29 protein-coding genes and 5 pseudogenes (2 of these 34 only partly in view) are annotated in these 57671 nt (G+C 69.3%); 11 read left to right on the top strand and 23 right to left on the bottom strand.

All coding sequences use genetic code 11. The features are described 5' to 3' along the window. From AB0C66_RS15010 to AB0C66_RS15020, 3 genes are all read right to left on the bottom strand, one after another. Positions 1–94, bottom strand: partial view of an AAA family ATPase gene (locus AB0C66_RS15010; protein WP_362437319.1) — the beginning only. It extends 1067 nt beyond the left edge of the window; 94 of the gene's 1161 nt are visible here — the first part of the coding sequence; its start codon is at positions 92–94; the stop codon falls past the left edge of the window. A gap of 126 nt (positions 95–220) precedes the next feature. Further along, positions 221–5149: a DNA-binding protein gene (locus AB0C66_RS15015; RefSeq protein WP_362437321.1), complete on the bottom strand. Its 4929-nt coding sequence runs from the start codon at positions 5147–5149 to the stop codon at positions 221–223. After that, positions 5146–6009: a DUF4132 domain-containing protein gene (locus tag AB0C66_RS15020; protein WP_362437323.1), complete on the bottom strand. Its 864-nt coding sequence runs from the start codon at positions 6007–6009 to the stop codon at positions 5146–5148. The genes AB0C66_RS15015 and AB0C66_RS15020 overlap by 4 nt, the downstream gene beginning before the upstream one ends. 527 nt (positions 6010–6536) lie before the next feature. On the opposite strand from AB0C66_RS15020, the gene AB0C66_RS15025 reads away from it, so the two are divergent. Both AB0C66_RS15025 and AB0C66_RS15030 read left to right on the top strand, forming a co-directional pair. Continuing rightward, complete coding sequence (locus tag AB0C66_RS15025) at positions 6537–7811, top strand: epoxide hydrolase family protein (RefSeq protein WP_362437325.1); 1275 nt, start codon at positions 6537–6539, stop codon at positions 7809–7811. 738 nt (positions 7812–8549) lie between these two features. Continuing rightward, the gene (locus AB0C66_RS15030; RefSeq protein ID WP_362437327.1) at positions 8550–9671 is read left to right on the top strand and encodes a hypothetical protein; all 1122 of its coding nucleotides are present in this window, start codon (positions 8550–8552) and stop codon (positions 9669–9671) included. 4 nt (positions 9672–9675) lie between these two features. Here AB0C66_RS15030 and AB0C66_RS15035 read toward each other — a convergent pair. Further along, positions 9676–10449: pseudogene (locus tag AB0C66_RS15035) on the bottom strand (transposase). A 336-nt stretch (positions 10450–10785) separates the two neighbouring features. Here AB0C66_RS15035 and AB0C66_RS15040 point away from each other — a divergent pair. The 5 genes from AB0C66_RS15040 to AB0C66_RS15060 all read left to right on the top strand — a co-directional run bounded on the left by AB0C66_RS15040 (position 10786) and on the right by AB0C66_RS15060 (position 16735). Then, a complete protein-coding gene (locus tag AB0C66_RS15040; RefSeq protein WP_362437329.1) occupies positions 10786–11820 on the top strand; it encodes a LacI family DNA-binding transcriptional regulator in 1035 nt (344 codons plus the stop codon). A 123-nt stretch (positions 11821–11943) separates the two neighbouring features. Then, on the top strand, positions 11944–13224 hold the full coding sequence (locus tag AB0C66_RS15045) for an extracellular solute-binding protein (protein WP_362437331.1): 1281 nt from the start codon (positions 11944–11946) through the stop codon (positions 13222–13224). A 187-nt stretch (positions 13225–13411) separates the two neighbouring features. Then, positions 13412–14251 carry a sugar ABC transporter permease gene (locus AB0C66_RS15050; protein ID WP_362437333.1) on the top strand — a complete coding sequence of 280 codons (840 nt, stop codon included), beginning with the start codon at positions 13412–13414 and terminating at the stop codon, positions 14249–14251. A gap of 1 nt (position 14252) precedes the next feature. After that, positions 14253–15164 (top strand): carbohydrate ABC transporter permease, encoded by a 912-nt coding sequence (locus tag AB0C66_RS15055; protein ID WP_362437335.1) that lies wholly within the window; start codon positions 14253–14255, stop codon positions 15162–15164. Positions 15165–15262: 98 nt separating this feature from the next. Next, on the top strand, positions 15263–16735 hold the full coding sequence (locus AB0C66_RS15060) for a glycoside hydrolase family 32 protein (RefSeq protein ID WP_362437337.1): 1473 nt from the start codon (positions 15263–15265) through the stop codon (positions 16733–16735). Positions 16736–17124: 389 nt separating this feature from the next. Here AB0C66_RS15060 and AB0C66_RS15065 read toward each other — a convergent pair whose 3' ends face one another. Then, on the bottom strand, positions 17125–17961 hold the full coding sequence (locus AB0C66_RS15065; protein WP_362437339.1) for an NAD(P)H-binding protein: 837 nt from the start codon (positions 17959–17961) through the stop codon (positions 17125–17127). A gap of 878 nt (positions 17962–18839) precedes the next feature. On the opposite strand from AB0C66_RS15065, the gene AB0C66_RS15070 reads away from it, so the two are divergent. Continuing rightward, positions 18840–19979, top strand: a complete 1140-nt coding sequence (locus AB0C66_RS15070) for a PQQ-binding-like beta-propeller repeat protein (RefSeq protein WP_362437341.1) — start codon at positions 18840–18842, stop codon at positions 19977–19979. 285 nt (positions 19980–20264) lie between these two features. Here AB0C66_RS15070 and AB0C66_RS15075 read toward each other — a convergent pair. Both AB0C66_RS15075 and AB0C66_RS15080 read right to left on the bottom strand, forming a co-directional pair. Next, a pseudogene (locus tag AB0C66_RS15075) lies at positions 20265–20704 on the bottom strand (HNH endonuclease family protein); the annotation flags it as partial. Positions 20705–20745: 41 nt separating this feature from the next. After that, positions 20746–21013: pseudogene (locus AB0C66_RS15080) on the bottom strand (phosphotransferase); the annotation flags it as partial. 48 nt (positions 21014–21061) lie between these two features. Between AB0C66_RS15080 and AB0C66_RS15085 the strand changes: the two are divergent. Then, entirely contained in the window at positions 21062–21466 is a 405-nt protein-coding gene (locus AB0C66_RS15085) for an integrase (RefSeq protein ID WP_362437343.1), read from the top strand. Positions 21467–21509: 43 nt separating this feature from the next. Here AB0C66_RS15085 and AB0C66_RS15090 read toward each other — a convergent pair whose 3' ends face one another. From AB0C66_RS15090 to AB0C66_RS15105, 4 genes are all read right to left on the bottom strand, one after another. Next, positions 21510–24260 (bottom strand): AAA family ATPase, encoded by a 2751-nt coding sequence (locus AB0C66_RS15090; protein ID WP_362437345.1) that lies wholly within the window; start codon positions 24258–24260, stop codon positions 21510–21512. A 1167-nt stretch (positions 24261–25427) separates the two neighbouring features. Next, positions 25428–26768, bottom strand: coding sequence for a crotonyl-CoA carboxylase/reductase (gene ccrA, locus AB0C66_RS15095; RefSeq protein WP_362437397.1), 1341 nt, complete (start codon positions 26766–26768; stop codon positions 25428–25430). A gap of 50 nt (positions 26769–26818) precedes the next feature. Then, the gene (locus tag AB0C66_RS15100) at positions 26819–27370 is read right to left on the bottom strand and encodes a hypothetical protein (protein ID WP_362437347.1); all 552 of its coding nucleotides are present in this window, start codon (positions 27368–27370) and stop codon (positions 26819–26821) included. Between the two features lie 248 nt (positions 27371–27618). Continuing rightward, positions 27619–28452, bottom strand: a complete 834-nt coding sequence (locus tag AB0C66_RS15105; RefSeq protein ID WP_362437349.1) for an SDR family NAD(P)-dependent oxidoreductase — start codon at positions 28450–28452, stop codon at positions 27619–27621. Positions 28453–28498: 46 nt separating this feature from the next. On the opposite strand from AB0C66_RS15105, the pseudogene AB0C66_RS15110 reads away from it, so the two are divergent. Next, a pseudogene (locus AB0C66_RS15110) lies at positions 28499–28657 on the top strand (IS1380 family transposase); the annotation flags it as partial. Between the two features lie 150 nt (positions 28658–28807). On the opposite strand, the gene AB0C66_RS15115 reads toward AB0C66_RS15110, so the two are convergent. Then, the gene (locus AB0C66_RS15115; RefSeq protein ID WP_362437351.1) at positions 28808–29989 is read right to left on the bottom strand and encodes an LLM class flavin-dependent oxidoreductase; all 1182 of its coding nucleotides are present in this window, start codon (positions 29987–29989) and stop codon (positions 28808–28810) included. Beyond that, complete coding sequence (locus AB0C66_RS15120; protein WP_362437353.1) at positions 29986–30285, bottom strand: hypothetical protein; 300 nt, start codon at positions 30283–30285, stop codon at positions 29986–29988. Before AB0C66_RS15120 ends, AB0C66_RS15115 begins: the two co-directional genes overlap by 4 nt. A 623-nt stretch (positions 30286–30908) precedes the next feature. On the opposite strand from AB0C66_RS15120, the pseudogene AB0C66_RS15125 reads away from it, so the two are divergent. Then, positions 30909–31793: pseudogene (locus tag AB0C66_RS15125) on the top strand (transposase); the annotation flags it as partial. 371 nt (positions 31794–32164) lie between these two features. On the opposite strand, the gene AB0C66_RS15130 reads toward AB0C66_RS15125, so the two are convergent. The 10 genes from AB0C66_RS15130 to AB0C66_RS15175 form a co-directional block, all read right to left on the bottom strand. After that, the gene (locus tag AB0C66_RS15130; protein ID WP_362437355.1) at positions 32165–33391 is read right to left on the bottom strand and encodes a cytochrome P450; all 1227 of its coding nucleotides are present in this window, start codon (positions 33389–33391) and stop codon (positions 32165–32167) included. After that, positions 33388–33579 carry a hypothetical protein gene (locus AB0C66_RS15135; protein ID WP_362437357.1) on the bottom strand — a complete coding sequence of 64 codons (192 nt, stop codon included), beginning with the start codon at positions 33577–33579 and terminating at the stop codon, positions 33388–33390. Before AB0C66_RS15135 ends, AB0C66_RS15130 begins: the two co-directional genes overlap by 4 nt. A 57-nt stretch (positions 33580–33636) precedes the next feature. Beyond that, a complete protein-coding gene (locus tag AB0C66_RS15140) occupies positions 33637–34458 on the bottom strand; it encodes an alpha/beta fold hydrolase (RefSeq protein WP_362437358.1) in 822 nt (273 codons plus the stop codon). A gap of 154 nt (positions 34459–34612) precedes the next feature. Continuing rightward, positions 34613–35089: a nuclear transport factor 2 family protein gene (locus tag AB0C66_RS15145; RefSeq protein WP_362437360.1), complete on the bottom strand. Its 477-nt coding sequence runs from the start codon at positions 35087–35089 to the stop codon at positions 34613–34615. A gap of 96 nt (positions 35090–35185) precedes the next feature. Then, a complete protein-coding gene (locus tag AB0C66_RS15150) occupies positions 35186–36028 on the bottom strand; it encodes a mycofactocin-coupled SDR family oxidoreductase (protein WP_362437362.1) in 843 nt (280 codons plus the stop codon). Between the two features lie 126 nt (positions 36029–36154). Next, a complete protein-coding gene (locus AB0C66_RS15155) occupies positions 36155–36577 on the bottom strand; it encodes a hypothetical protein (protein WP_362437364.1) in 423 nt (140 codons plus the stop codon). A 28-nt stretch (positions 36578–36605) separates the two neighbouring features. Beyond that, a complete protein-coding gene (locus tag AB0C66_RS15160; RefSeq protein WP_362437366.1) occupies positions 36606–36965 on the bottom strand; it encodes a nuclear transport factor 2 family protein in 360 nt (119 codons plus the stop codon). A 38-nt stretch (positions 36966–37003) separates the two neighbouring features. Further along, complete coding sequence (locus AB0C66_RS15165) at positions 37004–38254, bottom strand: cytochrome P450 (protein ID WP_362437368.1); 1251 nt, start codon at positions 38252–38254, stop codon at positions 37004–37006. A gap of 65 nt (positions 38255–38319) precedes the next feature. Beyond that, positions 38320–56682 (bottom strand): type I polyketide synthase, encoded by an 18363-nt coding sequence (locus tag AB0C66_RS15170; protein ID WP_362437370.1) that lies wholly within the window; start codon positions 56680–56682, stop codon positions 38320–38322. A gap of 11 nt (positions 56683–56693) precedes the next feature. Further along, positions 56694–57671, bottom strand: the 3' end of a protein-coding gene (locus tag AB0C66_RS15175) for a type I polyketide synthase (RefSeq protein WP_362437372.1). It continues 6672 nt past the right edge of the window; the window shows 978 of its 7650 coding nt (coding positions 6673–7650); the start codon falls outside the window, past its right edge — the gene reads right to left on this strand; the stop codon is at positions 56694–56696.

A 57671-nucleotide genomic window follows, 5' to 3' on the forward strand; every position in this document is an offset into this window, starting at 1 on the left:
GGGCGGCGAGGAAGGCGAGTTCGGTGGCGTGGCGCTCTTCGGCGGGCAGGGGCCGCCGGGCCGGGACGGCCGCCGCCGTGTCGGTCAGGGTCATCGATGTCCTTGCTGGGTCGGTCTGTCTGCCGGGGTGGGTCTGTCTGCCGTCATGGGGTGGGGACGGGGGTGGCGGGGCACAGGCGAGGCTCCGGTGCCCCGCCACACGCCACCCGCCACCCATCGCTCAGCGGCGGCGGCCCCGCCGCACCTTCAGTTCCTCGAACCGGGGAGCCTCGCCGTCCCGGACCCGTTGCCAGGCCCTGCGGTAGAGCTCGGCGACCGGTTCGGTCGGCACGACCACGCCGAACGGTGTGTCGACGCCGTCGCTCGCCACGTCGGCGAAGAGCGGCAGCTTCCACCGCTCCAGCGGGACCCGCGAGGCCGACGCCTCCACCCAGCCTCCCGGCAGGAACAGCGACCGCCCGGCCCTGGTCCGGGTGGCCTCGACGACGAGGTCGGTGGCGGCCAGTTCGGCGCGGGCCGCCTTGAGCCGGACCGGCTTCCACCCCGTCCACCGGGCCGTCATCCGGTCGGTCGGATCGGGCATGGCGAGCAGCATCAGGTAGAGGACGGCGGCGTCCACGCCGATCCCGTACTTCTTGGCCGCCTCGGTCACCAGCTCGGGGACCGAGCGGGCAGGGTCCTGCGGCCACCAGGTGCCGTCCTTGCCCCGTTCGCCCGCGAGGGGGTCGCCGGAGTCGGCGAGGAGTGCCGCGAAGCGGGCGTCGCGGGCCAGGCGCAGCGCCGCTTCCGCCGCGAAGGGCCGCTGGTCGTCGAGGCGCAGTGCGGGCAGGTACGGGTCCCGGCCGGCCTCGTCGAGCAGGGCGACCCGGAGACCCGGGGCGGGCTGGTCGTCGTGGGTGGCGAGGATGACGGCGCCGTACCGCTCGAAGCCGGTACCGACCTCGGTCGGGGCGCCGGCCGCCTTCCGGAACTGGTCGAGCGAGATGTACCGGTCGAGGTCGAGCACCAGCCCGGGGTGGGCCAGCCGCTCGCGTACGGCGGTGAGCGCGGGGGCCAAGGAGGCCCGGATCGGGTCGCCGACGGGCAATCGGTGGGCGAGCCAGGCGGCGAGTTCGACGGAGCCGATCAGGGTCTGCGCCGTGAACCCCACCGCGGCGTCGTCCGTGGGCTTGACCCGGTCCCCGTTGACCGCCCACTCCAGGTCCCGGCTGAGACGCGGCTCACCGGCCGGGTCCAGCAGCGCGGCCAGCGCCTCCCGAACACTCCACCGCGCGTGCGGGAGCGCGCGGAGCGCATCGCCGAGCAGTTCCTCGGGGACGGGCGTCCGCTTGCCGACCCTGGCGTTCCAGACCGCGGCGGCGGCGGTCACGTCCGGCCCGTCGGTCCACAGCCGGGCGGGGTCGGCGGGCAGCAGCGCGCCCACCACCGCGGCACGGATCCCGCTGTCGATGCCCCCCAACTCGTCCTTGGCGACGGCCGCCGGGGCGGTCTTCACACCGATGAGGTGGCGTGCCTCCGTGGTGAGGAACGTCCGTTCGCCGGCGTCCACCCGGGGCAGACCGGCCACGATCAGCCGGGCCATCGTCCCGGTGACCCCGGTGAGGAGGGCGAACTCCTCGGCGGCGTCCGGGAACCACGGAGCGGGCCCCCGCTCGGCCAGCTCCGAGAGGAACACGCCGAGCCGGCCCGCGTCACCGTCCTCGCCCACGGGTGCCGATGACACGAGTGTGTAGGGCTCCGGCGTCTCGAACCGCCCGGTGGGGTCATGGAAGAATCCGGTGAACGACCAGCCGTACCTGTTCCGGTCGTTGCGCTCCACCACGGCGACGAAGGCGCCGCCGCCCAACGGCAGCAAGCCCCGCCCCGTACCCTCGCGCCACGTGCCCGACGGGGTGCGGCGCAGCAGGTCGGCCTCCAGGCGCAGGACCACCTTGCGCCAGTGCGCGCTCTCCGCGGTCGGCTCCAGCTCCAGCGCGGCGAAGTCGGCGAGCAGCGTGCGCAGCACCTCGCGGTGCTCCTCGGAGGTGGTGGCGGCCGCCGCCCGGTATGCCAGGGCCGTGCTGCGGTCCACCAGCGTCTCCAGGCCCAGGTGACTGCTCGGCAGCACGTGCCCGTCGAGGTGGAGCCTGACGGTCCGCCCCTTCGGTGCCGTCGGGCCCGCGGCCCGGGTCAGCATCCGCAGGGCACGGAAGGTGTTGTCGGCCTCCTCTTCGGCATCCCACCCCCACAGGTAGCCTCCCCACCACGGGCCGACCCCGTTCATGGCGTCGAGGAGCGCGGTGTCCGGCGGACCGGCCGGACCTTCGTCCTCCGTCTCCAGCTCCGGGCCGCCGCCTTCGAGCGCCTGGGTGAGCCGGGTCACTGCCGCGTCGAGGACGGCCTGCTGGCGCGCGGCGTAGCGCACGGCTCCGGCGATACCCGCGACGAGCGCGGGGTCGGTGACGGGAAGGAGGGTGCGGATCGCGTCGGGCAGCGCCTGCTTGTCGTCGTGCGGGGCGGTCCTCAGCAGAGTCGCCGCGGTGTCCTCGTCGAGGTGCCGCAGCGCCTCGGAGCCCTCCGGGTCACGTGGCGTCAGGTACGCCCAGTACGGCAACGGCGGCAGGATCGGTGAGGCCGTTCCGAAACCATCGGATGTGTCGCCCCGGTCGGCCACCGTGGTGGTGACGCCGTCGGTGTCGACCAGCTCGTACCGCGATCCGTTCACGACGACGGCTCGAGGGCGGTCGTCGCCGGGGAACACCACCAGGGCGCACGGCAGGTAGGAATCGGGAGGCAGGGTGACGGTGCGTCCGGCGAGATCCTGGGCGCGCAGCGAACCGTCGGGCCGTTCCACCACGCGGAGGCCGACCAGGCCGTCCACGGGCACAACGGCCGGCCCGGCACCGGTGGACGGCGTGGGGTGCAGCCAGCCGGAGACGATGCTGCCCGCGGGGGCGTCGCGCAGCGCGTCGGTGAGGAAGGCGGGCATGCTCATGCGTCCGCACTCATTCGTGGCCGGGTCGTATGCGTACCAGCCGTGGGCCGCGCGGTCCTCGGCGTCCGCGTTCCAGACCCAGTACGAGACGCCGTCGCAGAGGAGTCGCCGTTCCTGGGGCAGGGTGGTGTCCCCGGCGTGCAGGACGGCGCCGCCGGTGGTCCGGCCGCCCCCGGGCAGGGGCAGGGTGACGGTGGGGTCGCTCGAGCCCCACCTCATCGTCGTGCCCCGGGAGTAGGCGGCGCCCCGGAGGTTCTGAAGGTGGTCGGCGCGGGTGTGCCAGTAACCGCGCAGGCCGTCGCCGTCGTCGCTTACCCAGTAGACGAGCAACTCACCGTCCACGTAGTGGAAGCCGATCTCACCCCAGGAGGAGTTCGCCGGGACCCGCAGGTCGTGGGCGAAGAGCGTGCCCTCGGCGCCGATCACCCGGGCCTGGGTACGGCCGGCCACAACGAGGTGGGGCCAAGCCTCGGATACGACCAGGTGCTGGCCACGGCCGGGGTCGAGACTGACGGCCGCGTCCTCCCATGCGGGCCAGCCGAGTTCGTCGAAGAGCCCGGCCCGCAGCGTGCGCGCCAGCAGCGGCGCGAGGTCGATGCCGACCGCCTCACGGACCTCCTTCTCCGCCAGCACCAGCGCTTCGGACGGGAGCCACTTCAGCCGGGACAGGGCACGGCGCAGTTGCGGCAGGCCGACCGCGGTGCAGCGCCGCATGACCGTGCGGACCCACTCCGCCAGCATCGGGCGCCCGCCGGGCGACGCGGAGAGCAGCCGAATGGCCCGCAGGTCCCGCTCCCCCTTGCGCAAGCCGTCCGCGCTCCGCAGGAACGGCTCGCGGAAACGGGCGTCCGCGGCCAGCGCCAGCAGGTCGCGTTGCCCCTTGCCCGTCGCCCAGTCGCTCAGTGACAAGGCATGAGGCGCTTCCAAGGCGGCCACGGGCACGTCCAGGGACAGCAGCAGGTCGATCAAGTCGATCTCGCCGCCGACCGTCACCTCGCCGCCGGATGCGAGGAGTTCCGCCCGCAGACAGTCCGCCGCCCGTTCCACGAGCCGGTGCAACTCCGGCATCCGGGGGGAGCCGCCCCACGACCGCGTCCGCTGCCACAACGCCAGGAAGCGCTCCAGCCAGCCCGCGGCGCCGTCCCGAGGACGCTCCTCCTCGGGCAGCGAGGCGTCGCACAGTCCTGCCGTGGCACCGGAGGCTTCCAGCACCTCCAGCCACAAGGCGGGCATTCCCTCGTCGTGGACGTCCGGGGTCATGTCCAGCAGGTCGCCCCGCACCCGCGGCACCCTTCCGGCCAGCGACACCAGAGCCGCACGGTGGCCCTTCCACCAGCCCACCGCGGCGCGCAAGGTGGCCGGCAGAGACAGCAGCTCGGACAGATAGTCCTGTTCGACGAGATCGGCGTCCCGGTCGGCGGCGCGGGCGAGCTTGCGCAGGTCGTTGGCCATCTGAGCGGACGGTGGCATCCCGCCCGCGGTACGGCGCAGGCACAGCCGGGTGAAGCGCCGCAGCGCCTCGTCGGCCGGGACACGCGCGGCCAGCTCCCTTCCGTACGCGGAGAGCACCTTCACCGGGAGCGCGCCGGCCAGCGCGAACTCCAGAAAGACGGTGTCCAGCCACTCCTCGTCGATCGCCAGCCCGTGCTCCGCCTCGGCCTTGCGGGCCCGGGTGAACAACTGGGCGGCGTACTTGGCGTTCTCCTCCGCCAGGAACACGCGGCCGGCCCGTTCGTAGAAGCTCGGCAGGAAGTGCGGCACGGAGGCGGCCAGCCGCTCGCCGAGTTCCAGGAACGCCTCCATCGCGGTCTTCGGGCGGGACTTCGCCTGCCGGGCGGCTCGCTCCAGGTCCGGTACGACGGCCAGGGCATGGTGCCCGTCCTGCGGGTGGTGCACCAGCACCCACTCGGGGAAGCCCAGCGACTGACGCTGCCCGAGCCCCACCACGGCCGGCTCCGCGTCCTGCTCCAGGCCGAGGAAGGCGGCGGCCGCGTCCTCCGCCGCACCGAGTTCACCGGCCACCAGCCGCACCACCACCCGGTCGTCGAGGCCGTGATGACGGTAGGTCCGCGCCGTCAGCGGCACCGCCCCCTCCGGGGCCCTCCGCGTGTCCGGCGGCAGGACCGCGCCCGCCGCGAGAAGTTCCTCGTACGACACCTGTGTTCCGCCGCTCACGCGTTGCCGCCCTTCTCGATCGCACGTCCGGCGTACAGCGCCGCGGCCATCCGCATCCCCTCCGACCAGGCCACCGGCCCCAGCGTGTGCAGGGGCAGGGCGCGGCCCTCCTGGTCATGCCAGGTGAGGCTGCCGGTCTCCGTCCCGTCGTCGTACGGCACCCCGATCCACACGGCGGCCTCGACCGTCTGCCCGCCCTCGCGCACCCGGACCGTGGCGTAGGCGCCGGACACCCGGAAGCCCAGCGAATCGGCGCGCGCGGCCAGGGCGAAGCGGGAGCGGAACGCGCCCCCGGCGAAGTCCCGGACCTCGGTGGCCTTGGCATCAAGGGTCTCGGGCCGCCGCCACATCGCCCGGTGTATCTGCTCGACGCGCTGGACGATGCCCAGCTCGGCGGCGAACTCTCGCAGGTCCTCGAGGTCCGGCAGCAGCACCGGGTGCGGCACTGTCACCGTGCGCGGGGACAGCCGTACGGTCTCCCCGTCCAGGTTCACCACCTGTAGTTCGCCGGAGTCGGTGGCATCCCGCAGGAAGCCGACCTCGTCGGGGTCGTCACCGACCACCGCCATGTCGTGCAGCGCGGACCGCCATGCCTCGTCCGGCCACACCCGGGCCAGCAGTCCGGTCGGCACGGGCAGGGAGGACACCATCCAGGAGTCGACCTGTGCGACGCAGGCAGCGGCGTGCCGGTCCAGCCACTCGGCGAGCCGTCCGAGCCGGTCCACCTCCGGGTGACCCTTGAGCGCCTTCGGCAACGACTTCAACTGCCGTCCCGCCGCGCTCCCCGAGGTGGCGCGTGCCGCCACCCGCCCTTCAACAAGGGTGACTTCATACCTGTCACCCGCCGCCAACCAGCCCACGAGTCTTCGCCTTCCACCTCAGGGAAAAATAAGAAAGCACAGCTCAGCCGGGGTATCCCGGCATCAGTGCGACGATATGCGGAACGCTAGTGGCGACTACTGACACTCGATTCCGCACAGCGCGGATGTCCTGACGCGAGCGTTCCGGCGGACAGCCGCTCGCATCAGGCGATCGCGGGCATACGGACCTTCGGCTCCGTGCCAAACCGACGGGGAAAGTGCTCACCGCTTCTGAGCGTTCACACCGCCGACGCACGAGGCGCGGTCCCTGACCGCCGTCGCGGTCGCCGTCGCCGTGCTCGGGCGGATGCGGGCCGACCCGGCCGCAGCTACCACGTCGCCTTCTACCCGCCGCCGGACCCGCTCGATTCCTTCCCGCCGCAGTGTCGTTCACGGAGGTCGTGGAACCAACCGCATGAGGCGGCACGCCTGGGCGGTTGCGCTGGGATCAGCGGGCGGACCATGGAAGATGCCCCGGTGAAGAAAGGGGGAGCGGTCGGTGCGCTCCCGGACGTAGCATCCCCCGAATGACCTCCTCCTTGAGCGATGAGACCGTCCATCCATTCCGTATCGACATACCCCAGAGCGATCTGGACGATCTTCATGAACGCCTTGACCGAACCCGGTGGCCGGACGAGCTGGCGGGGGTGGGCTGGGCATACGGCGTCCCGCGCGACTACCTCAAGGATCTCGTGCACTACTGGCGGCATGTGTACGACTGGCGGGCCGCAGAAGCCGAGTTGAACCAGTGGCCGCAGTTCACCACCACGATCGACGGCACGAACGTCCACTTCGCGCATATCCGATCGCCCGAACCGGACGCGACCCCGCTGCTCATGCCGCACGGCTGGCCCGGCTCGATTGTCGAGTTCGCCGATGTGATCGGCCCGCTCACCGACCCCCGCGCGCACGGCGCCGCCCACGCCGACGCCTTTCACCTCGTGCTCCCCAGCATCCCGGGGTTCGGTTTCTCCGGACCCACGGTGGAAACCGGCTGGGAGTTCAAGCGGGTGGCCGAGGCGTTTGCCGCGTTGATGGCGCGCCTTGGTTATAGGCGCTACGGGGTGCAGGGTGGCGACTGGGGGGCGGGCATCGTGAGGGAGCTCGGCCGCATCTCGCCCGAGCGGGTCATCGGCGTCCATCTGAATCTGCTGCCGAACTCGTACCAGACCCAAGAGCCTGACCCGGACGAGCTGTCGGCGCTGGTGCCAAGGGAGCGGGAACGCACCTTGGCCTCATGGGAACGCTTCCAGGCGTGGAGCCACGACCGTCAGGGGTACGCCGACATCCAGGCCACCCGGCCGCAGACGCTGGCATACGGCCTGACCGATTCCCCGGTCGGTCAACTGGCCTGGGTCGTGGAGAAGTTCAAGGAGTGGACCGACTCCGAGGACTGCCCGGAGGACGCAGTCGACCGCGACCGGCTGCTCACCAATGTGATGCTGTACTGGCTGACCGGCACGGCCGGGTCGTCCGCCCGTATCTACTATGAGCGCGCGCACGCGAATTACCCGGAGGCGCTTCCCGAGCCGTCGACAACACCGACCGCGCTGGCCGTCTTCCCGTGGGACAACTTCATTCCGCTGCGGCACATCGCGGACCGCACGAACAACATCGTGCAGTGGACGGAGTACGACCGAGGGGGGCATTTCGCGGCGATGGAACAGCCGGAGCTTCTCGTCAGCGACATCCGGAAGTTCTTCCGGGGACTCCGGGACGCGGCGACAGCCACCGGTGCCCAGCCCGCTCGGCACACATCCCGCCAGGCTGAAGACGGCACGCCACCAGTCCACGCACAGTGACCAGACGCGGCCAGCCACCTCCCCATGATCTGGCTGGCCGCGCCATGGGAAATCCCAGCCGACCGCTGCGCGGCCCGAACCCTGTTGTCGGCGTACCCGGTCACGTCATGCGGCGAGGGCGACGTCGCGCATGCGGCCACCGGATGCCGCCAGCGGGCCACAGATCTCCGTCGCATGGGGAGCGAAGAATGGTGCTCCCACCTCGGAACGGGGTCGGGAGCGGTCAAGGCGCTCTTATGCCTCTCGGTGGCGAACATCCTGCGGTGACGACCAACGGGTTCGCGAGAACGCAGACTCAAGCGAGCCCGGACCCACACACCGGCCGCTGGCCCCCACAAGGGCGGATGAGATTTTCGGCACGCGCAGGACTGTGGCGGCTCGTCCCCCTCCGGCCGCGACGCACGGAGTTCTCCCGTTCGGCCACGCGCCACTGCTGAACCACGCCGCGGTGCCCGCACCCCGGTTTCCAGGCCCGGGCCCCACCCCCGCCGTCGCACGCCGGGCGCGTAAGGCGACCGCCCGCCCAATTCCGCGCGCTGCGCTGTTCAGGTGGCACCGGTCCCGGCCCCTTGCCGTTCCCCGGTACTGCTGCGTAACTGATGTCTGGTTCGTTACCGGAACCATCACCAGCCGCTGACCTGGGACCGGCCATTTCGGCCGCAGCGCTGCCCCGTTCTCCACCACGGACGCCCCTCCGCTCCTCGGCGGCCGCGGCCCCGTCCGCAGAAAGGGTCACCCATGCGACTTCTCAGAACCATGATCGCCTCCTGCTGCGCCGCACTGGCGCTCGCCGCCCTGCCCCTCCCCGCCCAGGCAGCCGTCGTCGTCCCGTGTGACACCTCGGACTTGGTGGACGCCATCACCACCGCCCCCTCAGGGCAGACCCTCGTCCTCGCCACAGGCTGCACCTACACGCTCGACACCGCCATCGGGGACAACGGGCTCCCGGTCATCAACAAAAACCTCACCATCGTGGGCAACCGAGCGACGATCACACGCGATGACGGGGCCCCGCAGTTCCGCATCATCGAAGTCGGCGCGGGCGGCACACTCAGCCTGACCAACGGACTCACCATCTCCGGCGGCGACACCACCGGGAACGGCGGAGGCATTCTCGTCGACAGTGGCGGCACACTGCGGCTCCTCAGGGAGGTCACCGTCAGGGACAACGTGGCCGACGGCAACGGAGGGGGCATCAGCGTGAACGGAACCGCGGCCATTTCCTTCAGTACCGTCACCCACAACTCCGCCGAGAGCGGTGACAGCGAGGGCGGAGGAGTCGACAACGAGAACGTCACCACCATCAACAGCAGCTTCCTGACCTTCAACCACGCCGAGGAGTACGGAGGCGGTCTCAACAGCGACGCGGGAACCTCCACTGTCAACTCCACCACCCTCAGCGACAACGACGCCGTCAACGACGGCGGCGCCGGCGACTTCGACGACGGTACGGTGGTGTTCAACAACAGCAGCATCGTGGACAACACCGTGTCCGGTCCCGACGGATCTGACGGCGCCTTCTACAACAACGCCGTCACCACACTCACCAACACCACGGTGAGCCGCAACACGGTCGACGACGGAGAAGTCGGAGCCATCGAGAACTACAACAGTCTCTCGCTCCGGAACAGCCGGGTCACCTTCAACACGGTCGCCGGTACGGAAGGCGACACCGGGGCGATCTACAACGAGGAGACCCTGAGCCTGATCAACACCCCGGTGACCAACAACTCCGCGCCCGAGCAGCCCGGGGGCGTCAATTCCCTCGTGCCGTACTTCGTCAGCAACTCGCCGATCACCAACAACCAGCCCACCAACTGCATCGGCAGCACCTTCATCCCTCCCAGCTGCGTCGGCTGACGCGTCAGGTGGCACCTCGGCGGCCTTCGCCTCCCGCGGGGGTGGACCACACCCGACCGCGACGAAGGTGTCGACACCGTCCTTCCGCCGCCAGACCGTGCCGTCCAGGGATCCGAGGAGCAGAGTGCGACCGTCCGGGCTTAGTGATCCGACTCAAAGGGTTCCATTCGAGGATGTAGCGGACGTGGGGGCCGCCGAAGCAGCCGCGGACGAGGTGTGACTGACGTTGACGCCGATGGAAGAACCGGCGGATCTCGGCGGCCAGTTGGGCCGGATCATGGGCCCGGCCGTGCACCGGAAGGCTCCGATTGAGGTCGGCGTTGACCAGCTCGTCCGGGTTCAGCTCCGACGAGTACGACGGCAGGAAGTGCAGCTCGATCCGGTCCGGATGATCGGCCAGCCAGGCGCGGACCTTGGGGGGAGCGCGGAGTGTCCGTCCATGACGAGGTGCACCTTCCGGTCGACGTGACCGACGAGTCGGTCCAGGAAGCGGCACATCACGTCGGCGTCGAAGGTCTCGGTGAACACCAGAAAGTGCATCCGGCCCTTGATGCCCCAGGTCACAGGGGCGGTGATCCCGTACGGCCTGCCGGACCGCCTGCCGCTCGACCGCGTCGAGAACCTGATGTTCGCCGACCCGGCGCCCGCGCGGCTGGGCCACGAGCGCTTCGCCTCCGCCGGCCGGCCACTTCGCCCACCAGTTGTCCACGGCCCTGAGCGAGACCTGGAATACCGCCCCGACATCCTCGCGAGTCCGGCCCACCACCAACGCGGCCACCGCCTGATCCGGCTCAAGGCGTTGCCCGACGGCTTCCCCTCCACCCTCAGCTGCGAAGAGCCTGGTAACGCGCCTCAGCCGGTACCGGGTGACTCGGGTCGGCCAATGCCCGGAAGGACCGGAGAAGCCGCTCGGCGACCCTCGGCGGGCGGCGCGTCCGGTTGCCTCAGCCGCCCGCACGGGAGGAGCGGCCGAGCCCGCCACCTCCCGCACCCGCCTTTCGGAGGCGGGCCGCCGGTACCGCCCGGCCACGAGTTCGTAACGAGCCGTTGACATGGGCGCCTCCCGGGGCGCACGCTCATCCCGCAATCAGTTGCCAAAACGATTGGGCATGACATGGGCAGGCGGATCGGGATCAAGGATGTGGCGACAGCCGCCGGGGTCTCGGCCACCACCGTGTCTCACATCCTGAACGAGGTCGAAGGCAAGCGGATCAACGCGGAGACCCGGCAGCGGGTTCTCGAGACGGCCCAGCAGCTGGGGTACGCGCCCAATGGCCTGGCGCGTGGGCTGCGGCTGAGGCGGTCGAACACCGTGGGCTTCGTCAGCGATCAGATCGCCACCACCCCCCACGCCGGACGGATCATCCTGGGAGCCCAGGAGGAGGCCGCGAAGCATGGCCTGGTGCTGCTCATGCTGAACACCGGGGGCGATCCCGAGCGGGAGCGCAAGGAGATCGATCTGTTGCTCCAGCGCCAGGTCGACGGCGTGCTGTACGCCTCGATGTACCACCGGGTCGTGGAGGTGCCGGAGCGGTTGCGCTCGGTGCCCACCGTGTTGCTGGACGCAAGGTCGGACGATCCGGCCGTGCCCTCGGTGGTGCCGGACGAGGTCCAGGGTGGGGTGACGGCGGTACGTGAGCTGCTGCGCCACGGTCACCGCCGCATCGGCTTCATCAACAACGTCGACGACATCCCGGCCACGCACGGGCGCCTGGAGGGCTACCGTCGCGCCCTCGCCGAGGCCGGGACCGCCTACGACCCCGACCTGGTGGTGGCCGAGAAAGCCGACGCCGCCGGTGGTCACCGCGCGGCTCTCGAACTGCTGCGGGCGAGATCACGGCCCACCGCGTTGTTCTGCTTCGCCGACCGAATGGCTATGGGCGTCTACCACGCGGCTGCCGAACTGGGGCTGTCGATCCCCGCCGAGCTGTCGGTCATCGGGTTCGACAATCAGGAACTGATCTGCGACGGACTGTTCCCCGGGCTGACCACCGTGGCCCTGCCGCACTACGAGATGGGGGCGCGGGCGGTCGCACAGCTGCTCGCGCTCACCGGCGTACCGGCGCAGGAGACCGGTTCGGCCACGCAGGAAATGCTGCCCTGCCCTCTGACGGCACGGGCATCGGTCGCTTCGCCGCCCCGACTCTGACCCCGGGACGGCGAAGCATCACCGCTACGGCCGGTTGTGTCACCGGCTGTCGGCACGGTCTGGCCGGACCGTGCCCAGTGAAATTGGAGGAACCTCGTGGAATCGAGAACCAGGCGCCTCGCGGTGCCGAGTCTAGCCGCCCTCACCGTGGCGGCACTCGTGGCCGGCTGCGGAGGAGGCGGCGGCACCGGCTCGTCGGGTGCCGATGGCAACACCCTCACACTGTGGACGCATAACGCCGGCAATGCCGCCGAGTACGCGGTGGTCAAGCGGGTCGTCAAGGACTTCAACGCCAGTCAGAGCAGGTACAAGGTCAAGATCCAGTCGTTCCCGCAGGGTTCCTACAATGACTCGGTGGTGGCGGCCGCCTCTGCCAGGAAGCTGCCCTGCATCCTCGATGTCGACGGGCCCAACGTGCCGAACTGGGCGTGGGGCGGATACCTCGCACCGCTGGACCTCTCCAAGGGCAAGGTCGCCGTGTCCGGCCAGTTGCCCGGCACGGTCGGCAAATACCAGGACAAGAACTACGCGTTCGGCTTCTACGACGTGGCGTTGACCATGTACTCCCGCACGTCGGTTCTGAAGAAGTACCATATCCGTATCCCCACTCTCGACCGGCCCTGGACCAAGAGCGAGTTCATGGACGCGCTGGCCAGGCTCAAGGCGAGCGGCAAGTTCACCCACCCCCTGGATCTCGGCACGGGTGACCCCGGTGAGTGGTGGACCTACGCCTACTCCCCGATGCTGCAGAGCTTCGGCGGCGACCTCATCGACCGCTCGACCTACAAGACCGCCAAGGGCGAGCTGAACGGCGCCAAGGCCATCGCATGGGGCAAGTGGTTCCGCTCGCTGGTCACGAAGAACTACACGCCGCAGAAGTCGGGGAAGAGTCCCGGCGACGACTTCCGCAACGGCAAGACCGCCATCCAGTGGGACGGCAGCTGGTCCGCCGAGGCCAACACCAAGAAGTTCGGCAAGGACCTGGCCGTGCTCCCGCCGGTCGACTTCGGTGAGGGGCCGAAGATCGGCGCAGCGTCCTGGCAGTGGGGCATGAGCTCGACCTGCTCCAACAAGGCCGGCGCTCAGGCATATCTGAACTTCTCCCGGCAGACCAAGTACTTCGTGGACTTCGCCAAGGCCACCGGCACCATCCCCGCCACCAAGGCGGCAGCGGCGCGGGTGAAGGGCTACGAACCGGGCGGCCGGTTCGACTTCTTCCTGCGGGAAGCGCGGAAGCTCGCCGTGGTCCGGCCCGTCACCCCGGCCTACCCCTACGTCTCCACGGTGTTCGCCAAGGCGGCTCGGGACATCCTCGCCGGCGCCGATGCCAAGGGCGCTCTCGACCGGGCGGTCAGCCAGATCGACAGGAATCTGTCGACCAGCAACTATTCCACCGGCAGCTGACCACCTCCGCCAAGTCCCGGCGGATGTGATCACTCCGCTCCGCCTCCGCCGGGCCACGTACCTGCCTGGATATCCCATGACCAGCACACTGTCCGCAATCTCCTCGCCACCCGCCGCCGGTGCACCGCCGAACAGGCGGATACCCCGGAGGCGCGCACGGCGCAGGGAAGGTCTCACCGCCCTCGGCATGGTGAGCCCCGCCGTCTTCCTCCTGCTGCTCTTCTTCGTCATCCCGGTGGTGCTGGCCTTCGCGCTGGCGTTCACCAACGCCCGGCTGGTGTCCCCGAACCCGGCGCAGTTCACCGGCTTGCAGAACTTCCGCACCCTGCTGGATGACCCGCTGTTCTTCACCTCGCTGCGCAACACCTTCTACTTCGCGGCTGTTGTCGTCCCGTTGCAGGGCGGCCTGGCGCTGGTGCTCGCGCTGCTGGTGAACGCCAAGGTCAAGGGCGTCAACTTCTTCCGCACCATCTACTTCATCCCGGTCGTCACCTCGATGGTGGTGGTGTCCATCCTGTGGGCCTTCCTGTACCAGCGGACCGGGCTGGTCAACCACCTCATCTCCCAGCTCACCTTCGGCCAGGTGCACGGGCCGGACTGGCTGAACAACCCGTCCACGGCGATGCCCGCCATCATCTTCATGTCCGTCTGGCAGGGTGTCGGCTTCCACATGATCATCTGGCTGGCCGGTCTCCAGACCATTCCGCAGGACCTGTACGAGGCGGCCGACATCGACGGGGCCACCCGCTGGGCACGCTTCAGATACGTGACCTGGCCCGGCCTGCGCACCACACGCACCTTTGTGCTCATCACCATCACCATCGCCGCGTTCAGCCTGTTCGCACAGATCAGCGTGATGACACAAGGAGGACCGCTGGACTCCACCACCACGGTCGTCTACCAGGCCGTGCAGACCGGATACGCACAGCAGCAGACCGGATACGCGTCCGCGATCTCCCTCGTCTTCTTCGTTCTGGTGCTGGCGGTCTCCCTCGTACAGCGTTTCCTCACCCGGGAGAAGGACTGACATGACCTCCGCATCCACCGGCCCCTCCCGCCCGGGTCACCGAAGGCCACCGCTGCGCACCCTCGCCCTCCAGACGGCACGTATCGCGCTCGCGCTGTTCTTCGCGTTCCCGATCGTGTTCATGCTGGTGTCGTCGCTCAAGCCGGACCAGCAGATCTTCGGCGACCTGGACAGCGTCAAGGCGTTTCTGCCGGTCGGCCATCTGTCCCTGGACAACTACACCGGAGTGTTCGACCGGGTGCCCGCCGCCCGGTTCCTGCTCAACTCCATCGGGATCTCCGCCGTCACCGTGGCCTTGGGCATCTTCGTCAACAGCCTTGCGGCGTTCGCCCTTTCCCGGATGCGCTGGCGCGGCAAGAAGATCGTGCTCACCGCCGTGATCGCGACGCTGATCGTGCCGTTCGAGACGTTCGCCCTGCCGCTGGTCTGGTGGGTCAACCATCTGCCCTGGCTGCAACTGAACGGCTTCCACCTCACCCTGACCGAAGGCTGGCTGGACACCTACCAGGTGCAGATCCTGCCGTTCGTCGCCAACGCCTTCTCCATCTTCCTGTTCCACCAGTACTTCCAGAGCATCCCCAAGGAACTGGACGAGGCGGCCATCATCGACGGGGCAGGCTGGTTCGGCATCTACCGGCGCATCGTCATGCCGCTGTCCGGCCCGGCGGTCGCCACAGTGGCCATCCTGACCTTCCTGCCGGCCTGGAACTCGTACCTGTGGCCCCTGATGGTCGTCCAGGACGAGAACCTGCGGCCCGTGATGGTCGGCATCCAGTACTTCTTCCAGCTCAACCCCTCCTGGGGCCAGATCATGGCTTATGCCTCGATGATCACCGTGCCGGTACTCGCGCTGTTCGTGGCCTTCCAGCGGGCATTCGTCAACAGCATCGCCTCCAGCGGAGTCAAGGGCTGACCACGCCGTACCGCGCCCCGGCCCCCTCACGACCTCTGAGTCCTGCCCCCTGTCCTGCGCCTGCCCGTGTACTTCGCGCACCCTCCGAAAGGCCCTGTGTGTCCACGCCGCCCGTCGACTTCCACCTGCCCTCCGCACACCTGCGACCGCCCCGCGACTGGATCAACGATCCCAACGGGCTGGTCTTCCACGACGGCCACTACCACGTGTTCTTCCAGTACAACCCGTTCGGCCCGCAGCACGCGAACACGCACTGGGGACACTTCCGCAGCCCCGACCTGATCCACTGGGAACCGCTCCCGGTCGCCCTCGCCCCGACCCCCGGCGGCGACGACGAGGACGGCTGCTACTCCGGCAACGCCGTCTCCGTCGACGGTGGGCTGGTGGCCTTCTACTCCGCCAACCGCACCGGCCGCTGGTGGCAGCCGGTCACCACCGCGCAGTCGCACGACGGCGGTTACACCTGGGTGAAGCGGCCGGAGCTGCTCATCCCGGAGCCGCCCGCCGGAACCACCATGTACCGGGATCCCTACGTCTGGCGGCAGGACGGCTGCTGGCGGATGCTGGTCGGCGCGGCCCTCGCCGACGGTCGTGGCGTGGCACTGCTCTACGAGTCGGGCGATCTGGAGCACTGGGCGTACCGCGGCCCGTTCCACACCAGCAGCCCTGACCCCAGCGCCACCGACACCGCCGACCCGGTTGGCTGGGAGTGTCCCCAGTACGCGATCTTCGGCGACCGCAGGGTCCTGATCGTCAGCGACTGGACCCCGCAGGACGGCCCACGCCATGTGACGGTCCACGTGGGCGGTGAGGAACACGGCCGTTTCGCGGCGGCCGTGGCACCGGTGCCACTGGACCACGGCCCCGACTTCTACGCCCCCGCCCTGCTGAAGGCCCCCGATGACCGGTGGCTGCTCTGGGGCTGGTCCTGGGAGGCCCGCGACGGCGAGTGGTCGGACGAAGCAGGCTGGGCGGGAGTCCTCACCCTGCCACGCGAACTCACCCTGGCCGACGACGGCACGGTCACCCAGCGCCCCGCCCGTGAACTGCTCGCTCTGCGCGGCGAACGCGTCGTGCACCGCACCGGACTCGCCACCCGGTCCCGGTCGTTGGAGTTGGGGCAGGTCAGCCGCACCTTCGACCTCACCGCCAGCCTGGTCCCCGACGCCACCGGCAGCAGCGGTCTCCGCCTGCTCACTTCCACGGACGGTACCGAATACCTCGACATCACCCTCGATCCCGCCACCGGTCAGCTCACCGTCGACCGAGACCACGCCTCAGGGGACCGGCGCGCACGAGCAGGTACGTTCACCATGCCGTGCGCGTCCGCGAAGGTCCCGGGCACACCTGTCGAACTACGCATCGTCGTGGACGCTTCGATCGCCGAGATCTACCTCGCCACCGGCCAGGCCCTCACCGTCAGGTTCTATCCGGTCGGCGACGGCCCCTGGCGCCTCCAAGCCCGCACCACGGGTAGCGGCCACAGCGGTTTCACCGTCGAGGCGTGGGACCTGACTCCGGGCGGAATCCGTGGAGAACCCCTCCTGGCTCACCGGGCACAGAACGCTTGACCGCCATGACGATCGCCGCGGGCGGTCAGGCTTGGGCGGAGATCGCCTCCATCCGCCGCTGGAGCCGCCGCACGCCGGAGAGCCAGCGGTCGGTGTCGGTGGCACGTCGCGCGTAGTGATCGCCCGCCTCGGGGTGGGGGAGGATGAGGAACCGCCCGTCGGGCAGCTTGGTAACGCGGTGGCTGGTCAGGATGGCAGCGACGGGTCCGACTCCGCGGCGCGAGCCGCCTGCCGTCCCGCAGGCGCATCCATGCCGATCGTAACCTTGCCCTTTGACAGCAGCCTCCGCTGGCGTGTCAGAAGGCCCATCGTGCACGAGGTCGTTAGTGATCGTTTGCGAGCCGGGTGGCCGGGCCGCCTCGGTGAGCCGGCCCGGCCACCCGGCTCCGTCACACGGCGCTGAAGTCCGTCCGGGTGACGTAGTCCGTGAAGTCCCGCGGCGCGCGGCCCAGGACTTCACGGACACCGTCTACCGGCTCGGCCCCGCGCTCCTCGCGGATGTGCCGGAACAACTCGATGAGGCCGTCGACGAAGGGATCCGGGTGCCCGGCGGCGATGAGTTCGGCGCGGTAGGCGTCCTCGGTGACCGGGACGAAGCGCAGTGGCCGGCCCGACGCTTCGGCGATCTCGGCGACCGCCTGGCCCAAGCTGAGGGAGCGCGCACCGGACAGTACGTACGTGCGTCCCGCGTGGCCTTCCTCCGTGAGCGCGGTCGCCGCCACGTCCGCGAGGTCCTCCAGGTCGATAAAGGCATCCCGGCCCTCGCCGGTGGGCATCCGCAGTTCGCCGGCCCCGCTCCACAGGGTTCCGAAGAATTCGGGCAGTTCGGTGAAGTTCTGCGCGAACCAGGTAGGACGCAGGATCGTCCAGTCCAGGCTGGATGCCTGTATGGCCTTTTCAGTGGCGAGCCACCCGTCACCGGCTATCTCCCCGTAGGGGCGGCCGGACAGCAGGACCAGTCGTCGCACCCGGGCGCGGGCGGCGGCAGCGGCGAAGTCCCCGACCTCGGCCGACGCGTCCGGGCCCTGCGAGTCGACGACGTACACGGCCTCGTTGCCCGCAAGGGCGGGCTCCCAGGTCGAGCGGTCGGCCCAGTCGAAGCGGACCGGGCCCCGGCGGGACGCCACAGCCGGAGAGAGGTCTCGACGGCGCAGTGCGGTGGCGACGCGGCTACCGGTCTTGCCGGTGCCGCCGAGAACGAGAACGCGGGAAAGGTTGCTGGTCATGTCCCCCAGTACACGGCCACGGCGAGGAATCCGCGATGGCTGACCCGCTCGGTTCGATGCCTGAGCGTCTCACTCCCGATGTGGCTTAGCCGAAGGCGACCGTACGCTCGGGAAGCATCGCGCACCACCGGCGTCCGCCCGACGGAACATCGGGCCCTCGCCGAGGACGACGCACAACCATGTGTACGCAACCCCCGCCTTCAGCTCAGGCAGCCGTCATTACGGAAGGCACGAGCGCCTCGGCGACATGCCCAACGAGTGCTGACACACCGACTCGGACAACGGGCACCAGACCAACTCACCGGCTCCGATCTTCCCACCGCAGGGACAACACGCCTATCCGTCGACGCGAACGGCTCAGCGGCCTCATCCACGAATCAGGTCGCAGGCTCCGGCCCAGCTACTGCCGCCACGCAAAAGCGGCAGCTGAACTGGGCCAGCAGTCGGTTGGCGTTGTTTTTTCGGCGAGAACTACCGGGACCCGTAGTTGCGAGCCCTCCAGGGCTGATGACGACCGGCTGCCCCTGGAGCACGGCGCCAGCCTGGTGATGGACAGCTGGGCGAACTCAACAACATTGCATAGCGGCACTGGTGACCGCGATGTTGTTCCTTCGTTTGGACTGCGATCAGCTGGGGTGACTGAGGTGATTGACTGTCACATGATCGATTGCGGTACCTGATGAGGGGGCTTCGTGGGAGTTCAGAGGACTGTCCGGTGCGGCGCGGTGGCTGCCGCTTTCGCTTTCGTTCTCACGGCTTGTGGTTCCGGAGGCGGAAGCGAGGGGACGGCGCATGGCAGCAAGGGCGGGGACACCTCATCGTCCGGTCACGGGGGCAAGGGTTTCGCGGCACCCTTGAAGTTCTCCCCGAAGACGGGTGTGGAGCTTCCCGATTCCGCTGGTGCCGGGAAGTCGGGGTTGGCGGGCTATCAGCGGCCGTTGCCGATCGCGCTGCACAAGGGCAACGCGTACATCTCCCGGCCTGACGGGTTGGAGATCACCAACGTCCTGAAAAACGTGCCGGTCACCCTGATGGTCAGGCCCAAGCACCAGCCGGTCACCAAGCTCGACAACCTGTCCGGGGTCAGCGCCGACAACCCCGCCGAGGCCCCCCTCGTCTCCTCCACCGGAGGGAAGACGCTGGTCTTCAACGCACTGGTGACCGAAGTACCGGGCTCCGGGACGACTAAGGGGTACGACGCCGTGGAACTCATGGCCACCAGCACCTCCACCCTCAAGAAATCGTGGTCCGTGGAGATCAAACTCACCGAGGAGGACGAGTGGGCTGACGACCGGGACGAGGCCTATGTGGTCGGACGGAGCGGGGACACCGTGGTGATCTACGCACGTGGCGAGTTGCTCGGTGTCAGCCTGAAGACCCACAAGCGGGTCTGGAGCGACCACTGGTACAAGCCCCGTCCACTCGTCGTCGGGGACACGTTGGTGGCCGTGACGAACGACGAGGGCAGCGATGATCAGGTCGTCGGATTCGACGCGACGACTGGCAGGCGGCTCTGGAAGTCGCCGCGGGTGAGCGTGGCCGGATCCGAGCCGGGACTGGTCGCGATGGGGCCTGACTCGGTCATGGCGGACGAATACGCGGATGACAGCGAGGAGGACGAGCGGTACTTCGTACTCGACTCCGCTACCGGCAGGAAGCGGCGAATCGTCCCAGAAGACGCTGTGACGTCGGACTGCACCTACGACGGCGTCTCGGTCACGGTCTGTTCGGGCAGCGAGGGCTGGGGCAGCGAAGTCGCCGGATATGACTCCCACAGCGGCAAAGAACTGTGGAAGCTGCCGGACGAATCCGCGAACCGGATCGCGCCGAAGGTGACCCTCGTCCGCCAGGGCCTGGTCTATGGAGAGACCAAGAGCGGTGATGTCGTCCTGGATGCCAGGACCGGCCGGGACAAGGAGACCAAGCCGGGTATCGCTCCCGTGGTCTGCGATGGCTATGTCGGCATCAGCCAGACCCTGCACGGCGCAGGCTACAGCGCCTACCGGGCAGTGAGGTGAGCCCAAGAGCGTCCCCGCCGGCCAACTCGGCATCACGCCCGGTTGGCCGCTGCCTTGAGAGCCCACGCGCGGGTCCTCGCCGGTGGTGCCGCTGCAGGCGCTGGCCACCAGAAGCTGGGCTGCTCCCCGCGCCCTCGGGGTTGGTCCCAAGGCGGCTAGGGGAAGAGCAGAGTTGCCCCGGCGACATAGCTCCGGGACTACCACCAACCCGACGGGAGCAAGCATCGCAGCCCATAGGCACCCCGGGGCTGTGCCAGGTGACACCGGGGCTCGCGGAGGCTAGGTTCAGCGGGCGGAGCGGTAGGTGATCCTGGTGTTCTCACAGCCGTCAGCGAGGTCGATCAAAGATGCCTTTCACCAGGATCCACCGCCAGGCCCCAGCGGGACTTCACGACCGTCCACTCCTCGATGTACCGGCACTGCGCGCCCCGGCGCGGAGGGAAGCCACTCGCGGGGGTCCTGGTCGGCCGTGGAACGGTTCTCCCGGGCGCTGACCGCGACCAGGGACCTCGAGCGCCCAGATCGTTGGCGTGGGCCTGACGCTCCGTCGCCGACCACTGTGATGCGCCGCTGTCCCATGCCTCGGCAAGCGGGGTCAAGTGATCGATATCGAGGCCGCGGGCTCCGGCCACGTCAGTATCGTCGCAGTAGCTCACCGTCGGTGGTTCGATCGCCTCGGCAATGAGTACCTCGGCTCGGGTCGAGCACCCATCCCGGTCCTCGTCCACCACGCGGGGCATGAGGCGCTCGGGAGTACTGGGTGTGCTTACCGGGTCAACGCGAGTAGTTCATCGATCACCGGTTCCGCACCACCGTCACCGAGGTGGGCGATGGCCGCGAACGGCGCGATCACCTGGCTCCAGGCGTGGAGCCGGTCGCCATCGAGCCCGCACGCCGCCGTCGAGCACGTTGCCCAGGTGCAGGTCACCGTGGAGCAACACGGTACTCGCTTCCGTGTCCAGCAGTCGCTCGCACCGCTGGATGGCCCTGTCCCACGCGGTGGCGTCCATCCGTGCACCGTGCGCTCCATCCGCACGCATCCGATCGCATCCTGGGTAGCCCGAGCGGCGAAGAACCTCGTGATGGACCTCGAAGACCTCGGCTGCCGGGCACGGTTCATGATCAGGGACAGGGACGGGAAGTTCCCCGCCCTCTTCGATGCCGTCCTCAAGGACGCAGGGATCGAAGTCGTCCTCAGCGGCATCCGGATGCCGAGGATGAACTCGATCACGGAAAGGTGGATACAGACCTGTCACCGCGAGTTCCTGGACCGGACGTTGACCTGGAACCAACGACATCTCCTCCATACCCTGCGCGAGTTCGAGCAGTTCCACAACGGACACCGACCACACCTGGGCATCGCGAACGGCAGACCGCTGCATCCCTTGCCCCCACCGATCGACGACCCGGACACGTCAGCCCGCCTCGACATACGTCGACACGATCGCCTCGGCGGCATCCTCCACGCATACCGACATGCAACGTGACCTGCGCGGATGAGATTTCCGGCAAGGGCAGGGTCGGTTGGAGTCAGAGGCGGGACTGCAGCTGTACGCGTGAGCTGACCCCCAGTTTGCGGTAGGTCCGGGTCAGGTGCTGCTCCACCGTGCTGGTCGTGAGGTAGAGCTTGCCGGCGATCTCCCGGTTGGTCAGGCCCTTTGCCGCGGCCTTGGCGACCCTCCGCTCCGCATCGCTGAGGGCAAGCATGTCGCCTTCCGTCTCCTCCAGCACGTCCGGCGCGCCGACCCGCCGAGCGGGTTGTTCCGCGAAGCACGCCTGCCTGATGCTGTTGGTCTTGCGTGCCACTGACCGCGCCCGGCCAGCATCACCAAGTTGGGTGTACGCATCGTGCAGGGCGGCGAGCGCACTCGCCAACTCGAACTTATCCCCGCTTCGGTGCAGCACATCCACAGCCTCGCACAGCATAGGTGGTCGGAGGTGTAGTTCGCGGGTCGCCGCCAGCAGCCGCATGGTGCGCCCGCGCACCCGCATGTGGCCGTCTGTGCCGATCCGGCGCAGCTGCTCGCGAGCGTAGCGCGCGGCTGTTTCGTGGTCCCCGAGTTGCAGGTGAGCGGCGGCCATCTCCGTGCGCCACGGCAGTGCCTCGGTTTGGGCCATCCCCCACTGGTCGAGCAGGTCAGCGACGGCCTGGAAATCGTCGAGGGCGACCTGGGCGAGACCGCGCTCGACGTAGTGACGGCCGCGCGCCAGCAGGTAGGACAGGCCGAACGGCGTCTCGAACATCACGTCCGGCACTCGCAGGGCGAGCGTGCGTGCCGCTTCGTCGTGTTTGCCCTGCAGCGTTTGCGCCGTCAGCAGGGTACTCAACGGTTCAGCGGCCAGCACGCCCCATTCGGCGACCGGGATGAGTTCGAGCGCGGCGGTCGCCCGGGAGACCGCGACGCTGAGCGAGCCCCGGCGCAAGGCGATGTCCGCTGCGATCACGCAGAACAGCGCACGCCAGGTGGGTGCCTGGAGGTCGAGACAGGTCTGCATCAGTTCCCGGCACCGCTGCTCGGCTTCCTCCAATCGCTCGGCAATCACCATCGTGTGCAACGCGAGAATGAGCGGCAACAGATTGACCTCGGTCAGCGGCTGTTGCCAAATCGCCTCGTCGGCTTGGACCAAGCGTTCCCCGGTTGCCCCCTGGTGGTGGGAGCTCTGGAAGTGTTCGAGCAAGCGATAGCCGATAGCGCCCGGAGGCATGATCGGCGTGCCGTTCGTCCTGCTCTCGCCGTCCACGCGCCGGAAGATGCCCGGATACATGTCGGCCAGCCACATCCGTACCATCTCGAACTCCCATGAGGGCCGGGAGCCCGGCGGCACGTCGGCCGCCAGCCGGGAGAGCACGGAGCAAGCATCCTCCACCCGCCCCTGGAGCAGCAGCATGATGATGGGCATCGTCGCGTGCCGACCCCGGAGTCGACCGCTCAGCATCGCCTCGGTCAGCTCGGGCAGATGCCCGACCGAGGCTCGCAGATCGTCCCGCCACTCCGCCCGCAGCAGCAAGGCCAGAATCTCCACCCGACGCCGGCCGTCGGTTTCGACCTGGTACGCCAGCCGCAGCAGCTCTGTGGCCCGCCGCGAGTGACCCTCCTCCAGCGCCTGCTGCGCCCCCTCCACCAGGTTCAGCACGGCCGAGGGGTCGTCGAGACGGCCGGAGGCGACGCAGTGCTCCGCGATCGTCAAGGAGTCCGCACCGCACGCCTTGAGCAGATCCACGGCGCGCCGGCTCAGCTCGGATCGATCCGCGGCCGAGAGGGCGTTGAGTACGGCGCTGGCCATGATCGGGTGCCGCATCCGACCGGCCTCCACCAAACCGGTCCGGGTCAGTGCCTGCACGGCGACAGCGACCCGGTCCGACGCGACGCCGACCAGCCGGTCGAGGTACGCGAACCACGACGGCTCACCGATCACCGAGATCGCACCCGCGACCCGCAACGTCACCGGATCGCACCGGCGCAGGACGAGCTGGACCGCCCGCTCGAACTCGGACCCGGTGTTCAGCTCGGCCAGCGGGCCATCGCCGCGGGTGGCAGCCCGACTGTCCTCCAGTAGCGCATGCAGCAGCAGCAGATTGCCACCGGTGAACCGGTGTGCCTCTGCGGCCAGTTCCGTCGAAACGGACTCGAGGAGTCGCTCGGTCATGAGCTCCGCGACGCCGCTCGACGACAGTGGAGCCAGCATCAGCCGCCGCAAGTAGGCCTGCTGGTAGAGCTCGGCACACAGTAGCCGGGAGTTGCTCGGAGGCATCTCGATGTCGTCGTCGCGCCAGCCAAGGACGATCAAGATGCGGGCGAGCCCGGCACGGCGGATCAGATAGATCAGCCAATCCTGGGAGAACGCGTCGAGATACTGTGTGTCGTCAATGGCGATCACCACCGAGCTCTGCTCGGCCAACTCCAGAACCGCCGTCGCCAACCCGTCCAACACCCGAGAGCGACTCACCCCGTCGCACTCCGCATCGGCGAGCAGTTGGTGGTCGAGCAAACCACGCACGATCGCCGCCCTGTCGCGGTCGAAAACCTCACCAGCAAGCAACTGACGCACGATGCCCAAGGAAAGCGAGCACTCGGTCGGCGCCCCACTCGCCCGGAGTAGTCGCGCCCCCGCCCCACGAGCCCGGCTGCCGAACTCCTCGATTAACGCTGTCTTACCGGTCCCGACAACCCCCTGAAGCACGACAACCCGCACACCCCCAGCCGCGGACTCGGCAAAAGCTGCGGCCAGCTCAGCGAGCTCAGACTCTCGCTCGATCATGCACGATACCCCGTCCCTCATGGAGCGGTTCCTACGTCGCACGCACCGACAGACCGCGCGGAAGAAGGATCGGAAATACGGAAGTGGACCGATTAAGACGAGACATCAATGCCACAAGACTGGTTGGACCATCCGTAGGGCTGACATTGGCCACACCGATGGCAACACTCATGTCCACCCCCAGTCGATCACGCCGTTGAACCTGTGGGCGGAATGGTGAACCGTCCCTGGTTCGCTCTCAGTTGGTGGCTGTGAGCTGGGGATTCGTGGTTGCTCGGTAGTAGTCGGCTTCGTATGCCACAGGAGTGGTTGGCTTCGTGTGCCACAGGCGGCATGTGGCCTGTCTCACCGTGGAGCCGACGGTGGTCTTACCAGTCGACCCACTCGGCGGTGGTGAGTGCGACACGCGAACGCGGTGCCGGCGTCGAGGGAAAGACCGAGGGCGGCAGCCGCCGTCGCTCCAAGTCGCAGCAGGTTCTTGCGCAATGTGGCCATACCTTTCAAGACTCTGGCCGGGCCCGCGAGGCCGACAGAGAAGAACATTCATTCTGCAGATAGAATGCGAAAGGAGGGTCGAAACGTCAATTGCGTACCTTCTGCCACTAGTTGGACTGCTAGACCTCCTTGACTTGTTCCTTTCCTTGAGTTCTTCGTCCCGCACCGTTCCTGGCGAGGGCGCCAACTGGCGTTTCCTGGCTGCGCAGTAGGTGGAGGGGGCGATGCTGATGCCGTGTGCTGCCCGCACGGTGCAGCCGAAGCAGCCCCGCAATCCCGTCGATGAACACTACGAGCGCGTGTGTGGCCGGTCGAGCTCGGCCGCTCCACTTGCGCAGCGTCTCGCGCGAACCGATGCCGAGCTTCTCCATCCCGCGTTCAGCGCGGCCGTCTCAGTCGGATAGTCGTCGCGGACCTCCGCGACCATGCGGACCGCGCGCTTGCGCGGCTCGGGCGGGTACATCGAGGGTCGTGCCATGCCTCGGAATCCATACCCGGAATCACGTCCCCACCTCGCCCGGGACAGTTCACCGACCTCGATCCCGAACTCATCGCTCACGGCCACGCCTGCCTCCGCGATGCCCAGCGAGTCCACACCCGCCCGGCTCAACGGCTCGGCGGGATCCATGTGCTCGAGCCGGGCACCCTGTTCGGCCAGGACGTCGATCAGGAAACGCGCCACAGTGTCGCGCCTCACCGGCCGGAATCCCGGTGCACCTGGCGGAATGCGTTGATGCTGCCGAGGTGCCGGGCACGCTTGTCCTTGTCCCGCACGCCGAGGCCCTCTTCCGGCGCGAGGCACAGCACACCGACCTTGCCGTGGTGCGCGTTGCGGTGCACGTCGAGCGCGGCCTGGCCGGTGTCCTCCAGCGCGTAGGACTTCGACAGCGTCGGGTGGATGAGCCCCTTGTCGATCAGCCGGTTGGCTTCCCACGACTCCCGGTAGTTCGCGAAGTGCGATCCGACGATCCGCTTGAGGTTCATCCACAGGTACCGGTTGTCGAACTGGTGCGTGTACCCCGAGGTGGACGCGCAGGTCACGATCGTGCCGCCCTTGCGGGCCGCGTAGACCGAAGCGCCGAACGTCTCCCGGCCCGGGTGCTCGAACACGATGTCCGCGTCCTCGCCGCCGGTCAGCTCCCTGATTCGGGCGCCGAACCGCTGCCATTCCTTCGGGTCCTGGGTGTGCTCGTCCCGCCAGAACCGGTACCCCTCGGCGCTGCGGTCGATGACCAGCTCCGCACCGAGGCGGTGGCAGATCTCCGCCTTCTCCGGACTGGACACGACGCACACCGGGATGCCGCCGCCGTTGAGCACGTATTGCGTGGCGTACGAGCCGAGCCCGCCGGAGGCACCCCAGATCAGGACCACGTCGCCCTGCTTCATGTTCGCACCGTTGCGCGACACCAGCTGCCGGTACGCGGTCGAGTTGACCAGCCCGGGGCTTGCCGCCTCCTCCCACGTCAGGTGCGCGGGTTTGGGCATCAGCTGGTTCGCCTTCACCAGGGAGATCTCGGCGAGGCCACCGAAGTTGGTCTCGAAACCCCAGATCCGCTGCTCGGGATCGAGCATCGTGTCGTCGTGGCCCTCGGGGCCTTCCAGCTCGACACTGAGGCAGTGCGCCACGACCTCGTCGCCGGGCTTCCAGCGGTGCACCCCGGGCCCGGTCCGCAGCACGACACCCGAGGCGTCCGAGCCGACCACGTGGTGGGGCAGGTCGTGCCGCTTCGACAGCGGGGACAGCTTCCCGTAGCGCCGGAGGAACGTGAAGGTCGGCAAGGGCTCGAAGATCGAGGTCCAGACCGTGTTGTAGTTGATCGCGCTCGCCATTACCGCGATCAGCGCCTCACCGGGCCCGAGCTCCGGTGTCGGGACCTCCTCCACGTGCAGCGACTTGCGCGGGTCCTTGTCCGCGCCGGCGACGCCCTCGAACATCTTGGTCTCCTCGGCGTGCACGGTCACGCCGCGGTAGCTCTCCGGCACCCGCAGCCCGGCCAGCGCGCCCGGGTCCCCGGTCACGACGGCCTGCTGGATCTCCTTGAGCTCTGCGTTCGGCACGGCTTTCCTTCCTTCGCTGGTCCGGTTCACGACGGGAAGCCCGCCTCGGCCTCGTCGTCCTCGTCGGCGGCACGCTCACCCGGGTGCCACCAGCCGTTCCCGTTCGCCGGCGGTCGTCCGGCCGCGGAGTCGAGGAGGTTGTCACCGGGCCTGCTGAGCCACTCCCGCAGCGCTTCGGCCCACCAAGCCGTGTCGACGACCCATGTGAGCGCCGGCTGGTCCGCCAGGTGCACCTGTCCCGCGCGGACGCGCGCCAGCTCTTCGGTCCAACCGGCGACGGCGGGTCCGAGAACGGCCTCCGGGTCGGCGACCCCGAGCGCCTCGCCGATGACCGGCCAGCCGATCCCCTCGGCCCGTGCGGCCACGACGGCCCTCTCCACGTAGTGGGAGACCAGCTCGGTCAGTGCTCGCCCGGCGCGCAGCGCGGCGAGATCGGTTTCGTGCGGCCAGTAGTGTTCCGGGACGACCGTGTGCCGCGCGCAGCGAGCAACCGCCCACGCTGCCTGCGCGGCGGCGACTTTCGCATGCAGTGCAACGGGAAGCCCGTCGAGTTCAGCGTCCGCGCGCGCGTCGGCCACGGCTTTCACCCGTCCCCGGTCCGGATCGTGCCGACCAGCAGCCGTTCCGTCACCGAGACCACACCTCGCTCGCTGAGAACCACAATGTGCACACCTCCGTTGCCACTGCTCACGGGCTCACAGGCCCGGCTTCCGGATCACGGACTCGATCACGTCCACCCCGCCGGCCCGGACGGCACGGCCGGGGGACTTCGCGCCGTGGGGCCGAGCAGAGCCCGGCCCTGCGGCGCGATGTGAAACGGTCAGGCTCAGTCGCGGTGCGCGGTGGCCAGCGCCTTGCTGCGCCACGGGGCGATGTGCTCCGCAACCATCGCGTTCTTGACCTCGAGACGCTCGTAGGCGTCGCTGCCCACCAGCAGGTGCGAGGGCAGCGTCTCGCCGTCGGTCACCTCGACGATCAGCGATGCGCCCTTGACCGGGTCCCCGGGCTGGGCGTGGTTGGCCGCGTCGACCCCGTCGCGTACGAGGTGGGCGGGGGTGCCGTCGTAGGCCGCCAGCCGCGCTCCGGAGACCGACAGGGAGCTGGCGTCGAAGAGGTCGGTGCGGAACGCCCCGGGCTCGACGACCATGCTCTGGATCCCCAACGGACCCAGCTCGGCGGCGAGGGCTTCGCTGATGCCGGCGACCGCGAACTTCGAGGCGCTGTACAGGCTCACCCCGGGCTCTCCCTCGAACCCCGCCCGGGAGCCGATGTGCACGATCTTGCCTTTGCCGGCAGCACGCATCGTCGGCAGGACCGCCCGCGTCACGTTGATCAAACCGAAGACGTTGACGTCGAACAGCGACCTGGCCTCGGCGTCGGTGACCTCCTCCAGCGCACCCACCAGCACGCGACCCGCGTTGTTGACCAGCACGTCGATCTTGGCGAACCGATCGACGACCTGCGCGACGGCACGGTCGATCTGGGCCTGGTCGGTGACATCGAGGGTGACCGGATGGCATCGCTCGGCGCCGCGCAGGTCGTCGGGCAACGCGTCGACACGCCGGACGCCGACGGCGACGTCGTGTCCCGCCTCCAGGGCGTGCCGGCTGATCTCAGCGCCCAGCCCCCGGGCGGCTCCGGTGATGAACCATGTCGCCATGACGGAAACGTCTCCTTCTGTAGGCATCGGTGCTCGCTGCCGGGCCGCGGTCCACGGTCCGGCGAAGTTCCTTCTTGATCTGGCGGTGTCGCTCGCGGTGGGCGGTGGCTGTTCGGCCGGCGTCGCCGTTCTGCGCGGGACCCGGAAAGTGTTCGGCCCGGTCTCGTCCGATCCGACGGTGTCCCGGCTGCTCACTGCGCTGGCCGGCGACCCGGAGCGGGGTTCTCGCTCCGGGGCGCCGGCCGGCGCCGCGGCCCGCAGGACCGTGTGGCGATGCGCCGGTGCCACAGCCCCGGACCACGAGATCCCCTGGCCGCGTTCGTCGACCACGGACAGGCGTGTCACGACGGCACGGTCAGGCGCCCCCGGCCACCTCGTCGGCGTACTTGCGGTTCATATGCTCGAGCGCCGCGCCGGCTGCGATGCTCGCCTCCTCGCGCCGCGCGAGAATCCGGGCCCGGGCGTCGTGGGACGCCTGGGCGTGGGTCGTCCCTGATCCCTGGAAGTGCGGGGCGACCTGACGGGCGACGAGTTCCCACGAGCGCCACTTCGCCGTCGGGCCGGCCCAGTCGTGCGCCAGCAGCAGCACGGTGCCGAACCCGCCGGACTGGTCGACCATGCGCTGGATCTGGCGGCGGACGTCGTCGGCCGTGCCGATCGCGCCCAGGCCCGATTCGTTGACGAACTCGATGAGCTCCCGCGTGCTGCCGTCGGGCAGCGCGAGCCCAGGCGTGGCCGCGTTGTCGTTCAGGTGCCTCACCCAGTCCCGCAGCCCGAACTCGACGTCGCGGTATGCCTGCTCCCGGGTCTCGGCGACGTGCACGTTCGTGACCAGCCGCCAGGTCGCGCGGTCGGGCGCCGGCCGTCCCGCGTGGGCGGCGCGCTCGGTGGCGATCCCCCAGTGGTACGCCAGCGCGTCGAATCCGTCCTGGCTCATGGTCGCCCCGAGCGAGATCAGGCTCGCACCGCGGCTGCCGGCCAGGCGCGCGCCGGTCGGCGACGCCGTCGCGGCCACCGCGATCTCGAAGCACGGCTCGGTGAACGGGCGCAGCTGCAGCGTCGCGTCGACCAGCGTGTGGCTCCCGACCGTCGTGGTGACCGACTCACCGGCCAGCAGCCGCTGGATGATGTCGAGATGGGTCTCGAGGAGCTCGCGGCTCTCGGTGGGGGTCATGCCGATCATGGCGACGTCGGAGGGCAGGGAGCCGGGACCGACCCCGAACATCACCCGGCCCTGGGTGAGGTGGTCGAGCATCACCATCCGGTCGGCCACCCACAGCGGATGGTGGTACGGAAGCGAGGTCATGCCGGTCCCGAGGCGGATCCGGGTGGTGCGCTCCGCTGCCGCCGCGATGAAGATCTCGGGCGAGGCGATGAGGTCCCGGCCGGTCGAGTGGTGCTCCCCGATCCACGCCTCGTCGAAGCCCAGCCGGTCGAGGTGCGCCATGAAGTCCAGGTCGTGGCGCAGCCACCACGTCGGGCTCTCCCCCAGCGGGTGGATCGGGGGCAGGAACGCACCGAAGCGCAGACTAGTCACAAGTTCTCCACCAGGTCGGCGTCCACATCAGTCACTCGCGGCCGCGGCGCTTCCACACGACGGGCGGTGAATGCGCCGGCGATGAGCCGGCGCGGACGGGTGTGCTCGGGCGGGTCGGTCGGCACCTGGCGCACGTCCTCGTAGCGCGTGACCAGCCAACCGGTCTTGCCGTCAGCGAGCTGGAACCGGGTGACCGAACGGTCCCGTTGCAGCTCGTTCAGCTCCGGCGGGGGATGGGAGAGTGACGGCGCGGGCGGAAAAGGGGTCAAGACTGGCGCTTGGTCGGCGTAAATCATGAATTAGCCTCCGGAAAGCTGCGTGCGCCCCACGGTAGGCTCTGCGACTCGGCGAGCCATCCCCTAGTTTTCCCGGCGAACCATCCCCTAGTTGTCACAAAACATCTCTGGGGTCTCTGGGTCACCCTCCCCATGCCCGACCTGGCGGCGCGACTCGACCTGCAGGGGCCGGCAGGCCCGACGTGGACGGAGCCCACGGGCTCCGGGGTGAGACGCCGCCCGGTGACACGGTCGGTCTCCGATATGGATCGCGACCTACCCAGGTTGTGATCTCGAGTCGGTGTTTGGTGGGTCGGGCCACGGAACCCCGAAGCCAGCCGCCCCCTCTTACTGAAGACAGAGGACGAGCGCGCCGACCGCCACGGCCCGAGCCCGCGCTTCGGTCGGCGACTGAAGCCCGGTCAGGTCAGCGAGGAATGCCGCGTCGTCGGAACTGGCCTCGCGCTTTCGCGAGTGTGGTGTCCGAGGCTCGATCAAATAAGCGAGTGCCGCTGGCCTGGGACGATGGGATTTGTCCAGGGTCCTGTTCGTCGCAGAGATTCGTCGCAGAGAAAGCTGCACTCCTCAGGTGAAGGAGCGTATCGGGTCGTATCCGCGTGGGCATCGAGGCGGTGGCCGTTGGCATGGTGGGGCAGGCCGGGTCTGTGCTGCTGGTGGAGACATCTCGCAAGAGCGGCCTGGACGTGGCGATATCGGCCGCGTTGGCGCCGTGGCGCAAGCCGCGTGCAATACATGATCCGGGCCAGATCCTGTTGGATGTCGCCCTGGCGGTGGCGCCGGGTGGGGACCGCCTGGCCGATGTGGGCATGTTGCGGGCCGAGCCGGCCGTGTTCGGGCCGGTGGCCTCCGACCCCACGGTCTCCCGGCTGATCAGCAAGCCGGCGTCGGCGGACAGCGGGTCCTGGCCGCGCTGCGCACCGCCCGTGCTGAAGTGCGCGCACACGTATGGCGGTTGGCCGGTGAAGCAGCACCGGACGCGGGCGGGCAGGTGATCGTGGACATCGACGGCGTCCTCGTCCTGGCGCACTCCGAGAAGGCAGGACGCCGCCGCGACCTGGAAGAAGACGTTCGGGCACCACCCACTGATGGGGTTCGTCGACCACGGCCGCGGCGGGTCCGGCGAACCGGTCGTGGGCATGCTGCGACCCGGCAACGCGGGATCCAACACCGCCGCGGACCACATCGAAGCCACCGAGCTGGCCCTGGCCCAGCTGCCGAAGCGGTTGCGGCGCGGCCGACAGACACTCATCCGTACCGACTCCGGCGGCGGCACCCACGAGTTCGTCGCCTGGCTCGCCCAGCGCGGAAGGTGGCTGTCGTACTCGGTCGGCATGACCCCCACCGGCGCCATCCACCAGACCGTCCTGAAGGTCCCGGCCTCGGCGTGGACACCGGCCGTGGAACCCGACGGCGACATCCGCGACGGCGCCTGGGTCGCCGAACTCGCCGGCGACTGCTTGACGGGCTGGCCGAAGGGGCTGCGGCTGATCGTGCGCGAGGAACGGCCGCACCCCGGCGCCCAACTCCGCTTCACCGATGCCGACGGCATGCGGCTGACCTGCTTTGCCACCAACACCAACAACGTTGCGACCGCGGCTCTGGTAGCTGCGGCACCGCCAGCGGGCCAGGGCCGAGGACCGCATACGCGCCGCACGGGCCACCGGCCGCCGCCGCATCCTCCGTCTGGCACAGCACTGGCCCTGGACCGACGTGATAACCAACGCCCTCGCCCGGCTCGATGCCCTCCCAAACCCTGGCTGACCAGCAGCCTCCCGCCCCTACGAGCAGCACCACCTCGGAGCGGAACTTACGGCTGGAGTACTGGAAGTAGGTGCACTTCGCCAACCAATGAGACAGACTGCCGCTCTCTGAAGATCAATCATGCCGCTTTGATCGGGATCCCCCGAAGGCCCCGCAGCGTGAAGTCGGGGCCGAATTCGACTTCGCCAGCGATCTCGTACTCCGGCAACTTGTCCAGCAGCCGATTCAACCAAATGCGCATCTCCATCCGAGCCATATGAATTCCAAGGCAAATGTGAGGCCCGAAACCAAAGCCCATATGTGCCTTACGGAGACGGAAGATGTCGAAGGAGTGTGGGTTGTCCCAGCGAGCGGGATCGCGATTCGCGCAACCCAGAAGAGCCACGACTGCGGAACCCTCGGGGATCGTAAAACCCTCGACCTGCGACTCGTCGCTACAGGCAAAGCGCAAAACCGACTGCGTGAGAGTCGACCAGCGGTGGACCTCCTCGAGCGCGGCCGGAACAAGCGACCTGTCGGCGACCAGCGCGCGACGTTGGCCAGGATGGCGTCCCAGCGCATACAACATCATCGCCATCACCTGCGCCGTACTCTCATTCGCCGCAACCGTCAGCATCGTCCCGTTTGCCAATATTTCCCGATCAGGCATGGACGGCGCGAAGTCGTCGAACACCATCTGGGCCATAAGCGATCCATCACTCACCCCCAGCGCACGGTGCTTTTCGATGAGACCGGCGATGTACGAGTTCAAGGCAACTGCTGCCGCAGCGCCTTCGGCGACAGTCTCTTGACCCCTCGGAGTCGGGTCCAGCCGTGCGCCGAGAACCGCCGCCGTTGCGTCACTCCATTTGACGAAGTCTTCGTACACATCCTCTTCGGCGCCCAACAATTGGGCAGTGACAACAGTGGGGATGATCCGCGTCATCTCCGCGAGAGCGTCGAGAGTTTCGCCGGAGCGAAGGCGTTCAACGAATTGATCCACGTATTCGTCCACAACTCGCTGTATCCGCGCCGCCCAGTCAGCTTCGACAGCCCTGCGCTCGAATCCTGGCTCCCAAATTCTCCGGACCGTCTGATGCCGTGCACCATCAGTCCCGAGAAAAGTCGGTCCGCCGAACGCTTTCTCCATCTCCGGGAGCACGTTTGCAGAGTTGAAATGGCGGATGTCACCAAGCACTCGCGCGCAGTTGTGATGCGACGTGATCATGTACTGATCGTGATGAGAGTTATAGACAACCGGCCCCAGGGCTCCCCATGCAGCCATGGTCTCATAGGGGTCCTGCACGAAGTCAGGATCAAGCATGTTCAAGTCCACGGTGGGACATTCCGCCGCTGCAGAGTTCATTGTACGTCCTCTCCCTCATCGGGATCGATATCACCGGGCGTCATTGCGGCCAACACGTGTTCAGTGGGAACGTGATAGCGGTGGGCATCAATCGTGTGTAGCTGGGACAAGCGGATGAGCTCATCTTTGTCAGTCGCCTCGATGAGACCTCCGCACATCGGGCAGCTCACTTCAAGTCCGACGTCCATGGCCGCGCCCCCTTCCGATTCGTCGCTGAGCAGTCCCTGGCGTTCCGCCGTGACGCCTCATGAATGACCTCGACTCTGGGATGCCACATCGACGCGCAGCGGTCGAGTGCGTTCGGAACGGAAGCCGAAGAGCACACGCCGCACACAGTCGGCTATCTCGGCGACGTGCTCGTGTATGAAGAAATGGCCTCCGGTCAGGACCTTTATCTCGAAGGATCCCGCTGCATGTCCTCGCCAAGCACTCGCTTCCTCGAGCGACACGCTCGGATCGCGATCGCCGGTTATTGCCATGATCGGCACGTTCAACATCGTCTCTGTTGTTGGCGCACGATAAGCCTCGACTGCCCGATAATCGCCACGGATAACGGGAAGGATCACGCGTCTCATCTCGTCATCGTCGAGAAGAGCCGGGTCGGTGCCACCCAGCGATCGAAGGTTGGCAATGATACTGTCGTCATCGGCCGCATGAGAATCCTCATCACGATGACACGACGGGGCGCGGCGCCCAGACGCGAACAATGCGAGCGGCGCGCGTCGCTTATCTCGCTGGAAGCGACGCGCTACCTCGAACGCCACCACCGAACCCATGCTGTGGCCGAAGAATGCGAGTGGCCGCGTTTCCCACTGGATCAACGCCTCACAAATCTCATCGGCGAGCTGACCAATGTCCTCGATCAAAGGCTCGTGACGACGGTCCTGTCGCCCTGGATACTGAACTCCGAGCACCGATATGTCCGGCTCGAGCGAGTCTGCCAACGAGCGGAAGTACCCGGCGGAACCGCCCGCGAACGGAAAGCAAACGAGGTGTACTTGACCGCGCTGAGGTGAGCTTCGCAGCGGCCTGATCCATGATCCGCCACTCGTGGTTGATGCGCGCACGTTCCTTCTTTCTCAGGCCACGCGACCGGCAATACTTCTGATCGCCGAGAATTGGAGTCTCAAGCAATCGATGCACGACCACGTGGTCAGCACCGGCCGCGGGAAGTCCTGCGATCCGACACGCGAGGGCAGCCTCAGACCGTGGCTGTCCAGATTACTGATCGAATGGGCTCTGCCCTGCCGGAAATTCGAAAGTACCGACTTCCGGCCTGGTCAACGGGATCACTTTGCGACTGGAGAACTTCCAGACCCCACCCTCGCGAACATATTCATCCTTGTAGTACGCGGTAGCCCGAGAAATTCCGCCGGCCCGCACATCACCCTGGGCGAAGACATGGCAGTTACCAGACGCTCGGGATTCGAGAATCTCGTTGATGACATGGTTGACCGTCATGTGGCAAAGATTCTCCATCTGGCCGTAGATATCGACTTCGAAGTGATGCCGGATCTCGTCCTTCCCCGTGAACTTTCCCAGCCCGAAGCTTTCTTCGTCGAAAACTGGGCTGTCGTCGCTCCACAGCTCCATCAAAGAATCGAACTGGCGAGTATCGAGTCGATACGCATATTTGGCCGTCAACTCAATGATATCGAGTCGATCGACCATGAGAGAGAATGCGTTCTCCGCCATCATGAGAAAGCCTCCGGTAACTTGTTCGCGCGCCTGAGCCGCTGACAGGATTTCGGTTGACCAATGAGCGACGTCTTATTCGTGGATCGACACCAGCTCCTATCGCATTTTATTGGGAAGCATCATTCCAGCGTCCACCGGAAGAGTGATTCCAGTAATGTGACGCGCCTCTTCCGAGGCCAGATAGACCACGGCGTCGCTGATCCCTTGCGAGTCCAGCCAGCCGGTGGGCAACGCGCTCATGTCTTTCATCACTTCGTTTGCGTCCTCCGGTGTCGGATCGGAGACTTCCGGCAGGTAGATTTTTCGCATCGAAGCATTGTTGACCATCGGCGTGTCGACATTTCCGGGATTGACCGAATTCACGCGTATGTTGTGTGGTGCCAGCTCTGCTGCCAAGGCACGCATCAACCCGACCACGCCGTGCTTGGATGCGGTGTAGTGCGCCATGGTCGGCACGCCGATCAACCCCGCTGTCGAGCTGATGAAGACCAGTGATCCGCCTTCATTCCGTTCGATCATGTGGGGAATCACCGCTTTGACGGTTTTCCACGATCCGGTCAGATTGACGTCGATAATCTCTTGCCAGGCTTCATCGGTAAGTTCCCATGAGAACCCGAAGCTGGACATTCCAGCATTTGCGCACACGACGTCGATATGACCGAACTCAGCTATCGCCTCATCGACGACACCCTGCAATTCGTTGAAGTTGCGCGTATCCGCCCGGCGTGCAAGGATCCGCCGGCCCAGCTGTTCGACCAGTTGCGTCGTCGAGGCAAGATCTTGCCCGTTCGCTCCTGGATACGGCGCGGTTTCAAGGTCTGTGCACAGGTCAACAGCTACGATGTCTGCCCCTTCTTGGGCAAGTCGCACCGCATGCGAACGTCCCATTCCACGCGCAGCGCCAGTAACCAATGCGACTTTCCCGGCGACCCGGCCCATTTCTCAACCTCCACGTCAGAAAACAGGGGTGTCCAATTCACGGCGAAAGAAATGCCCTGAATGTTGAAACTTGAGTACCCTCACCTCATCACGGCATCGCGGGATATCGCGGCACCGCGGGATCGTTTACTCAGCAGAGGCAAACATAATCAGTTTCACGTCGGCTCCTTCCACCTTGCCCAGGTCGTAAGGGCGCCAGGCCATGAAACCTGTTTGGCCGAGGTACCGGCCACTGGTACCCACACTCGGATAGTAGGCCCAGTCCCCTGACAGGAGTGAGCCGAGATCGATCCAACCGGCAACCCGGATCGTTCCGGACCCGTCCTCGAAGACGACTTCGTTGGTCAGATAGGCCATGAACTGCTTGTCGGATTCTCGCTGATAGAGAATCTTGTAGCCACCTGAGGTGGTGGCCACCTTTTCACCGGACTTGGTGAAAAGGGCGTGCTCGTAGCTACCACCCTGGCCAACCCGGATGTCCTGAAAGTCCTCGATGTCAGTGGTGGCACTGATCGTTGTCTCGACCAGTTCCTCATAGCTGTTGATCACGGTTTCGACCCCTTCTTGATTGAGTTTTTCAGGCCTTGCGGTAGACGTCTTTGAGCACGATCTTCCCGTCGCTCAGGATGAAGAGGTCAACACCACGATTGACCACCTTTCCGTCATCGGTCTCCACGGTCCACCGAACCAGCCCCATGTTCTCGCCGAACATGATCGGCGATTCGAACTTCCCGTCGACCCCAGAGGCGACCATCTTTTCGCGCATCGCGTTCATACTGGTGATCAGATCGCCGATCTGATCCTTGGTGTGGACCGTCCCGAGTCCGTCTCCGTCGGGCGTGATCCACTCCCCGTCATCGGCAAAACATTCGACGGCGGTCTCGATGTCGCCGGCACCCGAGCTCTTGAAGAATCGGTCGATCACTTCTGCTGACATGGGTCCGCTCCGTTCTCGTCGTTGACGGTGTTCAGGGATCATGCGTGCAGCCTGACCGGTAGCCGCTCCAGACCACGGAACTGCAAGGTGTAACGCCAGGTGAGTCGTTCCAGTGGCTCGGCCGCCTCCCACCGCGGGAACCTGTCCAACAGCCGGGCCAGCACGATTTCGCCCTCCAGCCGTGCCAGCGGCGCGCCGACACAATGATGGATACCGTGGCCGAAGGCCAGGTGCGTAGCAGCCTTACGGCGAATGTCCAGCCGGTCCGGCTCCGCGAACCGATCCGGGTCTCGATTCGCCGAGGACAGCGCCAGAAACACCACTTCGCCGGCGGGGATAACAGTATCGCCGACCTCCACCGGTTCGGTGGTGTAGCGCAGTGTAGAAAGGTTCAACGGGCTTTCATAACGCAGGAATTCCTCCACTGCGTTCGGTATGAGAGTGGCATCCCCGCGCAATAGCTCCAACTGTTCGGGATGCTTCAGCAGAGCGTACACCGAGCTGCTGATCAAGTTCGCGGTGGTCTCGTACCCCGCGTTCATCATCAGGAAGATGGTGGAAAGCAGTTCGGACTCTTCGAACCGCTCCTCGTTGTCCGGATCGATCATCGCGTTGATCAGGTCGTCTGCGCCGTCATGACTGCTCGCTTTCTGGGCAACCAGCGTCCGGAAGTAGTCGAGTGACGCCATGTATGCCTGATACTTCTCCGACGGCTCCGAGTCGACGCTGGTCAGCGCGCGGTTCCACCGACGAAGATCGTGGTGGGCGGCGCGAGGTACGCCGAGCAACTCGCCGATCACCGCGATGGGGATGGCCATCGCCACCGACTCCACCAGGTCGATCTCGGCTCCCGCCGGGATCGAATCAAGTAGCTCGTCGGTGAGTTCCTCGATGCGCGGCCGCAGATTCAGTGTCCGGCGCATCGTGAAAGCCCTATTGAACATCCGCCGCAGCCGCGAGTGTTGCGGCGGATCGCTGAACAGCATGCTGTCCGACGTGATCGACGCGCCCGAGACCTCCTCCGTGCTGTGCTTGGCGATGATCGGTGCGGCGCCCCCGGCCGCCTTCGAGAGTCTGGGGTCGGCGAGCAGCCGACGCACATCGCTGTATTCGGTGACCAGCCACGAACGCAGACCTGTGCTCAATGTCTTGATGACGAGCCGCCGAGGACCCGTCCCGGCGCGCATCTCCTGGTAAGCCAGGTACGGGTCCTGGATGAATTCCCAGTTCAACAGGTCGGCCTCGGCTGTCTCGGTGCCGGAGGTGTAGGGCTTCGTGGAGTCAGTCATGAGGGGGCGTCCCTTGTGCTCAAGTGGCGAAACGAGGGAATCAACTGGTCTGGACTGGTCTCGGTTCACTGGCTGGGGCCGCCCAATTCTCGGTTGATGAAGTCGAACAGTTCGTTGTCGTCGGCGTTCGCGATGAGCTGGCTCTGCTCGGAATGGCCGCCTTGATCGGCGAGCGCGGACGCCATCTTCTGGACTCGCCGCAGCACCTGGTTCTTGGCCGCCTCGTCGATGCCGTCGTCTGCCGTCACCGCCGAGAGCACCTCCTCCAGCCGGTCGAGCTCGGCCAGTGCGGACTCGGCCCGGTCGGCGTCCGCGCCGAACATCGCCGTCCGCAGATGGTCACGGAGCGCCAGCAAGGTCGGGTGGTCATAGGTGAGGGTCACCGGCAGCGTCAGCCCGGCCGCCGCGACGAGCCGGTTGCGCAGCTCGACCGCGGCGAGGGAGTCGAAACCCAATTCGACGAACGCCTTGGTCGGCGACAGGGCCTCGGTCGAGCTGTGACCGAGCGCCTCGGCCACCTGCGCCTGCACCAACTCCAGTAGCAGGGCGTCACGTTCATCGCCGTCCAGAGCGTCCAGCCGCGCCCAGGACCGGAACCCGCCGTTCGGCTCGGCGAGCCGATCCCCCGCGGCGTCCACCGGGAACGCCGCCCGGTACTCGGGCAGGTCACTGATGACCGTGCACTTGACGGTGCCTGCGGTCGCCTTGATGAATCGGGTCCAGTCCACGTGCGTCATGGCGATGTAGGTCTCGTCGTGGTCCAGTGCTCGCCGCAGTCCGGCCAGCGACTGACCGGGATCCATCGGGTGCAGACCCCGACGGCTCGCCCGGTCGGTCGCGCCGGTGTCGTCGGCCATGCCTCCGCCGGCCAGCAGGCCCCAGCCGATCGTCGTGGCCGGCAGACCGCGCGCCCGCCGGTGGTGGGCCAGGGCGTTGAGGAAGGCGTTCCCTGCCGCGTAGTGCGACTGGCCGGGTGAGCCGATGAGGCCGGCGGCCGAGGAGAACAGCACGAAGGCCGAGAGGTCCAGGTCCTGGGTCAGCTCGTGGAGGTTCCACGCTCCCTCCACCTTGGGCCGTAGCACGTTGTTCAGCCTGTCGAGAGTCAGCTCGGTGATGACGCCGTCGTTGGCCACCCCCGCGCTGTGGAACACGGCGGTCAACGGCAGGTCGTGGGGAAGGTTCGCGAGCAAGACCTTCACCTCGCCCCGGTCGGCGACGTCGCAGGCGGCGATGGTCACCGAGGAGCCCAGGGCGGTGAGGTCGGCTTCGAGCTCGATGGCGCCCGGCGCTTCACGCCCCCGGCGGGAAGTGAGCACGAGGTGTGGCGCGCCCTGCTCGGCCAGCCAGCGCGCGGTGCGGGCGCCCAGGCCGGTGAGGCCGCCGGTGACCAACACGCTGCCCGAGGGTCGCCATTCCCGGCGCGGCGGCTCATCCGGGTCGGCGCGGACCAGCCGGCCGCCCAGAACGGCGCCGTCCCGCAGCGCTGCTTGCTCCCCGGTGCCGCCGTCACCCAGCAGGCGGATCAGCCCGGCCGCCGAGGCGTCGTCGGGGGTGACCGGCAGGTCGACCAGACCGCCCCAGCGGTCGGGGCGTTCCAGTGCGAGAGTCCGTCCGAAGCCCCACAGCAGGGCTTGGTCGGGATGGTCGAGGCCATCGCCGGGGACGACGTTCACCGCGCCCTGGGTGAGACACCACAGGGGCGCGTCGATCTCGCGGTCCTCCAACGCCTGGACCAGGCTCACCGTGGCGGCCAGACCGACCGGCACGCCCGGGTGTCCCGGGACGCGGGACTGCTCCACCGCCAGCAACGAGACCACCCCGGCGAGCGGCGGCTCGCCGAGCCGGGTCGCCAGCGCGACCCGGTCCAGCTCGTGCTCGCCGACCTCCAGGCCACGGACCTCGGCCCCGGCGGCGGTCATCGCCGCTTCGATCGGCGCGACCCAGGCATCGTCGCGGTGGCCGGCGGGCACCACCAGCAACCAGGTGCCGGTGAGCGTGTCCTCGGACCGGGTCGGCACGGGCCGCCAGCTCAACCGGTACCGCCAGCTGTCCACCACCGTCTTCTCGCGTCGGCCGAGGCGCCACCGGGTCAGTGCGGGCAGCACGGCGCCGAGGCCGTCCCGTTCCTCGGTGTCCAGCTCGGCGCTCAACGCGTCGAGGTCGCCCTGTTCCACCCATCCCCAGAACCGGCTGTCCACGGCGTCCGGGTCGGCTGTTGTCGCGGCCGGTGTCCCCGGCGTGTCCGGCCAGTAGCGCGTGTGTTGGAACGCGTACGTCGGCAGCGGGGTCCGGCCCGCGCCGGCCGCGGGGAACAGAGCCGGCCAGTCGACCTCGACCCCGGTGGCGAACAGGGTGCTCACTCCGGCGAGCACGGATTCGGTCTCGGGGCGGCCTCGCCGGAGGGTCGGCACGGCGACGACATCCCCACCTGTCACGCATTCGCGGACCAGACCGGTCAGGATCGCGTCCGGCCCCAGCTCCAGGAAGCGGGTCGTCCCGCCGGCCCGGAGTTCGGAGACCGTGTCGGCGAACCGCACCGCGTTCCGGACATGCTGGACCCAGTACTCGGGGGTGGCCACTTCGCTGTTGGCCATCGGTATCCGCGGTGGCTGGAACTCCAGACCGTCGAGCGCGGCCCGGAATTCCGCGAGCATGGGGTCCATCAGCGGGGAGTGGAACGCGTGGCTGACGGCCAGCTGCTTCGTGCGGTGTCCGGCGTCGCGGAGGCGTTGTCCGATCTCGCTGACGGCGAGTTCGGTGCCGGAGATGACCACCGACTCCGGGGTGTTGACCGCGGCGATCGATACCCCGGCGCCCTGCTCGGCCACCAGCGGCGCCACCACGTCCTCACCGGCGTTGACGGACATCATGATCCCGCCCGGTGCGAGCCCCTGCATGAGCCGGGCCCGCGCGGTGACCAACGCGCAGGCATCGGTCAGCGACAGCACGCCCGACACGTGGGCGGCGGTGATCTCGCCGACGGAATGGCCGGTGACGAAGTCGGGCCGGATGCCCCAGGACTCGAACAGCCGGAAGAGGGCCACTTCGATCGCGAACAGCGCGGGCTGGGCGAACTCGGTGGTGTTCAGCCGGGCCTCGTCCTCATCGAAGATCATGTCCCGCAGTGACGGGTCCAAAGCCGCGCACGCCTCGTCGAACGCCGCCGCGAAAACCGGGAAATCGCGGTGGAGTTCCCGGCCCATCCCACCTCGTTGTGACCCCTGGCCCGTGAAGACAACGGCCAGACCACCGCTGCCGGCCACACCGGTGGCCTCCGCGCCAGGTGCGGCGGTGTCGTCGGCGAACGCCGCGAGTCGCTCGCGCAGTTGCTCGCGGTCGGCGGCGAGCACCACCGCCCTGTGATCGTGCATCGCGCGGTCGGTCACCAGCGACCGCGCGACGTCGGCCAGCGTCAGTTCGGGCCGGTCGGTCAGGTGGGCGTGGAGGCGCGCCGCCTGGGCGTGCAGGGCTGCCGACCCCCGGGCCGACAACACCACCGGCTGGACCCGCCTGCTCGCGGAGCCCTCGTCCGGGGCCGGCGCCGTCGGCGGCGTGCGGAAATCCTCGGGCGGTTGTTCCAGGATGATGTGCGCGTTGGTTCCACTGAGGCTGAACGCGGACACGCCCGCCCGCCGCGGACGGCCCTGTTCGGGCCAGTCACGGGCCCGGTCCAGCAGTTCCACCCCACCGGAGGACCAATCGACCTCAGGGGACGGGGTCTCGGCGTGGAGCGTCCGGGGCAACAGACCGTGCCGCATCGCCATGATCATCTTGATGGTTCCGGCGGCGCCGGCGGCGGCCTGCGAATGTCCGATGTTCGATTTGATCGAACCCAGCCACAGCGGGGTGTCGGACTCACGTTCGCGTCCGTAGGTGGCCAACAGGGCCTGCGCCTCGATGGGATCGCCGAGCCGGGTCCCGGTGCCGTGTCCCTCCACCACGTCGACCTCGCTCGCCGACAGGCCGGCATTGGCCAGCGCGGCGCGGATGACCCGCTGCTGCGACGGGCCGTTGGGCGCGGTGAGGCCGTTCGAGGCGCCGTCCTGGTTGACCGCCGAGCCGGCCAGGACAGCCAGCACGTGATGGTGGTTGCGGCGGGCCTCGGAGAGTCGCTCCAGCACGATGAGGCCCACGCCCTCGGCCCAACCGGTGCCGTCCGCTCCGGCACCGAAGGCCCGGCACCGACCGTCCGGGGACAAGCCCCGCTGCCGCGACATCTCCACGAACATGGCGGGGGTGGCCATCGTTGCGACCCCGCCGGCCAGCGCGAGCGAGCACTCGCCGGAGCGCAGCGCCTGGGCCGCCAGGTGCATGGCCACGAGCGAGGACGAACACGCCGTGTCGATGGAGACGGACGGCCCCTCGAATCCGAACTCGTAGGACAACCGCCCGGAGATGATGCTGGCCGCGTTGCCGGTCAGCACCCGGCCGCCGAAGTCACCGGAGTCGCGGGTCAGCAGTACGGGGTAGTCGCTCCCGTTCGCACCCACGAACACCCCGACCGGGCCGCCGCGCAGGGCAGAGGGGACGATGCCGGCGTTCTCGAACGACTCCCAGGCCGTCTCCAGCAACAACCGCTGCTGTGGGTCGATGGCGATGGCCTCGCGCGGCGAGATGCCGAAGAAGTCGGAGTCGAACTCGGCCAGGTGGTCGAGGAACCCGCCCCCCTGGGAGTACGTCGTGCCGACCCGGTCGGGATCCGGGTCATAGAGGCCGGCCAGATCCCAGCCGCGGTCGACCGGGAAGCCGGTGATCCCGTCGCGGCCCTCGGCCACCAGCCTCCACAGTTCGTCCGGCGAGTTCACCTCGCCCGGGTACCGGCAGGCCATGCCGACGATCACGATCGGGTCGTCACCGATCGCGGTGACAGGCCCGGCCGGAGTGACGTCGACGGTGTCGCCCTCGTCGCCCACCAGCTCGGACCTGACGAATGCGGCCAGCGCCTCGGGGGTGGGGTGGTCGAACACCAGCGTCGCCGGCAGCCGCAGCCCGGTGGCCGTGTTGAGCCGGTTGCGCAGCTCCACCGCGGTGAGCGAGTCGAACCCGACGTCGTGGAAGGCACGGGTCATGTCGACCGAGGCGCCGCTCGGATGGCCGAGCACGGCGGCGACCTGCTCGCGCACCAGTTCGCCGATGGCCTTCACCTGGTCGGCCACGGAGGAACCGGCCAGTCGCACCGCCTCCCGTCCCGCCACCGACGATGTTGCCGCGCGCCGGGCCGGACGCCGCACCAGGCCACGCAGCAGGGCGGGCACCGTGCCGGCCGACCGCACAGCGGCCAGGTCGAGGCGAGCGGCCATCACGTTCGGGCGAGCCGAATCGGCCGCTCTGCCCAGCAACTCGAGGCCCTGGGCGGTCGCCATCGGCAGCATCCCGCCCCGCCCCATGCGAGCCACGTCGGTCTCGTTGAGGTTCTCGGTCATACCGCTGCTCTCGCCCCACCAGCCCCAGCTGATCGAGACCGCGGGGAGGCCCTGCCGGTGTCGCTCGACGGCCAGCGCGTCGAGGAAGGCGTTGGCGGCGGCGTAGTTGGCCTGGCCCGGTGCTCCGAAGGCCGTGGCGGAGGAGGAGAACAGCACGAACGCGGAGAGGTCCAGCTCCCGGGTCAGTTCGTGCAGGTGCCAGGCACCGTCGACCTTGGGGGCCAGCACCGCGTCGACCCGGTCGGTGGTCAGGGAGTCGAACACGCCGTCGTCCAGCACTCCGGCGCAGTGCAGCACCGCGGTGAGCGGGGACTCGGGCTCCACCGAGCGCACCAGGGCCGCGGCCTGCTCGCCGTCGGCGACATCGCAGGCGACGACGCGCACCGCGGCGCCGAGCTCCGCCAGCTCGGCAGCGAGCCGGACGGTCCGGGGCGAGTTGTCGCCCTGTCGGGAGGTCAGCAACACATGTCGCACGTGGTGGTCGGTGACGAGGTATCGAGCCACGTGCCCTGCGAGCGCACCCGAGGCACCGGTGATCAGCACGGTTCCGGCCGACCACGAGGTGGCTTGCGCGGGGTCGGTGGTTCCCAGGCGGGCCAGGCGCGGGGCCCGGAGCACGCCGCCGCGCACCGAGACCTCCGGCTCACCCGATTCCACGGCCGCGTGCAGCGCCGCGGTGCTGGTCGCGTCGGCGCCACCTTTGACGAGGACGATGCGGTCGGGGTTCTCCGACTGTGCCGAGCGCAGCAGTCCCCGCACGGCCGCGCCGGTCAGGCTGTCGGTCGTCACCACCACGAGCCGCGAGGACTCCCAGGCGGGATCGGCCAGCCACGTCTGCACCGGGCGCAGCACGCTGTTCACCGCCGCGTGGACGTCGGCGGTGACGGCGAGCCCCTCCTCCGGTACCGACACCGCCACGAGGGCCGGAACCTCGGCCACCTCGTCCCGCCCGGACATCAGCTCCGCGAGCGCGAGCGGGCCGTCCAGCACGGTGGCCCCGGAGCGGGGCGCGATGTCGTCGACCCGGCCACACTCGACCCAACTGATCTCGAACAGCGAGTCGTCGCGGGACGCGGCGGCGCGGAGCTGGTCGGCGGAGACCGAGCGTGAGGACAGCGACGCCACACTGAAGACGGGAGCGCCGGTGTCGTCGAAGGCGTCCAGGGCGACCGTGTCGGTGGCCACCGGCCGGACCCGGATGCGCAGCGCGGTGGCGCCCGAGGCGAACAGCCGCGCTCCGGCCCAGGAGAACGGCACCAGGCCCTGGGGGGTGTCGGAGGTGAGGGCCCGGAGCACGCCGCCGTGCAGACCGGCATCCAGCAACGCCGGGTGAACGCCGAAGCGCTCGGCGTCGGTCCCGCTCGGCGGCAACGCCACCTCGGTGTAGAGCTCCACACCGCGCCGCCAGCAGGCCACCAGCCCCTGGAACGTCGGCCCGTAGTCGTGGCCCGCCTCGGCGAACAGGTCGTACGCGCCGTCGACATCGACGACGTCGGCTCCCCGCGGCGGCCATTCGGTGAGCGGATCGGGTTCCGGCAGGCTCCCCGTGCCGGACACCGTTCCGGTGGCGTGCCGTGTCCAGGGGGTGTCGTCGGCGTCGCCGTCGGGGCGGGCGGAGATCGTGACCTTCCGACGGCCCTCCTCGTCGGCCGCTTCCACCAGAATCTGCAGCGCGACCGAGCCCGCCGCGGCGATCAGCAGGGGCGCCTCGATCGTCAGCTCGTCGAGCACGGTGCAGCCGACCTGCTCGGCCGCCCGCAGCGCCACGTCCACGAAGGCGGTGCCGGGTAGCAGGGCCTGCTCGAACAGCACGTGCTCCCCCAGCCACGGCTGGGTCTGCGGCGCCAGCCGGCCGGTCAGCAGCACGGCCTCGCCGCCGGCGAACTCCACGCCGGCCAACAGCAGTGGATGGTCGAGCGGGTCGAGGCCCACCGCGGCGAGATCGGCCGGCGGTTCGGGGATGTCGAGCCAGTACCGCTGGTGCTGGAACGCGTACGTGGGAAGCGGGGTGTGCCGAGCTCCGGTGCCGTCGAACAGGGCCGGCCAGTCGACCTCCACCCCGGCGGCGAACAACGTGCCGAGTGCGGTGAGCACCGTGTCGGCTTCGTCGCGGTGCCGACGCAGGCTGGGGACCGCGACGACGTCCGGCTCGACGAGACACTCGCGGATCGCGCCGGTCAACGGCGCGTCGGGGCCGATCTCGAGGAACCGGGTGACGCCGGCGCCGTGCAGTCCGGACACCGTGTCGGCGAACCGCACCGTGTCTCGCACGTGCCGCACCCAGTACTCCGGGTCCGCCACCTCCTCGCCGCCCACCATCGGAATGCGGGGCGGCTGGAATGCCAGGCCATGGACCAGGGCGCGGAACTCGTCGACCATCGGGTCCATGAGCGGCGAATGGAACGCATGGCTGACGACGAGCTGTTTCGTGCGGTATCCGTCCTCGGTCAGGCGCCGCACGATCTCGGTGACGGTCGGCTCGAGCCCCGAGAGCACCACCGAACCGGGGGTGTTGACCGCCGCGATCGACACCGATTCGGCGTACTGCGCGACCAGCGGGGCGACCACCTGCTCGCCGGCGGTCACCGAGACCATCACACCGCCCGGGTCGAGCCGCGCCATCAGCCGGCCACGCTCCGACACCAGCCGGCACGCATCCGGCAGCGACAGCACGCCGGCGACGTGCGCAGCCGCGATCTCGCCCACCGAATGACCGGTGAGGAAGTCCGGCCGGACACCCCAGGACTCGAACAGCCGGAACAGCGCCACCTCGACCGCGAAGAGCGCCGGTTGGGCGATCTCCGTGGCGTCGAGCCGATTCTCCCCGTCGCCGAGGATGGCCGCCCGGACGGCGGGATCCAGCTGATCGCACGCCTGGTCCAACGCGGCCGCGAAGACCGGGAACTGCCCGTGCAGTTCCGCGCCCATGCCGGGGTGCTGCGCGCCCTGACCGGTGAACACCATCGCCAGCGGGCCCCGCCGGGCCACATCGGCGACGACCCCGGTTCCGTCGCCCCCGTGCGCGTACTCCGCCAACCGCTCCAGGGCCTGCGCGCGGTCGGAGGCGAGCAGTACCGCCCGGTGGTCGTGGCCGGCCCGGTCGGCCACCAGGGAGTAGGCGACGTCCGCCAACGCCACGTCGGACCGGTCGCGCAGGGAGGAGCACAGTCGATCCGCCTGACCCCGCAGGGCCGCGGGCCCGCGAGCCGTCAGCACGAGCGGCCACACCGGCAGGGTCGCCGCGGGAGGCGGGGCCGGGGCGGTGAACTCGGCCGGGGGCTGTTCCAGGATGACGTGTGCGTTGGTCCCGCTGACGCCGAAGGAGGACACCCCCACCCGGCGGGGCCGGCCACGGTCCGGCCACTCCCGAACCCGGTCGAGCAGCGCGACCGAGCCCGACGACCAGTCGACCTGCGGCGACGGGGTTTCCGCGAACAGGGTCTTGGGCATGACCCCGTGCCGCATCGCCATGATCATCTTGATCGTGCCGGCGATGCCCGCCGCCGCCTGCGTGTGACCGATGTTCGACTTGATCGACCCCAGCCAGAGCGGCGCGTCCTTGGTGTGCTCGCTGCCGTAGGTGGCCAGCAACGCCTGGGCCTCGATCGGATCGCCCAGCCGGGTCCCCGTGCCGTGTCCCTCGACGACGTCCACGTCGGAGGCGGACAACCCGGCACTGGCCAGGGCCTGGCGGATCACCCGTTGCTGGGACGGACCGTTGGGGGCGGTCAGCCCGTTCGACGCGCCGTCCTGGTTCAGCGCCGAGCCGGCCAGCAGTGCCAGCACCTGGTGTCCGTTGCGCCGCGCGTCGGACAGCCGCTCCAGTACCACCAGGCCCGCGCCTTCGGACCAGCCGGTGCCGTCCGCGTCCGCGCCGTACGCCCGGCACCGACCGTCCGCGGCGTTCGCGCGCAGTCGGCTGTACTCCACGTACAGGTCGGGCGTGGCCATCACCGTCACGCCGCCGGCCAGCGCGAGCGAGCACTCCCCCGACCGCAGCGCCTGCGCCGCCAAGTGCATGCTGACCAGCGATGACGAGCACGCCGTGTCCACCGTCACAGCGGGGCCCTCGAAGCCGAACTCATAGGCGACCCGGCCCGACGCGATGCTCCCGGCGCTGCCGTTGCCCAGGTAGCCCTCGAGCTCCTCGGGCTTGGTGTGCAGCCGCGAGCCGTAGTCGTGGTACATCAGCCCGACGAACACGCCGGTCGGGCCGCCACGCAGCGAGGTGGGATCGATGCCCGCGTTCTCGAGGGACTCCCAGGCCGTTTCCAGCAACAGCCGCTGCTGCGGGTCGATCGTGATCGCCTCGCGCGGCGAGATGCCGAAGAACTCGGGGTCGAACTGGTCGGCGTCGTACAGGAAGCCACCCTCACGGGTGTAGGTGGTCCCGGGATGATCGGGGTCCGGGTGGTAGAGCTCGGCCAGGTTCCAGCCCCGGTCGGTGGGGAAGGCGCCGATCACGTCCCGGCCCTCGGCGACGACGTCCCAGAGCTCGTCGGGCGAACTCACCCCGCCCGGGAAGCGGCAGGCCATGCCCACGATCGCGATCGGGTCGTCTCCGGTGCCGGCCGCGGTCGCGCTGACGGCCGTCCGGGCCGGGGCGGCCGCCTCGCCGCCGATCTCGCCCCGCACGAACTCGATCAGGGCGGCCGGGGAGGGGTAGTCGAAGATCAGTGTGGCCGGCAACCGCAGCCCGGTGGCCGTGTTGAGCCGGTTGCGCAGCTCCACCGCGGTCAGTGAGTCGAACCCCAGCGCGGTGAAGGGCTGCCGGTCGTCGATGGCGTTGCTTGCGGAGTGCCCGAGCACGGCCGCGGCATGGGTGCGCACCAGCTCGGCGACGACCTGGTCGCGCTCTGCTGGCTCCAGTGCCGCCAGGCCCTCGCGAGGTCCGGCCCCACCGGCCAGGTGGGGTTCGACGACCCGCCGCGCCGGACGGCGCACCAGCCCGCGCAGCAGTCCCGGGACCGTGGCCGCGGTGGACAGGCCGACGAGGTCGAACGGGGCGGCGATGACCCGGCCCTGTCGGCGGGCGGCCGCGTCGAACAGGGTGAGACCGAAGTCGTTGTCCACCGGGCGGATGCCGGTGCGGGCCATCCGGGCCCGGTCCTGGGTTCCGAGGTGGCTGCCCATCCCACTGGCCTCGGCCCACCACCCCCAGGCGATCGACACCGCCGGCAGGCCGAGTGTCCGCCGGTGCTCGGCCAGCTCGTCGCAGAACGCGTTGGCCGCCGCGTAGTTCGCCTGGCCGGCGGCGCCGAACGCCGACGCGGCCGAGGAGAACAGCACGAACGCCGACAGCTCGGCGTCCTGGGTGGCCTCGTGCAGGTGCCAGGCACCGTCCACCTTGGGCCGCAGCACCGCATCGACCCGGTCGGGGGTCAGTGAACCCACGGTCGCGTCGTCGAGCACACCCGCGCAGTGCACCACGGCGCTGAGCGGGAACTCCGGCGGCACCGAGCCGACGAGGTGCATCACCTCTTGGCGAACGGCGAGGTCACACGCGACCATCCGCACCGAGGCACCCGCCTCGGTCAGCCGCTCGACCAGCTCATCGGCACCCGGAGCGGCCGGACCCCGCCGCGACACCAGCACCAGCCGTCGCACCCCGCACTCGGCCACGAGGTGCTCGGCCACCAACCCGGCCAACACGCCGGACGCCCCGGTCAGCAGCACGGTCCCCGTGCCCCACACCGAAGACCGCTCGTCCGGCGCCGGCCCGGCGGGCTCCGGGAGCGCCTCGGCGGCGACCCTGTTCAGGCGGGGCGACCACAGCCGTCCGTCACGAACCGACACCTCCGGCTCACCCGATTCGACCGCGGCGCGGGCGAGTGCCTCCACCGACCGCGCCCCGGCCGGCTCCGGATCGGCGAACGCCTGCTCGACGAGAACCACCCGCTCCGGGTTCTCCGACTGTGCGGAGCGCACCAGACCACCGACCGCCGCACCCACGAGCCCGCCGTCGGTCACCACGACCAGCCGCGACCGCTCCCACCGGGCATCGGCGAGCCAGTCCTGGAGCACCCGCAACGTGCCGTTCACCGCGGTGTGCACCGAGTCGACCGTCGACTCGGGTGCCCGGCGGCCGGGAACGCGCAGCACCACCAGCTCGGGCAGCGGCGCGCCACCGTCCACCGCCGAGCCGAGCGCGGCCAGGTCGGGGTGGAGCCACGCATCGACCGTGTGCTCGTCCTCCGACGGCGCGGGCTGCGCCGGATCGGACGGCACCACCCAGCCGATCGGTCCTTCGGCGCTCGCCCCCGGACCGGCCTCGGCCGGTCCGCACTGCACCCAGCCGAGCTCGAACAGCGCGTCGCGGTGTGCGGTGTCGACGTCGCGCAGTTGCTCGGCGGAAACCTCCCGGGCGACCAGTGAGTCCACCCTCAGTACCGGGCGACCGGTGCTGTCGAACCCGTCCACCGACCACGAGGATGGCCCCGTCGGGGAGAACACGAGCCGCAGTGCCGCGGCGCCCGAGGCGAGCAGCCGCACCCCGGACCACAAGAACGGCGCTCGCACGCCGGGGTTGTCCGGGTCAGCCCCCCGCGAGTCGAGCTGGTCCAACGCCAGGCTGTGCTGACCGGTGTCCATCAGGGCCGGGTGCAGGCCGAAACGCACCGCATCGGCCGCGAGTCCCTCGGGCAGCTCCGCCTCGGCGAAGACCTGGTCACCCATCCGCCAGGCCCGGCGCAGCCCGGTGAAGGCGGAGCCGTAGTGGTAACCGAGCGCGCTGAGCCGCTCGTACGATCCGGCGACGTCCAGTTCGGTCGCCCCGGTCGGCGGCCAGGTCACGTCCGCCGGCCACGGCGCCGGCTCCGGACTGTCGCCGGGCACCGCGCTCCCCCACGCGTGCCGCGTCCACGAGACACCCACGGCCTCACCGGGTTCCGCCGACCGGGAGGAGACCTCGACGGTGCGGCGGCCGTCGCCGTCGAGAGCCCCGACGAGCACTTGGATCAGCACGTCGTGCCCGCTCGGCAGGATCAGCGGCGCCTCGATGGTCAGCTCCTCCAGCCGGCCGAGGCCCGCCTCATCGGCTGCGCGGATCGCCAGCTCGAGGAACGCCGTACCGGGCAGCAGCGGCCGATCGAAAAGCGCGTGGTCGACGAGCCACGGGTGAGCGTGCAGCGAGAGCCGGCCGGTGAACAGGAAGCCGGCGTCACCCGCCAGGGTCATTTTCGCGCCGAGCAGAGGGTGATCGACCTGTTCGAGGCCGCTGGCGGCCAGGTCGCCGGGCGCGGACGCCGACGCGGTCGGCCAGTAGCGCTGCCGCTGGAAGGCGTAGGTCGGCAGGTCGATCCGCCGCGCCCCGGTGTCGGCGAAGGCCGCGGACCAGTCCACGGTGAGCCCGGCCCGCCACGCGGCAGCCACCGATCGCAGGAACATCTCCGGGTCGCTCTCGCCGCGGCGGAGGGTCGTCAGCACGGTCGCCTCGACGCCGTGCTCCTCGGCGGTCTCCTCGATCGCGGGAGCCAGCAGCGGGTGCGGGGCCACCTCCAGCAGCACGCGGTACCCGTCGGCCAGCAGCACGGCGGCGGTGTCGTGGAACCGTACCGGCTGCACGAGGTTGGTGAACCAGTACCGGCCGTCGAGCTCGTCGCCCTCCACCCGGCGGGCGAACGTCGTGGAGTAGTACGGCACCGAGGCGGTGGCCGGGCGGATGTCGCTCAGGAGCGCGAGGAGTTCGTCCTCGACCACCGCCATGTCCGGGGAGTGCGTCGGGTAGTCCATCGGGATGGGACGCGCGCGGACACCGGCGGCCTCGTACTCGGCCCGCAGCGCGGCGACCCGGTCGAGCGGACCGGTCACGACGACCGATCGCGGACCGTTGATCGCGCTGACGTGCACGTCGGTCAGCCGTGCGACCTGGGCGCGCACCTGCTCGACCGGCAGCCCGACCCAGAGCGTGGCGTACCCGGTCACCTGGCCGGACACGCGCGCCCGCGCGGTCAGGACCCGGGCCGCGTCGGCGAGGGTGAGGATGCCGGCGATGTGCGCGGCCGCGACCTCTCCCACGGAGTGCGCGATGATCGCGGAGGGCACCACCCCTCGGGAGATCCACAACCGGGCGAGCGAGACCATGACCGCGAACAGCATCGGCTGGACCTGCTCGGCGTGCTCGAGGTCCACGCCGTCCGCGCCGGCCAGAAGATCGCGCAGTGTGTGGCCGTGCCAATCCACGTACGGCGCGAGCGCCGCCTCGCACTCCGCCATGGACGCGGCGAAGACCGGCGAGGAGTCCCACAGCCGCAGGGCCATCCCGACGTACTGCCCGCCCTGCCCCGGGAACACGAACACCGGATCGGTGTTGCCGGAGCTGACGGGTCCGGTGACCGGGGTGGTGGCTGCCACCAGGTCATCCAGCCCGGACAGGAGTTCGGTGAGGTCGGCGCCGAGCACCACGGCCCGGTGATCCAGCGAGGAGCGGGTGTTGGCCAGTGAGAACGCCACGTCGGCCAGCTCCGCCGGGCCGGTGGCCCCGAGTGTCAGGAGGTGCTCGCGCAACCGCAGCGCCTGACCGCGCAGCGCGGCTTCGCCGCGGCCGCTGAGCAGCAGCGGCAGCACCTGCGGCGCGTGGGACCGATCCGCCGGTTCGACCTCGGGCTCAGTGTCCGGAGCCTGCTCCATGATGACGTGCGCGTTGGTCCCGCTCGCCCCGAACGACGACACCGCTGCCCGTCGGGGACGCCCGGTCGTCGGCCACGGCCGGGCGTCGCCGAGCAGCCGGACCGTTCCGCTCTCCCAGTCGACGTACTCCGAGGGCCGGTCCACGTGCAGGGTCTTCGGCAGCACACCGTGCCGGATCGCCATGATCATCTTGATGACGCTGCCGACCCCGGCCGCTGCCTGGGAGTGGCCGATGTTGGACTTGAGCGAGCCCAGCCAGAGGGGCTCGCCCTCCCCTCGGTGCCGGCCGTACACGGCCTGCACCGCCTTGATCTCGATTGGGTCGCCGAGCACCGTGCCGGTGCCGTGCCCGTCCACCGCGTCCACCTCGTCGGGGCGCACGCCGGCGTTGGCCAGTGCCCGTCGAAGGACCCGCTGCTGGGCAAGGCCGTTGGGCGCGGTGAGGCCGTTGGACGCACCGTCCTGGTTGATCGCCGAGCCGCGGAGCACGGCCAGCACGGAGTGGCCGTTCCGGCGGGCATCGGAGAGCCGCTCCAGCACCAACAGGCCGGCGCCCTCGGCGAAACCGGTCCCATCGGCGCCCGCGCCGAACGCCTTGCAACGACCGTCGGCGGACAGCCCTTGCTTGTCGAACTCCTGCAGGTCGACCGGGGTCGCCATGACGGTGGCCCCGCCGGCCAGTGCCAGCGCGCACTCCCCGGAACGCAGCGCCTGCGCGGCCAGGTGCATCGCCACCAGCGAGGACGAGCAGGCCGTGTCGACCGTCAACGCCGGCCCCTCCAGGCCGAACTGGTAGGAGACCCGCCCGGCGAGCACCGCGGCGGAAGTCCCGGTGAGCAGGTAACCGTCGGCCAGCTCGGCGCTGCCGCGGAGCAGGTCCGCGTAGTCCTGGTCACTGGTGCCGGCGAACACACCGGTCTGGCTGCCCCGCACCGACTTCGGGTCGATCCCGGCCCGCTCCAACGCTTCCCAGGTCAGTTCCAGCAACAGCCGCTGCTGCGGGTCCATCGAGGCCGCCTCGCGCGGCGAGATCCCGAAGAACCGCGCGTCGAACTGCGCCACGTCGTCGAGGAAGCCACCGCCACGCACGTGGGTGGCGCCCTGACGCATCGAGTCCGGGTGCAGCAAGGTGTCGAGGTCCCAGCCCCGGTCGGTCGGCAGCCCCGACACCGCGTCGCGCCCGCCGTCCACCAGCTCCCACAGCTGCTCCGGCGAGCCGACCCCACCCGGGTAGCGGCAGGCCATGCCGACCACGACGATCGGGTCGTCGGCGAACGCGGCAAGGGGGACGGCCGTGCCGGGTTCCTCGTCAGTCGCGTCGGTCACCAGTCCGACCAGGTACGACGCAAGGGCCGCGGGGGTGGGGTAGTCGAAGGCCACGGTGCCGGCCAGCCCGAGACCGAGCGCCGCGTTCAGCCGATCCCGCAGCTCCACCGCCGCGAGCGAGCTGAAGCCCAGGTCCTGGAAAGTGCTCTCGAGATCGACATCGGCCGGCGAGTCGAGGCCGAGCACCAAGGCGACCGAGGTCCGCAACAGATCGTTCACGACGCGACGCTGATCCACGACGGCCAGCACGTCCGTGACCCGGGCGTCGGTGCTCGGCTCGGGCGTGGCGGCCGAAGGCGGGTCCGAGGGAGCCGGGGCGACGGAGCCGTCGCGCGGCAGCCAGTGCCGATGCCTCTGGAAGGCGTAGGTCGGCAGGTCGACCCGCCGGCTCTCGTCGGGGAACAGCGCCGCCCAGCTCACCTCGCCGCCGCCGGTGAAGAGGCGAGCGACCGCGTCGAGCAGGGCAATGGCCTCGGGCCGGTCACGGCGGGACGCGGCCACCGCCGTCACCCGCCGGTCGGTGGACAGGCATTCCCGGACCATGGCCGAGAGCACCGCGTCCGGTCCCAGCTCCAAAAAGCGGGTGACGCCTCGCTCGTGCAGGGTGGCCACCCCGTCGGCGAAACGCACCTGCTCGCGTGCCTGCCGGACCCAGTACTCGGGCTCGCCGAGCGTGGCCGCGTCGGCCAGGGCACCGGTGAGGGTGGACACCACCGGGATGTCGGGCGCGCCGAAGGTGAGTCCGGCGACGACGGCCCGGAAGTCCTCGAGCACCGGGTCCATCAGTGGCGAGTGGAACGCGTGGCTGGTCGCGAGCCGACGGGTCCGGTACCCGGCCGCGGCCAACTGGGCCACGACCTCTGCCACCGGTTCCTCCGCACCGGACACCACGACCGAGTCAGGGCTGTTCACCGCGGCCACGGACACCCCGTCCGCGGCCGCGACCAGCGGGGCCACCGCATCCGGGGCGGCGTTCACCGCGACCATGGCACCGCCGTCGGGCAGCGCCTGCATCAACCGGCCGCGCGCCACGACCATGCGACCGGCGTCGGCAAGGGACAGCACGCCGGCCACGTGCGCGGCACTGATCTCGCCGATCGAGTGACCGGCGACGAACTCGGGCCGGATGCCCCACGACCGGACGAGCCGGAACAGTGCGACCTCGAAGCAGAACAGCGCCGGCTGGGCGAATTCGGTGCGGTCCAGCAGTGGACCGCCCTCCCACATCAGCTCACGCAGCGATCGGCCCAGCAGCTCGTCGGCCACTCCGCAGACCTCGTCCAGCGCCGCGTCGAACACCGGGTACCGCGCCGCCAGCTCTCGCCCCATTCCGGCGCGCTGTCCACCCTGGCCGGTGAAGACCATCGCCAGGCGGCCTTCCCTCGCCCGTTCGACGTGCACCGCGGGACTGTCCGTGCCGTCGGCCAGTGCGGACAGACCGGCCACCAGGGCCGCCCTGTCCTCGGCGACCACCACGGCACGGTCAGCCAGCACGGCGCGGGTGGTGACCAGGCTTCGTCCGACGTCGGTCGGCTCCAGCTCCGGGTGGCGCTCGACGAAGGAGCGCAGCTCCTCGGCCTGACCGCGCAGCGCGGCGGCGCCCCGGCCGGTCACCACGAACGGCCACGGACCGGTGCGGGCCCGCCCCGTCGGCACGGACGCGGCCTCGACCGGGTCATCGGGAGCCTGCTCCAGGATGACGTGCGCGTTGGTCCCGCTGATCCCGAACGACGACACCGCGACACGCCGGGGACGGCCCCGGTCGGGCCACGGCCGCTGGTCGGTGAGCAGCCGGGCCGTCCCCGCCGACCAGTCCACGTGGGAGGTCGGCCGCTGGGCGTGCAGCGTCCTGGGCAACTCCCCGTGGCGCATGGCCATAACCATCTTGATCACGCCGCCGACGCCGGCCGCCGCCTGCGCGTGTCCGATGTTCGACTTCAGCGATCCGATCCACAACGGCGTGTCCGCCGTTCGCTCCCGGCCGTAGGTGTCCAGCAGGGCCCGGGCCTCGATCGGGTCGCCCAGCCTGGTGCCGGTGCCGTGCGCCTCGACCGCGTCGATGTCGGTCGAGGCCACACCGGCGTTGGCCAGCGCGGCCCGGATCACCTGGCGCTGAGCCGCGCCGTTCGGCGCGGTGAGGCCGTTGGAGGCGCCGTCCTGGTTGAGGGCGGAGCCTGTCACGAGGGCCAGCACCTGGTGGCCGTTGCGCTGGGCGTCGGACAGCCGCTCGACCACGAGCACGCCGACGCCTTCCGCCCAGCCCATGCCATCGGCCTCGTCGCTGAAGGCCTTGCACCGGCCGTCCGGGGCGATCCCGCGCTGCCGGGCGAACTCGATCAGCGAAGCCGGGCCAGACATGATCGTCGCCCCGCCGACCAGGGCGAGCGAGCACTCCTGCGAGCGCAGCGCCTGGGCGGCCAGGTGCAGCGCGACCAGCGAGGAGGAGCAGGCCGTGTCCACGGTGACCGCGGGCCCCTGAAGACCGAACGCATAGGACAGCCGTCCGGAGACGACGCTGGCGATGTTGCCGGTCAGCACGTAGCCCTCGTAGGTCGACGGCACGGTGCGCAGCGAGATGTGGTCCTGGTAGCTGACGCCGACGTACACGCCGGTCTGGCTTCCTCGTACCGCGTCGGCGCTGATCCCGGCTCGTTCAAGAGCCTCCCACGAGGTCTCCAGGAGCAGCCGTTGATGCGGGTCCATCACGGTCGCTTCCCGAGGGGGGATGGCGAAGAACTCGTGGTCGAACAGGTCCGGCGACCGCAGGAAACCGCCGCCCCGGGAGTACGTCCGGCCCACCTTCTGGGGGTCGGGGTCGTAGAGCTCGTCCAGGTTCCAGCCGCGGTCCGTCGGGAAGCCGGACACCGCGTCGGTACCGTCGGCCACGAGCTGCCACAGGGCTTCGGGGCTGTCGGCGTCCCCCGGGTAGCGGCAGGCCATGCCGACGATGGCGATCGGCTCCCGGTTCCGCGCCTCGACGTCGCCGAGCCGCTGCCGGATTCGCTCGTTCTCCTTGAGTGCGTTGCGCAGCGCGTCAACGAGCTCGTTCATGGACGGGGTGGTCATGAGGTCGGCCCCTCCGCTCGGTCGCTCGCGTCGGCTTGGCCGTATGCGGCGCGTATGAGATCAGCCATGTCCATCGAGTCGATCGCGGTCGTGGACCCGGCGCTGTCGGCCGGCTCGCCCCCGGGAGCGGTCTCAGCCAACCGGAGCAAGGCGTCCACCAGCCCGGCCTGCCTGAGCGAGGCGATCGGAATGCGGTCGATGATCTTCTTCAACCCTGCGTCGTCGACGCTCTCACCGGTCTCGCTCCCGTGGGTCCCGGTGTCCTCGCCGAACAGCTCGGCGTACACCAGCTCCGTGACAGAGGCGGGCGTCGGGTAATCGAAGATCAGCGTGGCGGGTAGCTGCAAGCCGGTCGCCACGCCAAGCCGGTTCCGAAACCGCAAGGCGGTGAGCGAGTCAAAACCGGTTTCCTGGAAACCGCGCCCTGACTCGACCGAGCTGCCGTCGGCATGTCCCAGCACGGCCGCCACCGTGGCCCGGACGAGGTCGGTGATCGCATACGTCCGCTCGGTGGCGGGCAGGCCGACGAGCCGCTCGCGCACACCGGTGTCGGCCGCTCCGTCCGCCGACCCTTCGGGGTCGTCCTGCCTCGCCTCGAGCAGCTCGGCGAGGAGCGACATCGATCGAGTGCCGACGAGCTCGGTGGCGAACGAGGACCACTCGACGTCCGCCACGACCACGGCCGTCTCATCGCGGTCGATCACCTGGCCCATGGCCTGGACGGCGCCGCGCGGGTCCATCGCGCGCAGGCCGCGGGCCGCCAGCCGGTGCTCCACTCCGTCGCGGTCGGCGATCCCTGGGCCTTGCCAGAGTCCCCAGGCGAGGGAAGTCCCGGTCAGACCGAGAGCCCTGCGGTGCGCGGCCAGTGCGTCCAACGAGCTGTTCGCGGCGGCGTAGTTGGCCTGGCCAGCCGGGCCGACCGTGCCGACGAACGACGAGAACAGGACGAAGTCGACGAGGTCGCGGTCTTTCGT

Source organism: Streptomyces sp. NPDC048636 (assembly GCF_040650655.1).
Classification (GTDB): domain Bacteria; phylum Actinomycetota; class Actinomycetes; order Streptomycetales; family Streptomycetaceae; genus Streptomyces.

Bases quoted from the DNA above. Each gene is read 5' to 3' on its own strand.
- AB0C66_RS15025 (WP_362437325.1), top strand. From the start codon at position 6,537: ATGACCTCCTCCTTGAGCGATGAGACCGTCCATCCATTCCGTATCGAC.
- AB0C66_RS15030 (WP_362437327.1), top strand. From the start codon at position 8,550: ATGCGACTTCTCAGAACCATGATCGCCTCCTGCTGCGCCGCACTGGCG.
- AB0C66_RS15040 (WP_362437329.1), top strand. From the start codon at position 10,786: ATGGGCAGGCGGATCGGGATCAAGGATGTGGCGACAGCCGCCGGGGTC.
- AB0C66_RS15050 (WP_362437333.1), top strand. From the start codon at position 13,412: ATGGTGAGCCCCGCCGTCTTCCTCCTGCTGCTCTTCTTCGTCATCCCG.
- AB0C66_RS15055 (WP_362437335.1), top strand. From the start codon at position 14,253: ATGACCTCCGCATCCACCGGCCCCTCCCGCCCGGGTCACCGAAGGCCA.
- AB0C66_RS15065 (WP_362437339.1), bottom strand. From the start codon at position 17,961: ATGACCAGCAACCTTTCCCGCGTTCTCGTTCTCGGCGGCACCGGCAAG.
- AB0C66_RS15085 (WP_362437343.1), top strand. From the start codon at position 21,062: ATGGACCTCGAAGACCTCGGCTGCCGGGCACGGTTCATGATCAGGGAC.
- AB0C66_RS15090 (WP_362437345.1), bottom strand. From the start codon at position 24,260: ATGAGGGACGGGGTATCGTGCATGATCGAGCGAGAGTCTGAGCTCGCT.
- AB0C66_RS15105 (WP_362437349.1), bottom strand. From the start codon at position 28,452: ATGGCGACATGGTTCATCACCGGAGCCGCCCGGGGGCTGGGCGCTGAG.
- AB0C66_RS15120 (WP_362437353.1), bottom strand. From the start codon at position 30,285: ATGATTTACGCCGACCAAGCGCCAGTCTTGACCCCTTTTCCGCCCGCG.
- AB0C66_RS15130 (WP_362437355.1), bottom strand. From the start codon at position 33,391: ATGAACTCTGCAGCGGCGGAATGTCCCACCGTGGACTTGAACATGCTT.
- AB0C66_RS15135 (WP_362437357.1), bottom strand. From the start codon at position 33,579: ATGGACGTCGGACTTGAAGTGAGCTGCCCGATGTGCGGAGGTCTCATC.
- AB0C66_RS15145 (WP_362437360.1), bottom strand. From the start codon at position 35,089: ATGATGGCGGAGAACGCATTCTCTCTCATGGTCGATCGACTCGATATC.
- AB0C66_RS15150 (WP_362437362.1), bottom strand. From the start codon at position 36,028: ATGGGCCGGGTCGCCGGGAAAGTCGCATTGGTTACTGGCGCTGCGCGT.
- AB0C66_RS15160 (WP_362437366.1), bottom strand. From the start codon at position 36,965: ATGTCAGCAGAAGTGATCGACCGATTCTTCAAGAGCTCGGGTGCCGGC.
- AB0C66_RS15165 (WP_362437368.1), bottom strand. From the start codon at position 38,254: ATGACTGACTCCACGAAGCCCTACACCTCCGGCACCGAGACAGCCGAG.
- AB0C66_RS15170 (WP_362437370.1), bottom strand. From the start codon at position 56,682: ATGAACGAGCTCGTTGACGCGCTGCGCAACGCACTCAAGGAGAACGAG.